This window comes from Streptomyces buecherae (assembly GCF_014295035.1).
Taxonomy (GTDB): domain Bacteria; phylum Actinomycetota; class Actinomycetes; order Streptomycetales; family Streptomycetaceae; genus Streptomyces; species Streptomyces youssoufiensis.
Genome location: NZ_CP060404.1, coordinates 3,866,642 through 3,924,312 on the forward strand (window position 1 = coordinate 3,866,642; position 57,671 = coordinate 3,924,312).

The 57,671-nt window shown below is 74.2% G+C and carries 45 protein-coding genes and 1 tRNA gene (1 of these 46 cut by a window edge); 14 read left to right on the forward strand and 32 right to left on the reverse strand.

Annotation, left to right across the window (positions count from 1 at the left end):
• Positions 1–1,203, reverse strand: partial view of a M48 family metalloprotease gene (locus tag H7H31_RS14720; protein ID WP_187117926.1) — the 5' portion only. The gene continues 738 nt to the left of window position 1, outside the view; 1,203 of the gene's 1,941 nt are visible here — the first part of the coding sequence; the start codon lies at positions 1,201–1,203; its stop codon lies beyond the left edge, outside the window.
• A gap of 691 nt (positions 1,204–1,894) precedes the next feature.
• Positions 1,895–3,145, reverse strand: a complete 1,251-nt coding sequence (gene purD / locus H7H31_RS14725; RefSeq protein WP_187059839.1) for a phosphoribosylamine--glycine ligase — start codon at positions 3,143–3,145, stop codon at positions 1,895–1,897.
• A gap of 1,235 nt (positions 3,146–4,380) precedes the next feature.
• Here purD and H7H31_RS14730 point away from each other — a divergent pair.
• On the forward strand, positions 4,381–5,205 hold the full coding sequence (locus tag H7H31_RS14730) for an SLATT domain-containing protein (RefSeq protein ID WP_232109854.1): 825 nt from the start codon (positions 4,381–4,383) through the stop codon (positions 5,203–5,205).
• A gap of 123 nt (positions 5,206–5,328) precedes the next feature.
• Here H7H31_RS14730 and H7H31_RS14735 read toward each other — a convergent pair whose 3' ends face one another.
• The 3 genes from H7H31_RS14735 to H7H31_RS14745 all read right to left on the reverse strand — a co-directional run bounded on the left by H7H31_RS14735 (position 5,329) and on the right by H7H31_RS14745 (position 8,698).
• The gene (locus H7H31_RS14735; RefSeq protein ID WP_187117927.1) at positions 5,329–5,979 is read right to left on the reverse strand and encodes a hypothetical protein; all 651 of its coding nucleotides are present in this window, start codon (positions 5,977–5,979) and stop codon (positions 5,329–5,331) included.
• 351 nt (positions 5,980–6,330) lie between these two features.
• Entirely contained in the window at positions 6,331–7,023 is a 693-nt protein-coding gene (locus tag H7H31_RS14740; RefSeq protein ID WP_187059863.1) for a GntR family transcriptional regulator, read from the reverse strand.
• Between the two features lie 304 nt (positions 7,024–7,327).
• Positions 7,328–8,698, reverse strand: coding sequence for an aspartate aminotransferase family protein (locus tag H7H31_RS14745; RefSeq protein WP_187059864.1), 1,371 nt, complete (start codon positions 8,696–8,698; stop codon positions 7,328–7,330).
• A 716-nt stretch (positions 8,699–9,414) separates the two neighbouring features.
• Between H7H31_RS14745 and H7H31_RS14750 the strand changes: the two genes are divergently transcribed.
• On the forward strand, positions 9,415–11,352 hold the full coding sequence (locus H7H31_RS14750) for a protein kinase domain-containing protein (RefSeq protein ID WP_187060248.1): 1,938 nt from the start codon (positions 9,415–9,417) through the stop codon (positions 11,350–11,352).
• A 95-nt stretch (positions 11,353–11,447) separates the two neighbouring features.
• Here the strand turns inward: H7H31_RS14750 and H7H31_RS14755 are convergent, their stop codons facing one another.
• The gene (locus tag H7H31_RS14755; RefSeq protein ID WP_187060249.1) at positions 11,448–12,731 is read right to left on the reverse strand and encodes an adenylosuccinate synthase; all 1,284 of its coding nucleotides are present in this window, start codon (positions 12,729–12,731) and stop codon (positions 11,448–11,450) included.
• A gap of 1,187 nt (positions 12,732–13,918) precedes the next feature.
• Here H7H31_RS14755 and H7H31_RS34780 point away from each other — a divergent pair.
• The gene (locus H7H31_RS34780; RefSeq protein ID WP_332112657.1) at positions 13,919–14,071 is read left to right on the forward strand and encodes a hypothetical protein; all 153 of its coding nucleotides are present in this window, start codon (positions 13,919–13,921) and stop codon (positions 14,069–14,071) included.
• Between the two features lie 156 nt (positions 14,072–14,227).
• On the opposite strand, the gene H7H31_RS14765 is transcribed toward H7H31_RS34780, so the two are convergent.
• The gene (locus H7H31_RS14765) at positions 14,228–14,746 is read right to left on the reverse strand and encodes a GbsR/MarR family transcriptional regulator (protein ID WP_232110303.1); all 519 of its coding nucleotides are present in this window, start codon (positions 14,744–14,746) and stop codon (positions 14,228–14,230) included.
• Positions 14,747–15,043: 297 nt separating this feature from the next.
• Here H7H31_RS14765 and H7H31_RS14770 point away from each other — a divergent pair, with 297 nt between their 5' ends.
• Together H7H31_RS14770 and H7H31_RS14775 are read left to right on the forward strand one after the other, a co-directional pair.
• On the forward strand, positions 15,044–15,970 hold the full coding sequence (locus H7H31_RS14770) for an ABC transporter ATP-binding protein (protein ID WP_187061741.1): 927 nt from the start codon (positions 15,044–15,046) through the stop codon (positions 15,968–15,970).
• Complete coding sequence (locus tag H7H31_RS14775; protein ID WP_187061742.1) at positions 15,967–17,619, forward strand: ABC transporter permease; 1,653 nt, start codon at positions 15,967–15,969, stop codon at positions 17,617–17,619. Before H7H31_RS14770 ends, H7H31_RS14775 begins: the two co-directional genes overlap by 4 nt.
• Before the next feature lie 360 nt (positions 17,620–17,979).
• Here the strand turns inward: H7H31_RS14775 and H7H31_RS14780 are convergent, their stop codons facing one another.
• From H7H31_RS14780 to H7H31_RS33920, 10 genes are all read right to left on the reverse strand, one after another.
• Positions 17,980–19,194: a cytochrome P450 gene (locus tag H7H31_RS14780; RefSeq protein WP_187061743.1), complete on the reverse strand. Its 1,215-nt coding sequence runs from the start codon at positions 19,192–19,194 to the stop codon at positions 17,980–17,982.
• A 158-nt stretch (positions 19,195–19,352) separates the two neighbouring features.
• Positions 19,353–20,480, reverse strand: a complete 1,128-nt coding sequence (locus H7H31_RS14785) for an alpha/beta hydrolase family protein (RefSeq protein ID WP_187061744.1) — start codon at positions 20,478–20,480, stop codon at positions 19,353–19,355.
• Positions 20,477–21,844 (reverse strand): kynureninase, encoded by a 1,368-nt coding sequence (locus H7H31_RS14790; protein ID WP_187061745.1) that lies wholly within the window; start codon positions 21,842–21,844, stop codon positions 20,477–20,479. The genes H7H31_RS14785 and H7H31_RS14790 overlap by 4 nt, the downstream gene beginning before the upstream one ends.
• Complete coding sequence (locus H7H31_RS14795) at positions 21,837–22,802, reverse strand: tryptophan 2,3-dioxygenase family protein (protein WP_187061746.1); 966 nt, start codon at positions 22,800–22,802, stop codon at positions 21,837–21,839. The genes H7H31_RS14790 and H7H31_RS14795 overlap by 8 nt, the downstream gene beginning before the upstream one ends.
• A 282-nt stretch (positions 22,803–23,084) precedes the next feature.
• Positions 23,085–23,498 (reverse strand): DUF3151 domain-containing protein, encoded by a 414-nt coding sequence (locus H7H31_RS14800; RefSeq protein WP_187061747.1) that lies wholly within the window; start codon positions 23,496–23,498, stop codon positions 23,085–23,087.
• Between the two features lie 216 nt (positions 23,499–23,714).
• The gene (locus tag H7H31_RS14805) at positions 23,715–25,199 is read right to left on the reverse strand and encodes an MFS transporter (RefSeq protein WP_187061749.1); all 1,485 of its coding nucleotides are present in this window, start codon (positions 25,197–25,199) and stop codon (positions 23,715–23,717) included.
• A 490-nt stretch (positions 25,200–25,689) separates the two neighbouring features.
• A complete protein-coding gene (gene fbaA, locus H7H31_RS14810; RefSeq protein WP_187059910.1) occupies positions 25,690–26,712 on the reverse strand; it encodes a class II fructose-bisphosphate aldolase in 1,023 nt (340 codons plus the stop codon).
• 218 nt (positions 26,713–26,930) lie between these two features.
• Positions 26,931–27,470, reverse strand: a complete 540-nt coding sequence (gene pyrE, locus H7H31_RS14815; protein ID WP_187059911.1) for an orotate phosphoribosyltransferase — start codon at positions 27,468–27,470, stop codon at positions 26,931–26,933.
• Between the two features lie 53 nt (positions 27,471–27,523).
• Positions 27,524–28,630, reverse strand: coding sequence for a CU044_5270 family protein (locus H7H31_RS14820; protein WP_187059912.1), 1,107 nt, complete (start codon positions 28,628–28,630; stop codon positions 27,524–27,526).
• Positions 28,627–29,421: an RNA polymerase sigma factor gene (locus tag H7H31_RS33920; protein ID WP_232109856.1), complete on the reverse strand. Its 795-nt coding sequence runs from the start codon at positions 29,419–29,421 to the stop codon at positions 28,627–28,629. Before H7H31_RS33920 ends, H7H31_RS14820 begins: the two co-directional genes overlap by 4 nt.
• A gap of 165 nt (positions 29,422–29,586) precedes the next feature.
• Between H7H31_RS33920 and H7H31_RS14830 the strand changes: the two genes are divergently transcribed.
• Positions 29,587–31,167 carry a serine protease gene (locus tag H7H31_RS14830; protein ID WP_187060993.1) on the forward strand — a complete coding sequence of 527 codons (1,581 nt, stop codon included), beginning with the start codon at positions 29,587–29,589 and terminating at the stop codon, positions 31,165–31,167.
• Between the two features lie 99 nt (positions 31,168–31,266).
• Here H7H31_RS14830 and H7H31_RS14835 read toward each other — a convergent pair whose 3' ends face one another.
• From H7H31_RS14835 to H7H31_RS14855, 5 genes are all read right to left on the reverse strand, one after another.
• A complete protein-coding gene (locus H7H31_RS14835; protein ID WP_187060994.1) occupies positions 31,267–32,136 on the reverse strand; it encodes an aldose epimerase family protein in 870 nt (289 codons plus the stop codon).
• Positions 32,137–32,315: 179 nt separating this feature from the next.
• Positions 32,316–33,374 (reverse strand): CoxG family protein, encoded by a 1,059-nt coding sequence (locus H7H31_RS14840; RefSeq protein WP_187060995.1) that lies wholly within the window; start codon positions 33,372–33,374, stop codon positions 32,316–32,318.
• Between the two features lie 223 nt (positions 33,375–33,597).
• Positions 33,598–35,265 (reverse strand): polyamine aminopropyltransferase, encoded by a 1,668-nt coding sequence (locus H7H31_RS14845; RefSeq protein WP_187060996.1) that lies wholly within the window; start codon positions 35,263–35,265, stop codon positions 33,598–33,600.
• Positions 35,266–35,390: 125 nt separating this feature from the next.
• The gene (locus H7H31_RS14850) at positions 35,391–35,909 is read right to left on the reverse strand and encodes a DUF2617 family protein (protein WP_187060997.1); all 519 of its coding nucleotides are present in this window, start codon (positions 35,907–35,909) and stop codon (positions 35,391–35,393) included.
• Between the two features lie 310 nt (positions 35,910–36,219).
• Positions 36,220–36,495 carry a hypothetical protein gene (locus H7H31_RS14855; RefSeq protein ID WP_187060998.1) on the reverse strand — a complete coding sequence of 92 codons (276 nt, stop codon included), beginning with the start codon at positions 36,493–36,495 and terminating at the stop codon, positions 36,220–36,222.
• 509 nt (positions 36,496–37,004) lie between these two features.
• Here H7H31_RS14855 and H7H31_RS14860 point away from each other — a divergent pair.
• On the forward strand, positions 37,005–38,198 hold the full coding sequence (locus H7H31_RS14860; protein WP_187060687.1) for a pyridoxal phosphate-dependent aminotransferase: 1,194 nt from the start codon (positions 37,005–37,007) through the stop codon (positions 38,196–38,198).
• A gap of 88 nt (positions 38,199–38,286) precedes the next feature.
• Here the strand turns inward: H7H31_RS14860 and H7H31_RS14865 are convergent, their stop codons facing one another.
• The 3 genes from H7H31_RS14865 to clpB all read right to left on the reverse strand — a co-directional run bounded on the left by H7H31_RS14865 (position 38,287) and on the right by clpB (position 43,242).
• On the reverse strand, positions 38,287–38,772 hold the full coding sequence (locus H7H31_RS14865; protein WP_187060688.1) for a prevent-host-death family protein: 486 nt from the start codon (positions 38,770–38,772) through the stop codon (positions 38,287–38,289).
• 1,074 nt (positions 38,773–39,846) lie between these two features.
• A complete protein-coding gene (locus H7H31_RS14870; protein WP_176163136.1) occupies positions 39,847–40,383 on the reverse strand; it encodes a type III secretion system chaperone family protein in 537 nt (178 codons plus the stop codon).
• Positions 40,384–40,554: 171 nt separating this feature from the next.
• A complete protein-coding gene (gene clpB, locus H7H31_RS14875) occupies positions 40,555–43,242 on the reverse strand; it encodes an ATP-dependent chaperone ClpB (RefSeq protein WP_187060689.1) in 2,688 nt (895 codons plus the stop codon).
• 414 nt (positions 43,243–43,656) lie between these two features.
• Here clpB and H7H31_RS14880 point away from each other — a divergent pair, with 414 nt between their 5' ends.
• From H7H31_RS14880 to H7H31_RS14890, 3 genes are all read left to right on the forward strand, one after another.
• Positions 43,657–44,160: a hypothetical protein gene (locus H7H31_RS14880; RefSeq protein ID WP_187062812.1), complete on the forward strand. Its 504-nt coding sequence runs from the start codon at positions 43,657–43,659 to the stop codon at positions 44,158–44,160.
• Between the two features lie 60 nt (positions 44,161–44,220).
• Complete coding sequence (locus H7H31_RS14885) at positions 44,221–44,625, forward strand: TIGR03618 family F420-dependent PPOX class oxidoreductase (protein WP_187062813.1); 405 nt, start codon at positions 44,221–44,223, stop codon at positions 44,623–44,625.
• A gap of 393 nt (positions 44,626–45,018) precedes the next feature.
• Positions 45,019–45,091: transfer RNA gene (locus tag H7H31_RS14890), tRNA-Trp, on the forward strand.
• 195 nt (positions 45,092–45,286) lie between these two features.
• On the opposite strand, the gene H7H31_RS14895 is transcribed toward H7H31_RS14890, so the two are convergent.
• Together H7H31_RS14895 and H7H31_RS14900 are read right to left on the reverse strand one after the other, a co-directional pair.
• Complete coding sequence (locus H7H31_RS14895; protein WP_187062814.1) at positions 45,287–45,727, reverse strand: GNAT family N-acetyltransferase; 441 nt, start codon at positions 45,725–45,727, stop codon at positions 45,287–45,289.
• A gap of 76 nt (positions 45,728–45,803) precedes the next feature.
• Entirely contained in the window at positions 45,804–46,280 is a 477-nt protein-coding gene (locus H7H31_RS14900; RefSeq protein WP_232109857.1) for a winged helix-turn-helix transcriptional regulator, read from the reverse strand.
• Positions 46,281–46,401: 121 nt separating this feature from the next.
• On the opposite strand from H7H31_RS14900, the gene H7H31_RS14905 reads away from it, so the two are divergent.
• The gene (locus H7H31_RS14905) at positions 46,402–47,040 is read left to right on the forward strand and encodes an NAD(P)-dependent oxidoreductase (protein ID WP_187062816.1); all 639 of its coding nucleotides are present in this window, start codon (positions 46,402–46,404) and stop codon (positions 47,038–47,040) included.
• A gap of 108 nt (positions 47,041–47,148) precedes the next feature.
• Here the strand turns inward: H7H31_RS14905 and H7H31_RS14910 are convergent, their stop codons facing one another.
• From H7H31_RS14910 to dnaK, 4 genes are read right to left on the reverse strand one after another with little or no spacing between them, the layout of a single operon-like run.
• Positions 47,149–47,619, reverse strand: coding sequence for a heat shock protein transcriptional repressor HspR (locus H7H31_RS14910; RefSeq protein ID WP_187062817.1), 471 nt, complete (start codon positions 47,617–47,619; stop codon positions 47,149–47,151).
• A gap of 1 nt (position 47,620) precedes the next feature.
• On the reverse strand, positions 47,621–48,808 hold the full coding sequence (gene dnaJ, locus H7H31_RS14915; RefSeq protein ID WP_187062818.1) for a molecular chaperone DnaJ: 1,188 nt from the start codon (positions 48,806–48,808) through the stop codon (positions 47,621–47,623).
• A 30-nt stretch (positions 48,809–48,838) separates the two neighbouring features.
• Positions 48,839–49,540 carry a nucleotide exchange factor GrpE gene (gene grpE / locus H7H31_RS14920; RefSeq protein WP_176163130.1) on the reverse strand — a complete coding sequence of 234 codons (702 nt, stop codon included), beginning with the start codon at positions 49,538–49,540 and terminating at the stop codon, positions 48,839–48,841.
• A complete protein-coding gene (gene dnaK / locus H7H31_RS14925; RefSeq protein WP_187062819.1) occupies positions 49,537–51,402 on the reverse strand; it encodes a molecular chaperone DnaK in 1,866 nt (621 codons plus the stop codon). The genes grpE and dnaK overlap by 4 nt, the downstream gene beginning before the upstream one ends.
• Before the next feature lie 622 nt (positions 51,403–52,024).
• Here dnaK and H7H31_RS14930 point away from each other — a divergent pair.
• On the forward strand, positions 52,025–54,298 hold the full coding sequence (locus H7H31_RS14930; RefSeq protein WP_187062820.1) for a (Fe-S)-binding protein: 2,274 nt from the start codon (positions 52,025–52,027) through the stop codon (positions 54,296–54,298).
• Between the two features lie 264 nt (positions 54,299–54,562).
• Positions 54,563–55,195 carry a hypothetical protein gene (locus H7H31_RS14935; protein WP_187062821.1) on the forward strand — a complete coding sequence of 211 codons (633 nt, stop codon included), beginning with the start codon at positions 54,563–54,565 and terminating at the stop codon, positions 55,193–55,195.
• A gap of 93 nt (positions 55,196–55,288) precedes the next feature.
• Here H7H31_RS14935 and H7H31_RS14940 read toward each other — a convergent pair whose 3' ends face one another.
• Positions 55,289–55,798, reverse strand: coding sequence for an SRPBCC family protein (locus H7H31_RS14940; RefSeq protein WP_232109858.1), 510 nt, complete (start codon positions 55,796–55,798; stop codon positions 55,289–55,291).
• A 605-nt stretch (positions 55,799–56,403) separates the two neighbouring features.
• On the opposite strand from H7H31_RS14940, the gene H7H31_RS14945 reads away from it, so the two are divergent.
• Positions 56,404–57,627, forward strand: coding sequence for a GNAT family N-acetyltransferase (locus H7H31_RS14945; RefSeq protein ID WP_187062822.1), 1,224 nt, complete (start codon positions 56,404–56,406; stop codon positions 57,625–57,627).
• Positions 57,628–57,671: the final 44 nt, after the last annotated feature.

A 57,671-nucleotide genomic window follows, 5' to 3' on the forward strand; every position in this document is an offset into this window, starting at 1 on the left:
CTCCTCCAGGAGGTCGCAGGCCGGGCGCTCGCCGAGCCGGGAGGCGAAGCCCTCCGCGAGTCGGTCGCGCCGGGACAGCTCGGTGAGCGCCGCCACGACGCCGACGTCCAGTTGCGCGGGCCAGCGGCCCATCCGCCAGGCGGGCAGCGCTACGCGCGTCAGCAGTCGGTCCCAGCCGGCGTACGCGAGGCCCACCTGCTCCTGGGCGGCGATGCGCAGCCCGTAGTCCACGCCCTGCGCGCGCTGGGCCGACGCGGCGGCGACGCCCCGCTCCATCTCGGCGGCGTCGTCCCGGCAGGCGCGCAGCAGCAGCCGCGCCACCCAGCCGACGAAGGCGAGGCCGGGCGAGGGGCCGGCCGGGGCCGGGGCGGCGTGGGGGACGGCGTACGGGGCGGTGTCGGGCGGTTCGGTCTCGTGCGGGGCCGGGTCCGGGCGGGGGTCGGTCGCGGCCAGGGCGACGGCGGCGTCCAGGCCGCGCACGAAGCGGCGGGCGGCGGCGATGTCCGGGTGCGCGGCCGGGCCCGTGCCCGCCACGACCGGGGCGAGCAGCGCGCGCAGCTCGGCGACCCGCATCCACCACAGGAAGGGCGAGCCGATCACGAGCACCGGTCCCGTGGGGCCCGGCGCCTCCCGCGGAACGTCGGCGGGCGCGGGTGGGGCCGTGACCTCGAGGCCGAGCCCCGGGGAGCGGGACGGGGCCAGTCGGAGGCGGCCGAACAGCGCGCTGCGGCGGTCCCGGGCGCCGGCCTCGGCGCGCCGGGCGCGCGCCCGGCGCGCTCGCCGCGCTCGCCGCTCCTCGTGTGTGCGGTCCTCCAGCCAACTGTCGCAGTCCGGCGTCAGGGCTATCGCCGACGGGGGCGGGACGCCCAGCCGGTCCGCGAGGTCGCGCACCATCCGGTACAGGTCGGGGGCCGTCTCCTCGGGGACGGGCACGGTGGGGCTCAGGGCGGGGCGGGCGCGGGCGATGACCACGCCGACGGCCGTGGCCACCGCGAGGGTCAGCGCGGCGACGCCGATCGCCACCCAGCGGGCGGTCCGCCAGCCGCTCTCCGAGCCGCCGATGTGCCCGGTGGCGCCGCCGGCGACGAGGACGACCGCGACGGCGGCCGGCAGCAGCGCCACGGCCTGGGCCGTACCGCGCACGCGCAGCACCGCGAGCGCCCGCGCTCGGGCCCCGGGTGTCTCTGCTTTCGGACCTGCCATGAGTCTGACCACCCCCTACTGCCCTGCGGTGAGTGCGACAGCGGATGCCGCCGGCGTGCGTACCCCACCACTGTCGCACCGGCTACTGACACCGCAATGTCGGTGTGCGAAGGGCCCCCTGTCCGTACGGAAGCCGCTGCGCCAGTTGCCGCAGCGTGGCTCCGCGGCAGACTAGTTGGGGCGGGCAAACACGTCACCCAGATAGCCAGCCGCTCACTCGATGGAATGGCATCGGCCAGGGGTAGGAACCATTCCGGTCAGTGAGCGGAACCCGCGCCCCAGGGGGCGGACGCCGGCGCACTCGGCCCCAGCACGGGCCCCCGGAGCGGCGCCCACCGGGCGCGAGGCTGCGGGCACGCCGGCGCCGGGCGCCTGGCCGGACGGGCGCGCGGGCGCGCGGGCGCGCGGGCGCGTGGGCGCGTGGGCGCGTGGGCCGACAAACGGAGGCGCCGTGTGAGCGGGCGGCGCGGGCGAGCGCGGCGGACCACCCGGCTGGGGACGGTCGGGAGCGAGTGGCGCGGGCGAGCGTGGCGGGCCACCCGGCTGGGACGGTCGCGGACCGTGGGCCCGGAGGGCGGTTCGGGCGGCGGCGGCGGGGCGTGGGCCCTCGGGTGCGGCTACGCCCGGGCCACGCCGGCGCGCGGGCGCGGGCGTGCCCGCCCCCGGCGGACGGGGGCGGGCACGGGCGGAACTACTCGGGGTCGGCCGCGCGGGCGGCGATGTCCGTCCGGTGGTGGGAGCCGTCGAGTTCGATCAGCTTCACCGCGTCGTACGCGCGCCCCCGGGCCTTCGCCAGGTTGGAGCCGGTGGCCGTCACGGACAGCACCCGGCCGCCGGCGCTCACGATGTCGCCCGTCTCGCTCAGTTTGGTGCCGGCGTGCAACACGTACGTCTTGTCGCGCCCGTCGGCCTCGGCCAGGCCCGTGATGGGGTCGCCGGTGCGCGGCGTGCCGGGGTAGTTGTGCGAGGCGATGACGACGGTGACCGCCGCGCCGTCGCTCCAGCGCAGCGGCGGCTCCATCTCCAGCGTGCCGGTCGCGGCCCGCAGCAACACGCCGGCCAGCGGCGTCTTGAGGCGGGCCAGGACGACCTGGGTCTCCGGGTCGCCGAAGCGGGCGTTGAACTCGATGACCCGCACGCCGCGCGAGGTGATCGCGAGCCCGGCGTAGAGCAGCCCGGCGAACGGCGTGCCACGGCGGCGCAGTTCGTCGACGGTCGGCTGGAGGACGGTGGTGAGCACCTCGTCGACCAGCTTGGGGTCGGCCCACGGCAGCGGCGAGTAGGCGCCCATGCCGCCGGTGTTCGGGCCCTCGTCCCCGTCGTAGGCGCGCTTGAAGTCCTGCGCGGGCTGGAGCGGGAGGACGGTCTCGCCGTCGGTGATCGCGAACAGCGACACCTCGGGGCCGTCCAGGAACTCCTCGATGACCACGCGGTCGCAGGCCAGCGCGTGGGCGCGGGCGGCGGCCGGGTCGGAGGTGACCACGACGCCCTTGCCCGCCGCGAGGCCGTCGTCCTTGACGACGTAGGGCGGCCCGAAGGCGTCCAACGCCTCGTCCACCTCGGCGGCGTTGACGCAGACGTAGGCGCGGGCCGTGGGCACGCCGGCGGCGGCCATCACGTCCTTGGCGAACGCCTTGGAGCCTTCGAGGCGGGCCGCCGCCGCGGACGGGCCGAAGCACGGGATGCCACGGTCGCGCACGGTGTCGGCCACCCCGGCGACCAGGGGCGCCTCGGGGCCGACCACGACGAGGTCCACGCCGAGCGTGCCGGCGAGATCGGCGACCGCGGTGCCGTCGAGGGCGTTCACCTGGTGCAGCTCGGCGACCTCGGCGATGCCGGCGTTGCCGGGGGCGCAGTGCAGGGCGGTGACGTCGGGGTCGAGAGACAGTGAGCGGCACAGGGCGTGTTCGCGGGCGCCGCCGCCGATGACGAGGACCTTCACGGGCCCCACCCTAAACGTCACGGCCACGGGCCCTTAACCCGCGGCGCGGCAACGACGCCCCCGGAACGGCGCGGAACCCGCGCGCCGGCGCGGCCCCGCCCGCCCCTCGGCCCCCTCCGCGCTCCGTACGCCCTCCGCTCCGTACGCCCCGCCGCCGTGCCACCGACCCGTGCGCCACCTCGCCCCGAGCGGGCGCACCGGCTCCCGGCGGACCGCCGCGCGGGAGGCCGCGCTCCGACAGGCGGAGACCCACGGTCCGACGCGCGAGGGGCCCGCGGTCCGGCGCGCGAGGGGCCCCCGGTCCGACGCGCGGGGGTCCCGTGGTCCGACGTGCGCGGCGGTCTCGGCCCGTCGTACGACAGGAGGATCGGTCCGTCGTACGAGGGAGGCCGGGGTCCGTAACGCGGGGGTGGGGCCGCGCGTTACGAGGGGGCCGGGGGTCGTGCCGGGTGGGGGCGGGGCGGCTGGGGTGCGGGTTGGCCACTCTTTCGAGTGAGACACACTCGACCCTATTTCCGACATAAAGCCGGTTCTGGCCGCATTTTGGGGTGATCTTCCCCGTTCTGGGGCGCAATGCCAGCCGTTCGGCGGTAGGAAGATGGCTGCGCTCCGCCTAGGGCTCCGGTGGCGTGCCGCCCCGACCGGGCGGCCCACCACCGGGCCCGGTCGCCCCGGGGCCACCGCTCGCGGGGCAGGGAGCCGGCGGCACGGACCGGACGTCGCGTACGGACACCGCGCACGCGCGGCACCGTGCGGGCGGCGCGCGGGACGTCGCGTACGGGAGGTGCGCGGGCAGCCGCGCGGGCAGCGGGTTCGGCCGTCGGCCGGGCGCCGGGGCCGCCGGGCCCGTGGCGCGGGCGGCAGGCGGACACGTCGGCGTGGGGCCGGCGGGGACGAACGGGCAGGGGCGACGGACGCGAGCGACGAGCATGGGCGGCGGGCAGAGGGTCGCGGGCACAGCACGGGCAGAGCAGCAGCCATCGAGGGCGCGGGGCCGGTGCCGCCGCGCGCCGCAGGGCCGGCCGGTCGGCGGGGCGGCCGGCCGGAACGCAGTCAGCCAGGACGCAGGGAGTGCACGGGTGAGTCAGCCGGAGATGCGACCCGAGGGGCTTCCGCGCGGCGAAGGTGGAACGAGTGGGACCGGCGCGGCGGGTGGGGGCGGTGAGTCCGGTGGCGGCTGCGGTGGCCCGGGAGCACCGGGTGGCCCGGGAGCACCGGGTGGCCCCGGTGGTCCGATGGGACCCGGTGGGCCGGACGACGGCTCGGGGGCCGGCGATCACTGGCCGTCCGGCGACGGCGGCCAGGGCCCGCACGCGGGGCGCCCGGGCGGCCGGGCGGCGCGGGCCGACGACGAGCCGCACGGCGGATGGCGGGCGGCCCGGCGGCGCCCGGCCGACCTGCTGGGCCGGCCGATCCCGCTCGGCGACTGGGGCGAGCCGACGGAGCGCCTGGACGAGTTGTACCGGTGGGCCGAGGAGGGGGCGCTGCGGGTCGCCGACTGGTACCTCGCCGACCGGGCGTGGAAGCGGCGCGCGGCGCGGGCGTTGCGCGCCGGCGCCGCGCTGGCGGCGACGGTGGGCGCCGTGCTCCCCCTCTTGGAGCTGACCCACACGCTGAGCGCCGGCGCGGCCTGGGGCTGCCTCGCGCTGGTCGCCGCCGTCGCGTGCCTGGCCTGCGACCGGTTCTTCGGGCTCACCTCGGGCTGGATGCGGGACATGGCCACGGCGCAGGCGGTGCACCGGCGGCTGGAGGCGTTCCAGTTCGACTGGTCCGTGGAGAACGTCCGGGAGGTGCTCGGCCCCACCGACGGCACCGCGAGCGAGGCGGCGGAGCGCTGCCTCGGGGTGTTGCGGCGCTTCGTGGAGGACGTCACGGAGTTGGTGCGGGCCGAGACGGCGGACTGGATGATCGAGTTCGGCTCGCGCTCGGCGCCGCTGAGCACCCAGTCGCTGGCGTGGCACGCCCGCCCGGAGTCGGGCACTCCGCTCAGTCGGCTGCTGCTGCCCCCCGGCACCCGGCCCAACATGCCGCGCCAGCGCCCGCCCGAGTCCCCCCGCTAGCGGCGCGAGCGCCACCACCGGAACGCGCGAGCGCGACCGTCGGAACGCGCGACCGCGACCGGCCGTCCGAGGGGACGGCCGGTCAGGCGCCGGTCCGGTAACGAGCGGCCCGGTAACGAGCGGTCAGCTAAAGACGATCATCGAGCCCTGGCCCAGGCTGCGGGTCGCGGCGGCGTGCAGCGACAGCCACACGTGGCGCTCCCGCGCGAACGGGCTGTCCTCGTACGGGATCGGGGCCGCCGGCTCCTCCAGGTCGGTGGGGCGGGCCGGCGGGGCGGGCGGCGCGGGCGGGTTGGCCGGGTCGATGCCCAGGGCCGGGCCCACTGCGAGGAGTTCGCGCAGCAGGCCGTGGCTGGAGCCGAGCGGGCCGCCGCCTTCGAGGAGGCCGTCGTTGGACAGCGGGCTCGCGAAGTCGACCGGGACGTACGCGCCGGCGTGGTCGTAGTGCCACACCAGGTGGGACTCCTGGGCCGTGCTCTCGAACATCTCCAACAACTGCTCGTAGTCGCCGCCGAGTTCGTCGACCGGCGTGACCTCGAGGCCGCAGACCCGGAGCAGGTAGGCGCGGCGCAGGTAGTGCAGGGCGTCGTAGTCGAACCCGGCGATCGGCGCGACCGCGCCGGAGAGTCCGGGGGTGTAGCCGAAGACGGGCACCGGGGGCAGTCCGGCCTCACCGAGCGCCTGGTCGTACGCGGCGATCTCCTCGGCGAACGGGTTGTCGGGGCTATGGCAGAGGACGTCGACGAGCGGGACCAGCCAGAGGTCACATGCCACGTGTACTCACTCTCGTTGGCAGCGGTCGAGCCAGCGTAATGCCCGGCCACCGCTGCGCGAAGGGCGCCGACGGACAACGCCGCACCCCGGCCCCGCACCCGCCCGCGCCCGCGGCCCCGCCCCGCGAACGCTGTACGAACACCGGGCGAACGACACCCCGCGCCCCCGCCGCTCCCCCGCCCGCGCGAGCCCGCCAACGCGCGAGCCCGCCACCGCGTAAGCCGCCACCAGGAAGCCCGCCCGCGCGGGGCACAGCACGCGGGGCGCGGGGCGCGAAGCTCAGGACGCGAAGCTCAAGGACGCGGGACGCGAAGCGCAGGGACGCGGGAAACGAAACTCAGGACGCGGCGCTCAGTGTGTGGGGGCCGGGCGCGGGCCCGGGAGGGAGTCGACCAGGGAGAGGCTGTGCGCGTTGTACGCGGCCACGATCTCCTCGGCGGTCCTCACGTCGCGCCGGGTGATCGCCTCCACCAGCTCGCAGTGGCCGGCCCACAGCTTCCCGCGCAGGTCCGGCGCGCGCCGCAGGTACGGCACGCTGAACACCCAGCTCTGCACGCGCACCCGCTCCAGGATGCCGGAGATGTACGAGTTGCCCACCAGCCCGCTCAGCTCGCGCCAGAACCGCAGGTCGTAGCCGATGAGGATGTCGAGGTCGCCACCGCGGGCCGCCCGCTCGGCCTCCTCCGCGCGGCGCCGTACCGACGCGAGCGCCTGCGGCGTCGTGGAGTCCATGGCGGTGGCGACCGAGCGCCGGAACATGCCCTCCACGATGAGCGTGCGCGCCTCGACCATGTCGCGGTAGTCGCCGATGGTGAACTCGTGGACCCGGTAGCCGCGGTGCTCCTCCACGTCCAGCAGGCCCTGCGCGCACAGGTCGAGCAGCGCCTCGCGGACCGGCGTCGCGGAGACCCCGTACTGCTCGGCCATCTCCTTGACCGTGAACTGCTGCCCGGCCGGTAGCCGCCCCGCCAGCACCTCGTCGCGCAGCGCGTCGGCTATCTGCTGCCGCAGCGTGCTGCGCTTGACCTGGCTGGTGCCGGGCATGGGTCCGTCTCCTTCCACGGCCGCCCGCGTGATGTGGGGTTCCGCCGGCGCACGAGCCGGCGGACAAGCGAGCGGCCCCCGCATCACGATATGCGAGGGCCGTTGCGCGGAGTGTGGAGGTGTTGCACGGAGTGCAGTGCTCTGGCCCGAGGATGGGCGGTCTGGCGAAGAACTCCGTGGGATTGTGTGCGAGCCGGTGTGGGCAACGTTACGTCCCCGCGCCGGCCCCGCGGACGGGCCCGTACGGACCGTCCGCGCTGACCGTTCGTACGGACCGCCCGCGCGGCCCCTCGGACGGTTCCGGCTAGCCGACGACGTGCGTATCCGCCACGGCGAGCGCCTCGTCCAGGATGGCCAGGCCGTCCTTGGCCTCCGCTGCGGAGATCGTGCACGGCGGCACCACGTGCGCGCGGTTCATGACCACCGACGGCCACAGCCCGCCCCGCTTGACCGCCGCCGCGAAGTCGGCCATCGGCTGGTTGGCCGGTCCGCTCGCGTTGTACGGCACCAGCGGCTCCCGGGTCTCCGGGTTCCGGACCAGCTCGACCGCCCAGAACACGCCGAGGCCGCGCACCTCGCCGACCGACGGGTGGCGCTCGGCGATCTCGCGCAGCCCGGGGCCGATGACCTGCTCGCCGATGGTGGCGGCGTTGTCCACGATGCCCTCGTCCTCCATCGCGGTCAGCGTGGCGACGACGGAGGCGCAGGCCAGCGGGTGTCCGGAGTAGGTGAGCCCGCCCGGGTAGGGCCGCTGGTCGAAGGTGGCGGCGATCTCGGCGGAGATGGCGACGCCGCCGATCGGCACGTAGCCCGAGTTGACGCCCTTGGCGAAGGTCAGCAGGTCGGGCGTGACGTCCCAGTGGTCGCGCGCGAACCAGCGGCCGGTGCGTCCGAAGCCGGCCATGACCTCGTCCAGGATGAGGACGATCCCGTACTGGTCGCAGAGCTCCCGGACGCCGGCCAGGTAGCCGGGCGGCGGCGGCATGATGCCGGCCGTGCCCGGGACGGTCTCCAGGATGATCGCGGCGATGGTCTGCGGGCCCTCGAAGGTGATGGTGTCCGCGAGGTGGCGCAGCGCGCGGTCGCGCTCCTGCTCCTCGGTCTCGGCGTGGAACGGCGAGCGGTAGAGGAACGGCGCCCAGAAGTGCACGACGCCCGCCGACGCGCTGTCCGAGGCCCACCGGCGCGGGTCGCCGGTCAGGTTGATCGCGGCGTTGGTGGCCCCGTGGTACGAGCGGTACGCGGAGAGCGCCTTGGGCCGCCCGGTGTGCACCCGCGCCATCCGTACGGCGTTCTCGACCGCCTCGGCGCCGCCGTTGGTGAAGAAGATCTTGTCGAGGTCGCCTGGGGTGCGCTGGGCGATCAGCCGGGCCGCCTCGGAGCGCACGTCCACCGCGAAGCCGGGCGCGAGCGTGCACATCTTCGCCGCCTGCTCCTGGATGGCGGCCACGACCTTCGGGTGCTGGTGCCCGATGTTGGTGTTGACGAGCTGTGAGGAGAAGTCGAGGAAGCGGTTGCCGTCGTAGTCCCAGAAGTAGGAGCCCTCGGCCCCGGCGATGGCCGGCGGGTCGATCTGGCCCTGTGCCGACCAGGAGTGGAAGACGTGCGCGCGGTCGGCGGCCTTGACCGCGGCACCGGTGGTGGGATCGGGGGCGGGGGCGGAGTGCGTGGTCACGTTTCGGTACCTCAATCGCTCGCGGCTCGGTGGACGGCGCCGGCGGTACGGCGGGGTGCGGGGCCGGTCCCTCAGCCTAGGGAGGCCGGCGCGGGCCGGATACCGGCACTTCGTATGGCGCTCGCCACCCGCCCGGGCACGTTCCCGGGCCCCGGCACGGGCGGCGCGGCCCGCGCCTGAGTACGGATACGGGTACGCGCACGAGTACGGATACGGGTACGCGGACGGGGGCGGGCGCGGGCACCATCGACCCAGCGTCGCGCACCGACCCGGTGCGGCGGGAGGCCCGGGAACGCGTTACCGGCCGGTTTCCGGGGCCGCCTGTCCCACAACCCCGCCCGTCCGGGCCGGAACCCGCGCCCCGGGCGGTTCCGGGGCGAGGCGCGGGCCGCTTTTCGCCACCCGCCCCTTATTCTCTGCGGGGCGGGGGAAGACCGGGGGTAGCGGGTGGCACGCACAGCGGGCCCGGCACCGAGGGCCGGGCGGCCACCGCCGCGGCAGGGCGCGGACGGGGGTCACGCGCACGGCCACGACCGGACGGCACGACCGACACCGCGCGGCCCCCGCCGCGCGGGGCACGGCAGTACGGCAGGGGTGGCGGTCCGCTCGCGCACGCGGCGGGTCGAACGCGCAGACACGGCAGCGCGCACGGGACGTCGCGGCGGCAGCAGCGGCCGGCGGCACCGCGCGGAACGAGGGGCAGGAGCCACAACAGCATGGAAGACCTGGGGGCCGACGATCCTCGCTGGATCGGCGAGTACCGCCTGCTCAGCAGGCTCGGTGAGGGCGGGATGGGCCGGGTCTACCTGGCCCGCTCGGCGCGCGGCCGTACCGTCGCGGTCAAGCTGGTACGGGGCGAGTTGGCCAGCCAGAGGGACTTCCGGCGCAGGTTCCAGGCCGAGGTGCGGGCCGCGCAGCGGGTCGGCGGGGACTGGACCGCGCCGGTGCTCGACGCCGACACCGAAGCCGCCACCCCCTGGGTCGCCACCGGCTACATCGGCGGGCCCTCGCTGCACGACGTGGTCACCGAGGGCCACGGCCCGCTCCCCGAGAACTCCGTGCGCGCGCTGGCCCGCGGGCTCGCCCTGGCGCTGCGCGACATCCACGGCGCGGGGCTGATCCACCGCGACCTCAAGCCGTCCAACGTGCTGATCACCATCGACGGGCCGCGCGTCATCGACTTCGGCATCGCCCGGGCCCTCGACTCGGTCGGCGACACCGGCCTGACGATGACCGGCGCGGTCGTCGGCTCGCCCGGCTTCATGTCCCCCGAGCAGGTGCGCGGCGACCCGATCACGGCCGCGAGCGACCTGTTCTGCCTGGGCTCGGTGCTGGCCTTCGCGGCCACCGGGCGCTCACCCTTCGGCACCGTCGACAGCGGCGTGCACGCCCTGATGTACCGGGTGGCGCAGGAGGCGCCGGACCTGACCGGGCTTCCGGAGGGCCTGCGGGAGCTGATCGACGGCTGCCTCACCAAGGACCCGGCCAGCCGCTTCACGCTGGACCAGGTGCTGGCCCACGCGGGCGGCGCGGGCCCGGACGGCGCCGGGGCGCTCGCGGCCGGCCAGGTCGGCGGCGGCGACGCGGGCCCGTGGCTGCCGGGCGAACTGCTGGCCCGGCTCGGCCGGGACGCGCTGCGCCTGCTGGAGGCGGAGATGCCGCAGACCGGGGTGGGCTTCGCGCCGCTGGGCGGCGCCACCCCGCCCGGGGGCCAGCCGCCCGCGCGGCCGCAGACGCCCGGCACCCCGCCCCCGAGCACCCCGCCGGGCACGCAGTTCGGCCCGCCGATACCCCCGGGCCCGCGGATATCCGGCCAGCCGCCGATGACCACCACGCACGCCGCGTACGCCGGCCAGCCGACGATGGGGCCGCACGCCGGACACCCGCACACCGGCGTCGCCGCACCGCTCTACCCGACCACCCACGTCGGCTACCGCCCGCCCGCCGTCTGGCGCTCCCCCCGGGGGCTGGCCAACGCCACCGTGGTGCTGTTCTCCATCGGGCTGCTGATCATGCTGATGGACCTGATCTTCAGCCTGCGGCTCTACGGCACCTACGACGACTTCTTCTCGGACACGGTGGACTCCACCGCGCTGGAGGACGACGAGGGCGTCACCGAGGGGTTCGACGCGCTGTGGTTCTTCTTCTCCATCCCCATGGTCGTGCTGTGGGTGATCTGGTTCCGCCGCGTCTACGTCAACGCGCAGGCGCTCGCGCCGGGCCGGCAGCGGTTCAGCTCGGGGCTGGCCGCGGGGGCCTGGTTCATCCCGGTGGTGCAGTTCTGGTTCCCCAAGCAGATGGCCAACGACGTCTGGACCACCAGCGCCCCACCGACCCCGGCCGGCTACCCGCCGCAGCCCGGCACCGGGCGCGGGCTGCTGAACACCTGGTGGGTGCTCTTCCTGGCGATGCTCGTGATGAACACCATCAGCTTCTTCGTCTTCGCCGACGCCGAGACGTACGGCGAACACCAGACCTCCGTCGCCTGGTCCGTCTTCGCCGACGTGGTGTCGATCCCGTGCGCCGTGTTCGCCATCGCCGTGGTGGTCCGGCTGTCCGCGCTGCAGGAGCGCCGGGTCACCGGCCAGCCGATGCCGGGCCAGGGCGCCGGCCCCGGCGGCTACGGCTCGCCGTACGGGCCCGGTCTCCGCTAGCCCCACACGCGCGTGCGCCGGGCGGCTGGTCGGCTGACCAGCGCGCCCGGCGCACGTGCACTCGGCGGGGCCCGCGAACGGGCCCGGCGTGGGGCCTAGAGGAAGGAGTTGACCTGAATCGTCTCGTCCCGGCCCGGGCCGACACCGATCGCGGAGATCGGCGCGCCGGACATCTGCTCCAGCGCCCTCACGTAGCCCTGCGCGTTCTTCGGCAGGTCGGCGAAGGTCTTCGCCTTGGTGATGTCCTCCGACCAGCCCGGCAGGTTCTCGTAGATCGGCTTGGCGTGGTGGAAGTCGGTCTGGCTGTACGGCAGCTCCTCGACCCGCCTGCCGTCGATCTCGTACGCCACGCAGACCGGGATCTGCTCCCAACCGGTGAGCACGTCGAGCTTGGTCAGGAAGAAGTCGGTGAGGCCGTTGACGCGCGTCGCGTAGCGCGCGATCACCGCGTCGAACCAGCCGCAGCGCCGGTCGCGCCCGGTGGTCACGCCGCGCTCGCCGCCGATGGTGCGCAGCGCCTCGCCGTCCGCGTCGAACAGCTCCGTCGGGAACGGCCCGGCGCCCACCCGCGTGGTGTACGCCTTCAGGATGCCGATCACCCGGCTGATCTTCGTGGGGCCCACGCCGGCGCCGGTGCAGGCGCCGCCCGCGGTCGGGTTGGAGGAGGTCACGAAGGGGTACGTGCCGTGGTCCACGTCGAGCAGCGTGCCCTGGCCACCCTCGAAGAGGACGACCTTGCCCTCGTCGATGGCGTTGTTGAGGATCAGCGTGGTGTCGGCGACGTAGTCCCTGATCTGCTCCGCGTAGCCGAGGTACTCCTCGACCACCTGCTCGGCGCTGATCGCGCGCCGGTTGAAGAGCTTGACCAGGATCTGGTTCTTGTCGTTGAGCGCCGCCTCGACCTTCTGGATGAGGATCGACTCGTCGAACAGGTCCTGCACCCGGATGCCCACGCGGTTGATCTTGTCCGCGTAGGCCGGGCCGATGCCGCGCCCGGTGGTGCCGATCTTCCGCTTGCCGAGGAAGCGCTCCGTGACCTTGTCGACCGTCTGGTGGTACGGCGTGATCAGGTGCGCGTTGCCGCTGATGAGGAGCTTGGACGTGTCCACGCCGCGCTCGTTCAGCCCGCTCAGCTCGGAGAGCAGGACCGCCGGGTCGACCACGACACCGTTGCCGATGACCGGCGTGCAGCTAGGGGAAAGGATGCCGGAAGGGAGCAGGTGCAACGCGTACTTCTGGTCACCCACGACGACCGTGTGACCGGCGTTGTTGCCGCCCTGGTAGCGAACGACGTAATCCACCGAACCACCGAGCAGGTCGGTGGCCTTTCCCTTGCCTTCATCACCCCACTGAGCACCGAGCAGCACAAGTGCGGGCACAGGCGTACACCCCTTCCGGGCGGGGCATGTCCCACGTGCGTGACGGTGCGCGATGTCGCGCTTCCGCCAGCAGAGCCGTCGAACCGGTGCCCCGGAATAGACCAAGCCCCTGGCGCAATAGCGCAAGGGGCTCTTGCACCGAGATGCTACCTGAGGAAGGACCGAGGTGTCGGCTCCAGAGCCCCGCGTGAGCGCAACGCCACCGTTGCTCATGATCATCGACCCGGGCGCCCGGCGCGTCGACGGGGAGTCCGTGCGCATCGCCAAGGACGTGCTGTGCGCCCGCGCGACCACGAAGATCTGCCTGCCGGACGGCCTTGAGGAGGTCACCCGCGCGCTGGCCCGGCGCGGCGGCAGACGGCCGGTCGTGGTGGGCGACGACCGCGCCCTGCTGCGCGTGGTCACCCTGCTGCACCGCGAGCGCACGCTCGCCACGACGCCGCTCGCGATGGTCCCGGTCGGGCCGCCGGCGGCGGTCGCCCTGGCCAGCGCGCTCGGCATCCCCACCGACGCGGTACGCGCCGCACGCACCGTCATCGACGGCTTCGACCGGCGCCTCGACCTGCTGGTGGACGACAGCGACGGCGTGGTGATCGGCGAACTGAGCGTGCCGTACGGCGGCGCCGGCGCCCACCCGGTCGACGCGGCGGGCCCGCCGGGTCCGGCGCGCGCGGGCGAGGCGGCCTGGCCCGCCGATCCTGCCGCCCCCGCCGCGGACGCCGGCCCGAGAACGGGCCCCGGCGCCGCCCAGGCCCCCGAGCTGGCCCCGGGCCGCGCGGCCGGGGACGCGGCACCGGGCGCCGAAGGCGCGGCGGGTGCCGACGGCGAGACGGGGGCCGGCGCCGACGACGGCAGGGTGCCCCGCCAGCGGCAGGGCCGCGAGTCGGTGGCGGACAGGCCGCAGCCGTGGTGGTCGCCGGCGGCCCGCACCGCCAGGACCGCCCTCACGCTGCTGACCACGCCGGTCGCGGGCCGCGCCGGCGCCGGCGGGCCGCCGGCGCGCCGGGCCAGGCCGTCGCTCGTGCGGCTGCGGGTGGAGGCGGACGGCGTGCTCCTCGCCGACCTCGACCACCCGGTGGAGCGGGTCTCGGTGGCCACCCGGCCGCTGTTCGGCGGCGCCCCGGCGCGCCCGCCCGACGGCGCCCCGCGCTCGCGACGGCCTGGCCGAGGTCGTGGTGTACGGCCACGTGTCGGGCAGCCCGGTCAGGCTGGGCGCGCGGGCCATCACCGTCTCGGGGCCCGACTTCCACTACCGCGCCGACACGGTGACGGCGGGCCCGGTCCGCACCCGCACCTGGCGCCTGCTGCCGGACGCCTGGTCGGTCACGCTGCCGCGCTAGCCGGCCGGGCCCCGGCTCGGCGTCCTACGGCATCGGCTGCGGGCGCCGGTATCGACTTCGGACCCCGCCCGCCCCGGCCCGGGGCGGCGGGTCCGGGGGCGGCCAGGCGTGTGCAGGAACCATTCGCCTCGTTCCCACCCGCCCGGCCGGAGGCCGTCAGCCGGCTTCCGCGCGGCCCTCGCGGCGCGCGATCTGCCGCTCCCGCCAGCGGTCCATTATCGCCAGCATCTCGACCTGGAGGTACTCGAAGAAGTCGGCCGTCTCGGCCATCCGCTCCCCCGCCGGCGTGTGCCGCCCGAGGGCGTCGGCGCCGTCCCGCAGGGTCTGCTCCCAGCGGGTGAGCACCTGGTCGCGGCGGGTGATCGTCTCGTACCACAGCTCCGTGTGCACCTGGTAGCGGTCCCGGCGGGAGCCCGGCTCGCGCTCCCGGCCGACCATGTGGACCTGCGAGAGGTAGCGGATCGCGCCGGAGACCGCGGCGGGGCTGATCCGGAGCTGCTCGGCGAGTTCGGCCGAGGTGAGCGAGCCGGTGTCGGAGGCGAGCAGCGCGGCGAACACCCGGGAGGCCATGCGCTGGAGGCCCGCCTCGACCAGCTCCGCCGCGAACCGCTCGATGAACCGGCTGACGGCGTCCTCGTCCCGCCCGGCCAGTTCCTCGGCCGCCGCTCTGGTCAACCCGCCGCCCGGCGCGTCAGCGGGCGCACCCGCCACCCCGTCGGCCGGTGCGCCGGTCTCCGCCGTCCCCCGCTCGGCGGCCCGGCCGGCCGTCCCGTCCTCGGTCGTCCCGCTCGCCGGTCTGTCCCCGGTCGCGGCGGCCCCCGCCGCCGTCGCGCCACCGGTCGCCTTGAGACCCGTCATCTCGCACTCCGTCGTCTCGCCCAACACCCACCATCCCCGCTTCTCCAAGCCTCCTCACTGATTATACGTTTCCTTAACTTCACAAATTTCTGAAAGAAGAGTAGCTTCGGCCTCATGACGACGGCAATCACCGTGTCCGACCTCCACAAGTCCTTCGGCCGGACGCACGCGCTGGACGGCCTCGACCTCGACGTCGCCACGGGCGAGGTGCACGGCTTCCTCGGCCCCAACGGCGCGGGCAAATCCACCACCATCCGCGTACTGCTCGGGCTGCTGCGAGCGACCAGCGGCACGGTCCAACTCCTCGGCAAGGACCCGTGGCACGACGCGGTGGAGCTGCACAAGCGGCTCGCCTACGTCCCCGGCGACGTCACGCTGTGGCGCAACCTCAGCGGCGGCGAGGTCATCGACCTGTACGGGCGGCTGCGCGGCGGCCTGGACAAGACCCGGCGCGCCGAGATGATCGACCGCTTCGACCTCGACCCCACCAAGAAGGGGCGCACCTACTCCAAGGGCAACCGGCAGAAGGTCGCGCTGGTCGCGGCGTTCGCCTCGGATGTCGAACTGCTCATCTTCGACGAGCCGACCTCCGGCCTCGACCCGCTCATGGAGGAGGTCTTCCGCGAGTGCGTCTCCGAGGAGCGGCAGCGCGGGCGCACCGTCCTCCTCTCCAGCCACATCCTCAGCGAGGTCGAGGCGCTGTGTGACCGGGTCAGCATCATCCGCAAGGGCAAGACCGTCGAGTCCGGCTCGCTCGCCTCGCTGCGCCACCTGACCCGTACGTCGGTCACGGCCGAGCTGGACAGCGAGCCGGACGGGCTGACCACGCTGCCCGGCGTGCACGACGTTGACGTGCGGGGCCGGCGGGTCAAGCTCCAGGTGGACACGGACCACCTGGGCCCGGTGCTCAAGCAGCTCGGCGACGCGGGGGTGCGCAGCCTCGTCTCGACGCCGCCCACCCTGGAGGAGCTGTTCCTGCGCCACTACCAGAGCGACGGCGGCGACTCCGCCGACTCCACGCAGGGGGCGATCGCGCGATGACCGCCGTAGCCGACGCGCGGATCGCGGCGCCGCCCAAGGGCTCGTCCCGCGACCTGGCCGGCACGGGCACGCTGCTGCGGCTCGCGCTGCGCCGCGACCGGGTCATGCTGCCGATCTGGGTGCTGTGCCTCGGCCTGTCCGCGAGCAGCACCGTGAGCCGCCTGGACAGCGCGTACGACACCCCGCAGAAGCGCGCCGACCTGGCCGCCGACATGAACGCCAACGGGTCCACGCGGGCCCTGTTCGGCGCGGCCTTCGACGACTCGCTCGGGGCGCTGACGGTCTGGCGCGTGGGGGCCTTCCTCACGGTCTTCGCCGCCATCATGAGCCTGCTCATCGTCATCCGGCACACCCGCGAGGAGGAGGAGACGGGCCGTCAGGAGGCCCTGTCCTCCGGGATGGTCGGCCGGCGAGCCGGGCTGACCTCGGCGCTGATCACCGTCGGCATCGCCAACGCCGCCGTCACGCTGCTCATCGCGGTCAGCCTGGCCGGCCAGGGCGGCAGCGGCGCGCTGGCCCTCGGGCTCGCGGTCGGCCTGAGCGGCATGGTCTTCGGCGCCATCGCCGCGGTCGCCGCGCAGGTCACCGAGAACGCCCGGGTGGCGCGCGGCCTGTCCGCCGCCGCCGTGGGCGTCGCGTTCGTGCTGCGGATGGGCGGCGACGCGGCCAAGGACGGCTCCGACGGCTCAAGCCACGTGCTGGTCTGGCTCTCGCCGCTCGGCTGGGCGGAGAACGCCCGGCCGTACGCCGACGAGCGCTGGTGGACGCTGCTGTTGCTGGCCGTGCTCGCGGTGGTCGCCATGGGCGTCGCGTACACGCTGGCCGGCCGCCGCGACGTGGGCGCCAGCTTCTTCGCCTCCCGCCCGGGACCCGCCGCCGCGGGCCCGGACCTGAGCACGGTCTACGGGCTCGCCTGGCGGCTCCAGCGCGGCACGCTGCTGGCGTGGATGGCCGGCCTGGCCTTCGCGGGGGCGGTGTTCGGCGGCATCGCCGACGGCGCCGACGACTTCCTCGGCGACAGCGAGAGCACCCGCGACACGTTCCTGCGGATGGGCGGCCAGGAGGGGCTCACGGACGCCTTCCTCGCCTCGATGGTCGGCATCCTGGGCCTGGTCGTCACGATCCACACGGCCAGCGCCGTGCTGCGGCTGCGCGGCGAGGAGACCGACCAGCGCGCGGAGCCGCTGCTGTCGAACGCGGTCAGCCGCGTGCAGTGGGCGGCCAGCCACCTGGTCGTCGCCCTGCTCGGCCCGGTCGTCATCCTGGCGGCGGGCGGCCTCGCGCTCGGCATCGCGTACGGGGCGGCCTCCGGCGACCTCGGCGGGCAGGTGCCGCGCGTGCTCGGCGCCACGCTGTTGCAGGCCCCGGCGGTGTGGGTGATCACCTCGATCGCGGCGTTCCTGTTCGGCGTGCTGCCCAAGTTCACGTCCGTCACCTGGGGCGTGGTCGGGTTCGTGGTGGCCATCGGCTGGCTGGGCCCGGCGATGGAGCTGGACCAGTCGGTGATGAACCTCTCGCCCTTCGGCCACCTGCCGAAGGTGCCGGGCGGGGACATCACGGCGACCCCGTTCCTGTGGATGCTCCTGGTGACCGTCGGCCTGCTGGCGGCCGGCCTGGCCGGACTGCGCCGGCGCGACATGAGCAACTGAGCGACCAGCGACACCGAGGCGCAAGACCACCTGGGCCAATCGGCCCCCTGGCGGCGCGGCCACGTGACGACGCGGACGCGCGGCACTCGCCAGGCCCGCAGGACGTGCGGCGTCGGACTCCGTTCACCCCCGTACCGGAGTCCGGCGCCGCACCGCGTGCGCCACCGGGCCGGCCGGAGCGTGTCCGGTGACCTGGCCTGACCTGACCTGGCGGACCTGGCGGACCTGGCGGACCTGGGTGACCGGGTGGCGGGGGGCCGGGGCGGCTCCGGGCGGCAGAGTTATCCACAGGCTGTGGATGAGCCTGGGTATGCCGCAAGCAAGTACCCGCGCGCCGCGCCCGGTTCGCGGGCCGGCGCGCTACGCCTCGACCCGCAGTTCGCGCAGGCCGCGCTGGACGAAGCCCGGCTTGCGGGGCGGCTCGGCCACGGCGCGCAGCCGGGGCGCGCGGCGCAGCAACTCCTCGAAGACGGCCCGCAGTTCGACGCGGGCCAGCGGCGCGCCGAGACAGTAGTGGATGCCCGCGCCGAAGGACAGGTGGGGGTTGTCCGTACGGGACAGGTCGAGCCGCGTCGGCGCGGCGAAGCGGGCCGGGTCGTGGTTGGCCGAGCCGAAGAGCAGGGCCACCTCGCTGCCGCGCGGGATGTGCGTGCCGCCCACCTCGATGTCGTCCAGCACCCAGCGCTCGAACAGGTGCAGCGGCCCGTCGTAGCGCAGCAACTCCTCGATCGCCGTGGGCAACAGCGTCGGTTCGGCGCGCAACGCGGCCAGTTGCTCCGGGTGTTGCAACAGGGTCCACCAACTGTTGCCCGTCGCGTTGACGCTCGCCTCGTGGCCGGCGTTGAGCAGCAGCACGCAGGTGGAGACCATCTCCTGTTCGGTCAGCCGGTCGTCCGCGTCATGGGCCGCGATCATGGCGCTGATCAGGTCGTCGCCGGGCGTCGCGCGCCGCGCGGCGATCAACTCCCGTAGGTAGGCGGAGAACTCGACGCTGGCGCGTACGGCGCGGCGGGCGGTCTCCGGGCTCGGGTTCAGCTCGTACATCGCGCAGATATCGGCCGACCAGGGGCGCAGCGGGCCACGGCCGGCGGGCGGCACGCCGAGGAGTTCGGCGATGACGGCCACCGGCAGCGGCTCGGCGACCTCGGCGATGAGGTCGCCGCCGCCGTCCGCGAGCAGCCCGTCCACCAGGCCGGCGGCCAGGCGCCGTACGACGGGTTCGAGCCGGTCCACGGTGCGGGGCGTGAACGCCTGCGAGACCAGGCGGCGGACGCGCGGGTGCGCCGGCGGCTCCAGGTCGAGCAGCCCGTTGCCGTCGAGCGTCAAGAACGGCTCGTACTCGGGCGGCGGCGCCGGGCGGCCGAACTCCTCGTGGCTGAACCGGTGGATATAGCTACGCCCGAGCCGCCGGTCGGTGAGCAGCGCCCGTACGTCGTCGTGGTGCGGGATCAGCCACTGGTCGGTCGGCGCGAAGTAGTGCGCCCGCCCGCGCTCCCGCAACTCCGCGTAGGCCGGGTACGGGTCGGCGGCGAATCGCGGGTCCCAGGGGTCGAAGGCCGCTGCTGCCTCGGTCATGCCCCCACTGTGCCGGACGGCCCGGGGCGCGACCAGGTGCCGGGCCGGGCCCGGCCGGGGCAGCACGTCGGACGGGCCGGTGGGGCGGGCCGCGCGCGGGTCGGGGCGCCGGGGCGGGGTCGGGATGGCGGAGGCCAGGGCGCCAGGGGCCGGGGTGGTCAGGACAGGCGGGTGATCTCCGCCAGGACGGTGCGGGCCGTCGTCGTGGCCGGGTCGATGGGCGGGAAGTGGCCGACGCCCTCGACGCGGACCAGCCGAACCCGCTGCCCGGCGCGGGCCGCCGCCGCCACGAACGCCTCCGCGACGGCGGGCGGTACGTCGATGTCCGCGCCGCCGTGCACCAGCGTGGTGGGCACGCCGCTCGGCACCAGGGCGGACGGGTCGGTGCAGGCCAGCCGGTGCGCGAGCAGCGCGGCGTGCTCGGCGGGGCCGGGGCCGGGCGTCGCGGGCGGATGGTGCGGGGCGAGCAGTTGGTCCACGGCGTGCGAGCAGACGCCGAGGGCGCGGGCCGTGCCGAAGTCGGCGATGGCGGCGAGGCCGACCACGCCGCGCAGTGCGGGCGGCGCCGGCAGCCGCCACCGGGAGCCGACCGGCAACCGGTGCCGCGCCGCCGCCCACAGCACGGCGTGCCCGCCGGCCGAGTGCCCGACGAGCACCGGCCGGTCGGCGTCCACGTCGGCCCAGCGGACCCGGCCGGCGGCCGGGCCGGACGGGCCGGCCGCGAGGCCGCGTACCAGGGCGGGCAGCGCGTCCAGCGCCGCCGCGATGTCGTCGAAGGTCTCCGGCCAGCGGCCGGCGCGCGGCTGCCCGGGCCCGGCGGCGCTCGCCGCCGGGCCGTCGGCGCGCGGGCCGCGCCGGTACTCGACCGACGCGACCGCGAGGCCGTAGCCGGCCAGGTAGGCGGCCAGCGGGGACAGGTGCCGCCGGTCGTACGGGGCGCGCCAGGCGCCGCCGTGGAACAGCACGACCAGCGGCACCGGCGGCGCCGCCCCGGGGGCGGGCGGCGCCGCGTCGGCGATGACGCGCGCGGCGGCCCCGGCCGGCGGGGCACCGCCACCGGCCCGGGACCCGGGCGCCGCCCAGGACCCGGGCACGGCCCGGGGATCGGACCCGGCCCGGGGCTCGGACCCGGCCTGGAGGTCGGGCACGGCCCGGGACTCGGGCAGGAAGAGGTCCACCACCTGGTCGGGGTGCGGCCCGTAGCCGACCGTGGCGGTCGGCGGTGTCTCGGCGTGGCCGAAGGCCGACGCCTCCTCCCGCTCCGCGCGCGTCATCGCGGGGTTCATGCGGCGCTCAGCACCTCCCCCAGCGCCCACGCGGCCCGCTCCACGTCGGCGTAGCCCGTGTACAGCGGCGTGAAGCCGAACCGCAGCACGTCGGGGCGGCGGTAGTCGATGACCACGCCACGGGCGAGCAGTCGCTCCGTCACCTCACCGGCGTCCGCGCAGCGCAGCGCGACCTGGCTGCCGCGCTCCGCGTGCGCCACCGGCGTCAGCGTCTCGACCGCGCCGGCCGGCACGTACGCCGCGACGCAGGTCAGGAAGAAGTCCGCGAGGTCGAGGCTCTTGGCCCGTACGGACTCGACGCTGACGCCCTGCCACGCGTCGAGGGCGCTCTCAAGCGCCAGCATCGACAGGATGTCCGGCGTGCCGACCCGGCCTCGGACGGCCCCGTCGGCCGGGGCGTACGCGCCGGCCATGGCGAAGGGGTCGGCGTGCGAGTTCCAGCCGGGCAGCGGGGAGTCGAAGCGCGGCTGGTGCCGGGCGGCGACGTACAGGTAGGCCGGCGCTCCGGGCCCGCCGTTGAGGTACTTGTACGTGCAGCCGACGGCCAGGTCGACGCCGTGCGCGTCCAGGTCGACCGGCAGCGCGCCCGCGCTGTGGCACAGGTCCCAGACGGCCACCGCCCCCACCGCGTGCAGGGCGGCGGTGGTGCCCGGCAGGTCGTGGAGCCGGCCGGTGCGGTAGTCGACGTGGTTGACCAGGGCCAGCGCGGTGCGCGGGGTGGCCTCGGTCGCGACGGCCTCGGCGGGCACGGCCCGCAGCGCGCAGCCGGTGAGCCGGGCCGCGGACTCGGCGATGTAGCCGTCTGTGGGGAACGTGCTCACGTCCACCAGGATCTCGTCCCGCCCGCCGGCCTGCGCCGCGTCGGCGCCCGCCGGCTCGGCGCCCTCGGCGCCACGGGCCAGCCGCACGCCCGCCACCACCGCCTTGAGGACGTTGACGCTGGTCGAGTCGCCGACCACGACCTGGCCCGGGGCGGCCCCGACGAGCGCGCCGACCCGGTCGCCGATCCGCTCCGGCGCGGTCCACCAGTGGTTGTCCGACCAGGAGTTGATCCGGTCGCGGCCCCACTCGCGCTCGATGACGTCGGCCATCCGGGCCGGCACGCCGCGCGGCAGCGCGCCGAGCGAGTTGCCGTCCAGGTAGACCGTGCCGTTCGGGTCGTCGACCGCGTCCACCACGAAGCGTTCGCGGGTCCCGGCCAGCGGGTCCTCGCGGTCGCGCCGGGCGGCCTCGGCCGCGTGCGCGCGCCCCGTGGCCGGGGCCGTGGCCGTGGCGGTGACGGTGGCGGTGGCCGGTGCGGCGGCTCCGGCCGTGGCGGGCGTCGCGCCCGGTGTCGCGGGCTCGGTCCGTGGGTGCTCAGACATAGCTGCGCGCCGTCCACAGCTCGGGGAAGACCTGCTTGCCGGCGCGCTTCTCCAGCCAGGCGACGCCCGCCGAACCGCCCGTTCCGGTCTTGGCGCCCATCGCGCGCCGGGTGGCTACCAGGTGGTCGTTGCGCCAGCGCCAGACCAGCTCCGCGACCTCCGTCAGCGCCTCGCCGAGCGCGACCAGGCCGCCACCCGCGCCGCCGACGGCGGCGGCCACGGCCACCGCCCGCGCGGCCTCCGGGGACTGCTCGCCCTTCTTCGGCCGCGCCTCATGCGCCGCCGCGTCCTCGTCGGTCGCGCTCGGGGCGCCGGCGCCGGAGTAGATGCGCTGCCAGGCCCGCTCGACGGCCGGGTGCGCCTCGTAGCGCTGGGTCACGTCGCGGTGCAGCACCTCGTCCGGGATGTCGAAGCCCTGTCGGGCGAGGTAGCGCACCACCTCGTCGTACAGGCTCGGCTCGGCCAGCGCCTTCTCCAGCTCGGCGTACTCGCGCGGCGCGCCACGGTGCGGGACCAGCATCGAGGCGGCCTTGTCGCCGAGCAGGAACTCCAGCCGGCGGAACATCGCCGACTGGAAGCCGGAGCCCTCGCCGAGCGCGCTGCGGTAGGCGTTGAACTCGCCCGGCGTCATGTGCGCGAGCGGCTTCCAGGAGGCGTTCAGCGACTCCAGCTCGTACGTGGAGCGCTTGAGGGCGGCCAGCGCGGTGGGCACGTCGTCCCGGCGCAGCGCGTCGGCCGCGGTCTGCCACTCGTGCGTGATGACGGTGAACCACAGCTCCATCACCTGGCTCGTGACCAGGAAGACCATCTCGCCCGGGTCGTCGGAGAGCGGGTGCTGGAGGTGGGTGAGCACGGACGCCTTGACGTAGTCGTCGTACGGCGTGGTGCCCTGGAAATCGAGGTTGGGAGTCTCGGGTTCGGTCTCGTTCGTACCGGAACGTCCAGTGTGCTGGGACATGGCGTCTCCTCAGTCCTGCTTCCGGGTAGCGGTCCGCCCCTTCCTGTTCGGCATCGGAGCCCCGGTCCCCTCTTGAACCCACGATCGCTGATCATCGGGTCCTGCGCGCATCATGCGGGGTGCGCGGCGCACACGGCAAGGGCCTGCCGGGTCGAGGTGCGCGACCGGCAGGCCCTGTATTCGGACACCCGTGATGGGTGAACGCCTGGGAATCTCGTCCCGTACGCCCGAACCGCCAACGGTTCAGGCGGCCCGGGTCAGCCCAGCTCAGCTCGCATCAGCTCAGCTCAGCGTGTCCGCCGCGGTCGGCGAGGAGTCGCGCAGGAAGGTCGAGCAGCGCTCGTACTCCTCCGTCTCGCCGATGGCCTGCGCGGCCCGCGCCAGCGCGTGCAGGGCGCGCAGGAAGCCACGGTTCGGCTCGTGCTCGAACGGCACCGGGCCGTGGCCCTTCCAGCCACTGCGGCGCAGCGCGTCCAGACCCCGGTGGTAGCCGGTGCGGGCGTACGCGTACGACTCGACGACGCGCCCCGCCCCGAACGCCTCGTCGGCGAGCTGGGCCCAGGCGAGCGAGGAGGCGGGGTACTTGGCGGCGACCTCGGCGGGCGCGGCGCCGCTGGCGAGCAGTTCGCGCGGCCCGGGGTCGTCGGGCAGGTGGGTCGGGGGCGGTCCCCCGAGCAGGTTCTCGTGAATGGCCATGGGTTCCAGTCTGCCGGACCGGGCGGCGCGGAGCCGCCACGCGGGTAGCGCCCGTGACTGGCCGATTTCCTACGCCGCCGACCCGCGCGGATATGGCCGGTATGTGCCCCTGCGGCCGGGCTGGTTCGTGCCCGCGTGGCCGGGTTGGTTCGTGCCCGCGTGGCCGGGTTGGTTCGGGCCCGCGTGGCCGGGTTGGTTCGTGGCCGTGCGGCCGGGCTAGTCGGAGCGCGCGGGGGGCTCGCCCGGGTCGAGCGGGGGCGCGGCCACGCCGCAGTGGTGGGCGCACTCGGGGTGGCAGGGCTCGGTCCCCGCCTGGCCCGCCGGGTGCTCCAGGGTGTCCGCGCGGACCGTCGCCCAGGCCAGCGCGGAGCCCAGCAGCAGCACGCCGGCGCACCAGGGCATCGCGCGCCGGAACGCCTCCTCGAACTCGTCCGCCGCGCGGTACGCCTCCGGGCCCATGCCCGCGAGCAGCGGCAGCGCGGCCACCGCGATCAGGCCCGCCGCCCGGGCCGCCGCGTTGTTGATGCCGCTGGCCAGGCCCGCCCGGCCGACGTCCACCGAGGCCAGCACCGTGGCGGTGAGCGGGGCCACCAGCGTCACCATGCCCGCGCCGAGCACCACCAGGGCGGGCAGCGCGTCGCGCCAGTACACCGCGTCCGGGCCGACCCGCATCATCAGCAGCATCCCCGCCGCGCACAGCAGTGGCCCGACCGTCAGCGGCAGCCGGGGACCGGTGCGCTGGGCCAGTTCGCCGGAGCGGGCCGAGAACAGCAGCATCAGCACCGTGGTCGGCAGCAGCGCGGCCCCCGCCTGGAGGGCCGAGTAGTCCACCACCACCTGGAGCTGCACCACCGAGAGGAAGAAGAACCCGCCGAAGGCCGCGTACACGCACAGCGTGACCAGGTTGATCGCGGTGAACTGTCGGATCGCGAACAGGCCCAGCGGAAGCATCGGCTCCGCCCGGTGTGCCTCCAGGTAGCAGAAGGCCGCCGCCAGCAGCAGCCCGCCCACGGCCGCCCCGACGACCAGCGGCGACGCCCCCGCGTCGGGGGCCGCGATCAGCGCGTACGTCACGGCGCCGAGCGCCAGCGCGCCCAGCGCGGCGCCGGCCACGTCGAACCGGCCGCCCGCCCGCGGGTCCCGGGACTCCGGCACGTGCCGCAGCGCGACCGGCACGCACACCGCGGCCAGCGGCACGTTGAGCAGGAACACCCAGCGCCAGCCGGGGCCGTCCACCAGCCAGCCGCCGACGAACGGGCCGACCGCCGCCGCCACGCCGCCGAGCCCCGACCAGGCGCCCACCGCCCGCGCCCGGTCCTCCTGCCGGAACGCGGACTGGATGAGCGCCAGCGAGCCCGGCGTGAGCAGCGCCCCGCCCACCCCTTGCAGCGCCCGCGCGCCGATCAGCACCTCGGCGCTGGGGGCCAGTCCGCACAGCAGCGAGGCCAGCGCGAACCAGACCACGCCGACGACGAAGACCCGCCGCCGCCCGTACCGGTCGCCCAGCGCCCCGCCGAGCAGGATCAGCGCGGCGAGGGTGAGCATGTACGCGTTGACGGTCCACTGGAGCCCGCCGAGGTCCGCGCCCAGGTCCTCGCCGATGCGCGGCAGCGCGACGTTGACGACGGTGCTGTCGAGCATGGCCATGCCGGAGCCGAGCACCGTGGTCAGCAGCACCCAGCGCCCGGTGGCCGTCCCCATCCCCACGGTCCCGGCGGGCTCGACCGGTTCCAGCGCGGGCTCGGGGCCGGGCTGCCCGGCAGCCGGTACGGGCTCGCGGCCGGACTCCGAGCCGGGGCCCGAGCCGGGGCCGGGGTCGGCGTCGGGCGGGGTGTCGGGGTCGGGCTCGGGGCCGGGGCGTCGCGGGTCCGTCATGCCTGCGATCTTCCGCGCCGGGGCACCGCCCGGCCACCCTGACACCCGGCCGCGCCGCGAACTCGCCACCGTGACGGCGCGCGCCCCCGTACGAGCGGCGCCCGCGCCCGAACGCCCGCCGCCCCACTCCCTCGTCACGCCAGCGGCCCGGCCTCCTCGCACGCGAAAAGCCCGGCCCCCGGCACGCCGAGGGGCCCGGCCCCTCCGCCTGGGCGAACCAGGGGAGGGCGCCGGGCCCCGGGAGGCAGCGCGCGGGAGCCGGGCCGGTGGCCGGCGGCCACGGGGGCCGGGGCCGCCGGGGGCCGGCGGTGCGGGGTTACTTCAGCTTCGTGCCGGTGGAGCGCAGGTCGGCGCACGCCTTGGTGACGCGGGCGGCCATGCCGGCCTCGGCGAGCTTGCCCCAGCTCCGCGGGTCGTAGGTCTTCTTGTTGCCGACCTCGCCGTCCACCTTGAGCACGCCGTCGTAGTTGCGGAACATGTGGTCCGCGACCGGGCGGGTGAAGGCGTACTGGGTGTCGGTGTCGAGGTTCATCTTCACGACGCCGTTGCCCAGCGCGGTGCGGATCTCCTCCTCCGTGGAGCCGGAGCCGCCGTGGAAGACGAAGTCGAACGGGTCGGCCTTGCCGGAGCTGGCGGCCAGGCCGTCCTGGAGGTCGCGGAGCAGCTCGGGGCGGAGCACGACGTTGCCCGGCTTGTAGACGCCGTGCACGTTGCCGAAGGAGGCGGCCAGCAGGTAGCGGCCGTTCTCGCCCAGGCCGAGGGCGGCGGCGGTCTTCTCCACGTCGGCGACGGAGGTGTACAGCTCGTCGTTGATCTCGTGCGTGACGCCGTCCTCCTCGCCACCGGTCGGGGTGATCTCGACCTCAAGGATGATCTTCGCCTTGACGGCCTCGGCGAGCAGCTCCTTGGCGATGGCCAGGTTCTCGTCCAGCTTCTCGGCGGAGCCGTCCCACATGTGGGACTGGAAGAGCGGGTTCTGACCGGCGGCGACGCGCTCCTGGGAGAGGGCGATCAGCGGCCGGACGAAGCCGTCCAGCTTGTCCTTCGGGCAGTGGTCGGTGTGCAGCGCGATGTTGACCGGGTACTTCTTGGCCACCACGTGCGCGAACTCGGCCAGCGCCACCGCGCCGGAGACCATGTCCTTGCTGTACTGACCGCCCAGGAACTCGGCGCCACCGGTGGAAACCTGGATGATGCCGTCGCTCTCGGCCTCGGCGAAGCCACGCAGTGCCGCGTGCAGGGTCTGCGTCGAGGTCACGTTGATTGCCGGGTAGGCGAACTTGCCTGCCTTCGCCCGGTCGAGCATCTCGTTGTAGACCTCGGGGGTTGCGATGGGCATGGGTCCGCTCCTTGTGAAGTGCCGGTTGCGTTGTGAATGCCCTGACCTAGGGGGCGACGTCATCGTCGCCCCCATCCTTCCAGACTCGTCCGGCTCGGCTCCACGGCGTGTCGCGCACTGGACGCCGAACGCGCCGAGGGCGGGGGCCGTTTCACGTGAAACGGCCCCCGCCCTCGACAAAAGCGCAGGTCAAGTGATCATTTACGGGCGTGCGACGGTCAGTCCAGACCCAGCTCCGCCAGCCCGTACGCCTGGTAGTACGGCAGGCCGGCGGCCTCGATCGCAGGCGCGGCGCCGCGCTCGACGATGACGGCCACGGCCACCACCTCGGCGCCCGCCTCGCGCGCCGCCTCGACGGCGGTCAGCGGGGAGCCGCCCGTGGTCGAGGTGTCCTCCACGATCAGCACGCGGCGGCCCGCGATGTCCGGGCCCTCGATACGCCGCTGGAGGCCGTGCGCCTTGTTGGCCTTGCGGACCACGAACGCGTCGAGGCGGCGGCCCCGCGCGGCGGCGGCGTGCATCATCGACGTCGCCACCGGGTCGGCGCCCAGCGTGAGCCCGCCCACCGCGTCGTACTCCAGGTCGGCGGTCAGGTCGAGCATGACCTGACCGGCCAGCGGCGCGGCCTCGCCATCCAGGGTGATCCGGCGCAGGTCGATGTAGAAATCGGCCTCGAGACCGGACGAAAGGGTCACCTTGCCGTGCACCACGGCCTTGTTCTTGATCTGCTCCAGGAGGGCATCACGCGCGTCGCTCATACGCACGAGGTTAGCCGTGTCCAGCGGCGACGCCCGCTGGTGGCCGGCTGGGGTCAGCCTCGCGGGGCCTGGCCGGCGCGGTCGACGGCGGCCTTGGCGAGGATCGCGGAGGTGCCGAGCACGGTTCCGGCCGGGCCCGCGTCGCCGGCCTCGGTGCTCACCGTGCGCTCGCCGAGGAACGCGTGGCTGGTCCGGTCGAAGATCCACTGCGTCTGCTGGCCACGCGCGGTGCGGGCCACGGCGACGCCCTCGCGCCCGGCCGCGTCCTTGGCCGTGCGGACCACCGTGACCCCGGGGATCCTCCCGGCCGCCCGGTAGAGCGCGGCGTTGACCTTCGGCGGCGCCCACGTCTCGGCCAACAGCTCGCCGATCGCGGTGAAGGCCCGCTGGTCCGGGTCCTGGCCCTGGCCACGGGTCTGCTGCCGGATCAGCTCCAGCAGGGCGACCGGATCGGTGGGCAGCGTGGCGACGTAGGTATGGGTCGGGTTGGTCACCGACGGGCCGGAACCGGTCGCGCTCGGCCGGGGCGTCGCCCCGGGACGGTCGACGGTGTACACCGGCGCGTCGTCACCCAGCGTGCTGTCGGGCTTGCCCGCCTCGCGCAGCAGGCCCGGGCGGCTGCCGTCGGCGGCCAGCCACACCTGCCGGGTGTGCGCGGGCGGCAGCGTCACCGAACCGCCGCCGGCGCTGCGCCCCGCGTAGGCGACCTTGCTCCTGACGTACACGAACTGGTCGGCGCCGACCTCGGGTCGCTCGCCCTCGGCGGCGGCGAGCGCGACGCGGTCCAGCAGACGGGTCGCCTCGGGCGTCTCCTGGGCCTCGACCCGGGTGCCGTCGCGCGGCTCGTCGTCCGTGGACGACAGGTTCACCGCGACGATGGCGCCGGCCACGGCGCAGGCCAGGGCCGGCGCCACGAAGCGGACCTGGAAGCGGCGCCGTGCGGGGCGGGCCGCACGGGCCGTGCGAGCCGTACGGCCGAGGCCGCCGCGCGCGGCGGCCGGCTCCTCGCGGGCGGCCTCGCGGAGCACGGCCTGCCGCAGCGCGCGCTCGCGCTCCGGGGCCAGGTCGGGGACGGACGGCGGGGGCAGCAGCGCGGTCATCTCCTGCCGCTCGGCCTCCTCGGGCCGGTCCGGCGTACGGCGTCGCGGGGTGACGTTCATCCGTGGTTCTCCTGGGTCAGCGACGGGGCCACGGAGAAGCGGCCCGGCGGGGGCGAGTCGGGGGAGGGTGCGGGGGCCGGCGTCGCCGGGGCGGGGCCGGGGCCGGAGACGACGGTCGGCCACCGGGTGGCGGCCGGTGACGTCCGCGGGCCCTGCGGGGGCGGCCCGCCGGGCGTGGGCGGCGGTGCCTGCGGAGCCGTGGCCTGACGGCCCTCGCGGCCCTGACTGTCCTTACGGTCCTGGCTGTCCTCACGGCCCGCGCGGGTCTCGGCGGTCGCCAGTTCGCGCAGCCGGCCACGGGCGCGGGACAGCCGCGAGCGGACGGTGCCGACCGGCACGCCGAGCACCTCGGCCGCCGTGGCGTAGTCCAGGCCGGCCCAGACGACCAGCGTGAACACCTCGCGGTCGCGGCGGCGCAGCTTGCCGAGGGCGATGCGGGCGACCCGCAGTTGCTCGGTGTCCGCGAGGTGCGCGACGAGGTCGTCCACGAAGTCCGGGACCGCGCCGCGCTCCGGGACCCGGGCGAGCGCCACGTCGCGGCGGCGACGGGCCCGGGCGTCGCGGCGCATGACGTTGGTCGCGATGCCCAGCAGCCACGGGCGCAGGCTCTCCTCGCCCGGGCGCACCTTCTCCCGGCCGCGCCACGCCTCCAGGAACGTGGTCGACACGACGTCCTCGGCCTCCGCCCAGTCGCCGGTCACCCGCAGGGCGTACCGGTACAGCACCTGGGCGTGCTCGTCGTAGAGCTCCCCCAGGGCGTCGCGGTCCCCGCTACGGAAGCGATGTCTCATGAGTGATTCCACACTGAGCACTGCCTCCCGCGCCGCCCCGGTTCCGGTGACCTGCGCCACAGGCCGCGCCCCGCCCGGCGGAGAGTGACGCGGGTCATGGGAACTCCGGCGCGCGGACGCGCAGTGCTGATCATGACTACTTCTCCGTTGCCCCCATCCCCCCGGATGCCCCGCCGAACCGCCCTGCGGGCGCTGGCCGTGGCCGCCACCGTCGTCGCCGGCACCCTGCCCACCTGGAACGCCTCGGCCTCCGAGACCGCGCCCGCCGGCCGGGCCGCCATCACCGCCGAGCAGCCGACGTACACCCTCACCATCCACCACATCGGCCGCGACGGGCGCCCCTCGAAGTTCTACAAGACCACCCTCACCGAGTTCGCCGGGGAGGGCACGAGGCACGGCTTCGAGGCGGAGGGGGACACCGGCGTCACCACCGTACGGCTGCCCAAGGGCCGGTACCTGCTCGCCGCCATGGTGTGGAGCGGCATCTCGTCGGAGGGCACGGACTGGCTGGTGCAGCCGAGGCTCGACCTCGACCACGACACGTCCATCACGGTCGACGCCCGGAACGCCAAGCTGGTCGACGTGCGACCCCCGGACAGCACGGCCGACTTCCGGCTCGGCAACATGGGGCTGTCGGCCGAGTACGACGGCGTCGTCCGGGAGACCAACATGGCCATCGCGACGCCCACCCTGCGCGTCGCCCACCTGGGTCCGGCCGCCGAGGCCGGCTCGGTCAAGACGTGGTACGACTCGTACTGGGCCACCAAGCAGCACAGCTACGCGCTGGGCAACGTCGTCACCGGCGACCGCGCGCCGACCGGGCTCTACCGCCGCCCGGCCGCCAAGGACCTGGGCGAGATCAAGATCCGCGGCGCCGCCCGCCCGGGCACCGAGGGCACGTCCGTGCTGAACGTCTCGCCCAGCACCGACCTGTCCACCGCATTCCCGCTGCCGGTGCCCGCCCCCGGCACCACCAGCCTCCTCGTCGAACCGGCGCGCGGGCCCTACGACATCGGCTACACCACCCCCCGCGACGAGGAGGGCCAGGGCGGAGCCACGTACGAGGCCCAGAACGTCACCACCCGGCCCGGCCACACCACCACGCGCACCTTCAACAACGCCGTCTTCGGCCCCAGCCTCCCGGGCGGCGCCGGCGTCGTACGGGACGGCAACCGCCTCACCGTCGACGTCCCGCTGCTCACCGACGGCGAGGGCCACGCGCCATCCACCCCGGAGTACGACACGGCGCGGACCACGCTGTACCGCGACGGGAAGCGCGTGAAGACCGTGACGGGCGAGCCCGGCCAGGCCACCTTCGACGTGCCGGCCGACCGGGCCACCTACCGCGTCACGGCCACCGCGCGGCGCACCGGAGCGCCCGGCGCCGCCACCACCGTGACCGCGTCGTGGACCTTCGCCTCCCGGCAGACCAACGGCAGGGTCGCGGTGCCGGTGAGCGCGGTGCGGTTCACGCCGACGCTCGACCTGACCGGTGCCGCGCCGGCCGACACGGCGCTGCGCGTCCCGGTCGCCGTACAGGGCGCCGCCACGGGCCACACGCGCGCGCTTGAGGTCGCGTACTCGGTCGACGGCGGCACGTCCTGGCAGCGGACCGCGGTGGTACGCGGCGTCGCGACCATCCCGGCCCAGCGGTCCGGCACCAGCGTCTCGCTCCGCGCCAGGCTGACCGACACCGCGGGCAACACGCTCACCCAGACCGCGATCGGCGCCTACCGCACGCGGTGACCCACCCGGCCCGGCCGGCCGCCGCCCCCGCGCGGCGCCCGGCCGGGCCGGCACCCCGCGCGGCGGGGCCGGCCGGGGTCCGGGGCCGGGTCACGTGGTTCAGAACCGCTTCCAGCGCCAGGTCGTCGAGACCTCCAGCGGGTCGATGGGCGTCACCAGGCGCGGCACCGTGTTGAGGCCGTTCGGCGGGCCCGACTGCGGCTCCACGCACACCGCCTCCTCCTGCTCGTCGTAGACCACCACCCACTGCGCCCCGCTGGTGATGGTCAGCTCCAACTGGGTGGGCCAGGTCAGCGTGACGTCCACGCCGTCCGGCATCCCGAAGCAGTCGTCCCACGGGCCGGGCCCGGGCTCGACGCGCCGCCCGGTGGGCAGGTGGTCCACGCCCCGCTCCTCCTGCCACGCGGGGTCGAACGCGATCTGCACCGGCGCGCCGGTCGGGCCGAGCTGGCGCAGGAACCACGGGTGCCAGCCGGCCTGCGCGGGGAAGGAGTCGCCGCGCGACTCGACGCCCATCGTCAACGTCAGCGCGTCGTCGGTCAGTTCGAAGGTCTGGGTGACGCGCCCGCGGTACGGCCAGGGGTCGGTCAGGTCGCAGTAGAAGGTGGCGGACTGGTCGTCGACCGTCGCGGTGCGCCAGGGCTGGTCGCGGACCGTACCGTGAATGGCGTGCGGCGTCGCGTTGATCGGCATCTGGTGCCGTACGCCACCGCTACGGGCCGCCCCGTCGCCCCCGCCCGGCGCGGTGACGAAGCTGCGGAACTGGCCCAGCTCGATCCGCCCGCACCAGGGCGCCATCGGGAAGGAGCCGTACCGGTCGCCCTGGCGCAACACCTCCAGGTCGTTGATGATCAGCGAGCTGATGCGGCAGCCGTCCTCCGGACGGATCGTCAACTCCGCGAATCCGGGTGCCACCAGCCGTACGTCGCGCGCCCCCGGGGCGCCATCCGTGGTCTCTTGGGTGCTCACCCCGCCGACCCTAACGGCGCTCCCGGGCCCGCGTCCCGCTGCCCACCGCGTGCCGCGCCACCTGGGTCGCCCGGCGTCATTCCGCCCCCCGCCGACGCCCGCCCGCTCCGGCGCACGCCCCCACGGCCCGCCCGGGCGGCGACCCCCGCCCGGGCGCCGTCTCGGACGCCGGTACGGCCCTACCTGCGGCGGCGCAGCACGCGGCCCACGACGACCGCCGAGGCGAGCACGGCCGCCGCGGCGGGCGCGGCCCAGCGCAGGGTGGCCACGGTGGACGCGGTCTCGGGCGCGGGCACCGGCGCGTACCGGCCGCGCGGCGGCGCGTGGTCCACCTCCTCGGCGCTTCGGCCGATCATCGTGCGCCGCGCGTGCGCCGCCTCGGCCGGCGGCACCTCCGCCGCCGCCGCCGAGCCACCGAGCGCGTCCGGCTCCAGCGAGGACGGCGGTACCTCGGTCTCGAAGAGCGAGGACGCGGTCGCGTCGGCGGGCTGCTCGACCACGCCGGCGTCCCCGCTCACGGCGTCCCCGCTCACGTCGTCCTGGGACAGCTCGTCCGCGGTCGCGTCGTCCCCGGGCAGGTCGTCCCCTGGCGCGTCACCGCTGGCCGCGTCATCCCGCGACACGTCGTCCGGCTTACCGCCCGGCGCGGCGGCGGGTGCCCCCTCCGCCGACCCGGGCGATCCGGCCGGTCCGTCCGGCGCGCCGGCCTCGGCCTCCCCGTCCGCGTCCGCGTCCGTGTCAGCCGTAGCGCCGGCCTCGGTCGCGTCGTCGGCCGTCGCCGGTGCGGTCGGGGTCGGTTCGGCCGCCAGGTCCGCGGCCAACTCCTCGGCGAACCGGTCGAGGAGGCGGCGGGCCGCCGAGGCCACCGTCTCCGCGTCGAACTCGGTCAGCCGGCCCTCGCCGTCCGTCAGCTCGACCTCGCCGGCGCAGCGCAGCGTGGTGCCGCCGTCAGTCGCCTGCGGGGCCACGGCCAGGGTCACCGTCACGCCGGCGCCGCCGCGCGACTCGGCGCCGTCGCCCGCGTACTCGACCCGGTCGCCGTGCTCGGCGATGTGCAGCACGCCCCGGTAGGTGATGGAGGAGCCACCGATGCGCAGCCGCAGCCGGCCGGCGATGGCGTCTGAGCCGGCGTCATCGTCCTGCTGGAGCCCGGGCAGGCAGCGGGCGATGCGCGCGGGCTCGGTGAGCGCGCGCCGTACGTCGTCTACGGGAACCGGGACGAACACCTCATGCTCCATGACCCCCGAGCGTACTCACCGCGTCCGGGATCAGACATCGTCGCGTCCACATTCACCGCGCCGCGTCGCCACCCCGACCACCCCGCCATGGACGCACCGTCACGGACACGGCCCCGACCACCACCGTAAGTGACATGGCTACGACAATCACACCCGGGCCGACCCCGTCCACCGCCCGCCCCCAGCCGGCCCCAACATCCTCGCGCCAGCGCGGGTCCCCGCCTCAGCCCGTCCCGTAGCGCGGGTGCGTCAGTGTGGAGGTGGGCGCGCCCGGCCGGTGCCGGCGTTCCGCCTGTCGGTGCGCGGCGCGCAGCGCCCGGGGGGTGAGCGAGCGCAGCGCGGGCCGCGCCGCGGGCAGTCGCAGCTTTGGCCGGTCGCGGGCGGCCAGCACGAAGCCCCAGTCACCGGACGGGCCCGACCCGCGCTCGCCGCCGCCTGACCGCTCCGGGTCGCGCGCGAGGCGCCCGACCACGCCGTACGGGACCGTGCGCAGCCCGACGGAGCGCACCGTCGCGTCGACCGTCCAGTACGCCCGCGGGCGCCCGTCGAGCGGCCCCGCGTGTACGGCGAGCCGCGCGTCGGGCCGCATCACCCGGCGCACGAGGCCGTAGAACTCCTGCGAGTAGAGCTTGGTACTGGCCGTCAGGCCCGGGTCGGGCAGGTCGGAGAGGACCACGTCGTAGCCGCCGCCCGGTTGGCCGCCGGGGCTCGGGCCGCCGGGCCGGCCGCGCTCGCGCAGCCAGCCGAAGGCGTCCGCCCGCACCACCCGCACCCGCGGGTCATCGAGCGCGCGCTGGTTGAGCCGGCTGAGCCCGGGGTCCGTGCGCGCCAGCTCCACCACCTCGCCGTCGACTTCGACCACCGTCACCGTGCGCACTCCGGGGTAGCGCAGCACCTCGCGCAGGGCGAGCCCGTCACCACCGCCGAGGACGAGCACCCGCGCGTGCGGGCCGGCCATCGCCGGGTGGACCAGGGCCTCGTGGTAGCGGAACTCGTCGCGCGCGCTCACCCGCAACTCGCCGTCGAGGTACAGGGCGAGCGGCGCCCCGGCCGAGCCGGCCCCGGCCCCGCCCGTGATGACGACCTCCTGCACGTCCGTGTGGACGGCCACCCGCACGTCGGGCCCGTACACCGCGCGCCGCGCCGCGCCCTCGAACGGTTCGGTCAGCACCGCGCCGCTGGCCAACAGGAGCAGCACCAGGCCGTTCGCGGCGATCAGCGTGCCGCGCTGGCGCGGCGACAGGTCGCGCCGGAAGACCCACAGCACCAGCGCCCCGCCCACGACGACGTTGACCGCGCCGGTCAGCAGGGCGCCGAGTAACTGGCCGAACCGTGGCAACAGCAGGAAGGGGAAGGCCAGTCCGCCGACGAGCGCGCCGACGTAGTCCGCGGCGAACAGGTCGGCGACCGCCCCGCCCGCGTCCTGCCGCCGCACCCGCTGGATCAGCGTCATCAGCAGCGGCACCTCGGCGCCGATCAGCACGCCGATGGCCAACGAGAAGCCGACGATGGCCCACCGGGTGTCCCCGTACCACGCGAAGCACGCGTACAGCGCCATCGCCGACGCCCCGCCGACCAGCGCGAGCAGCGCCTCGACGACCCCGAACGCCAACGCCGCCCGCACCCGCAGCCGCTTGGCCAGCAGCGAGCCCGTGCCCATCGCGAAGACCATGACGGACAGCACGACGGACGCCTGGGTGACCGAGTCACCCGTCAAGTACGAGGCGAGCGCGACGAGTTCGAGTTCGTACACGAGACCGCAGGCCGCGCAGACGAACACGGTGGCCAGGACGGCGAACCGCCCGGCCGGGGCCGGCACCCGGGACGGCCCCGCGGGCCCCGTCGGCGATTCCTCGGCAACGGACACAAGGGGCACCGGCGGGTCGATCATGGGGTGAACGTTACGTGACCCCCGTCTCACCATCGGTCACTCACACGGGGGGAATGCATCGCATTTCAGGGCATTCGCGGTTCAACCGCGCCTCCCGCGGGCACCGTTGAGCGCCCCGCGCGCGACTACAGCGCCGCCACCACGCGCGCGCCCAGCCGCGTGCGCGTGGCCACCAGGCACCCCTCCTGCGGGTACGCGTGCCAGGTGCGCCAGCCGATCTGCCCCTCCTGCCGGTGGGCGAGCATGGCCGTGAACGCGTGCGGGCTGCCCGGGAAGGTGCCGGCGAGGCCGTGCGGGTGGTCGGCGACCAGCGCCAGCAACTCCTGCGCGCGCCCCGCGAAGGAGCCGCGCGAGAGGGTCTCGATGCGCGCCGCGAACTCGTACTCCCGCCCTTCGAGCAGCTTGGACACGCCGAGCGGGAGGGGGGTACTACTTCCGGGCATGCACGCCACCGTCTCCGAACAACGCCCGTCACGGCCCTCCAGGAGGACTTGGTGCGAGGCGCCGAGCAGCCGTAACTGCACGGCGGCGGAGCCGAGTTGCAGGTCGAGGACGGCGAGCGCGGGCTGCGGTTCGCGGCCCAGGCACCAGGCGAGGTCGGAGGCACGGGTATCGGTGTAGGAAGTCTTGAGGATCGTGAGCATGGGTCGGCTCCGGAAGCACGCAGTGGAAGATGGGCCGGCCCTTATCCCCCATAAGGCAACCCCCATCCCGAGGGGACCAGGGGGTCACTATGCGCCGGCTGCTGACCACGTGGGGTCCGTGGGGTCCATAGGGTCCGAGAGACACGGAATCATGAAATGCGTGGCGGCACAGCCTTTTTACCCATCTTCACCAGGTTTCCATCCCCCCGAGCGCCCCCCAGATCAATTGTTCAACGTTTGAGCGCCCGACGGGCCTCAGCCCGCCGGGCGCATATGCAAAACCAGCACGAGCCAGCCGCATTTCCGGCTTTTAGCAGCCACCGCCCCCGCCGCCGCAACCCCCTCCGCCACCACCGCCACCGCAGGACGAGCCCCCGCCACACGAGGACCCGCCACCGCACGAGGACCCGCCACCGCACGAGGCGCCGCCACCGCCCGAGGCGCCACCGCCACCCGACGAACCACCGCCGGCCCACCAACTCCCGCCGCCCCCACGGCGCTTCTTGCCGCCACCGGCCACCTTGCCCAACCAGGCGAGCACGATCGCCACCATCACCACGATGTACAGGAAGAGCGCGAATCCCATGCCCTCACGACCTTTCGTTCCCCGTTGTCCCCCGAAGCGAGGCGCGGCCGACGCGGGCGACCGGGAGGGCGCGGGCCCGAGTGACGCGCGGCGGCGGCCCTTCCCGGCCCCCGCTGGCGCGGCGCGTGCGCGCCGGGTGGGTCCCTCCCGGCGCCCCGCCCCCCCCCGTTGTCCCCCTTGATCCCCCGATATCCCCGTTGCCCCGTAGATCCCGCAGATTCTGTAGTTTCGGTAGATTCCAGCGTTTCTGTTGATTCCGGCGCTTCGCTCTTTATCGATGCCTGTGCAGTTATTGCTGGTGAGATCGTCCGCGAAACTCCGCACGCGATGGGTGCGCCGCACACACGGTGCGGCGCGACGAAGTCCGCAAAGCCCCCTCATGCGCTCCGGGGCGCTTGTCCCGCGTCGCGCCCGCGCGAACTCCCCGCGTGTACCGCTGTGATGCCCGGGGCCATTCCAGGCCAAAGCAGAGTTGAGCAAATCCAGAGGTTCGGCGGAGGATGTGACGTATGAAGCGACCTCCGCTCAACCGCCGCCTCGCCGAATTCGGAACGACGATCTTCGCCGAAATGGCAGCCCTCGCCATCCGAACCGGCTCCATCAACCTCGGTCAAGGCTCCCCCGACGTCGACGGTCCCGAGGAGGTCAGGGAGGCTGCCGTGCGCGCGCTGCGCGACGGGCGCGGCAACCAGTACCCCCCGGGCCCGGGCGTTCCCGAACTGCGCGCGGCCGTCTGCGCGCACCAACAGCGTTGGTACGGCCTGGAGTACGACCCCGACCGCGAGGTCCTCATCACCGCCGGCGCCACCGAGGCGCTCGCCGCCTCGCTCATCGCACTCCTGGAACCGGGCGACGAGGTGGTCGCCCTGGAGCCCTACTACGACTCGTACGCGGCCGGCATCGCCATGGCCGGCGGCACCCGGGTCCCCGTCACGCTGCGCCCGGACCCCGAGGCGGGTCGCTACCGCCTCGACGTGGACGAACTGCGCGACGCCGTCACCGACAACACGCGGCTCATCCTCCTCAACACCCCGCACAACCCCACCGGCACCGTGCTCACGCGCGAGGAGCTGGCGGCGATCGCCACCATCGCCATCGAGCGCGACCTGTACGTGATCACGGACGAGGTCTACGAGCACCTCGTCTTCGACGACCACCAGCACATCCCGCTGGCGTCGCTGCCCGGCATGCGGGAGCGCACGGTGACCATCAGCTCCGCGGGCAAGACGTTCTCCTTCACCGGCTGGAAGGTCGGCTGGGTCACCGCGCCGCCGGACCTGCTGGCGGCGGTCCGCTCGGCCAAGCAGTACCTGACGTTCGTGGCCTCCGGCCCGTTCCAGCACGCCATCGCCGAGGCCCTGACCCTGCCCGACTCGTACTACGCCGGCCTGCGCGACGAGCTCGCCGTCAAGCGGGACCTGCTCGCGGACGGCCTGGCCACGGCGGGGTTCACCGTCTTCCGGCCGGCCGGCACGTACTTCATCACCACCGACATCCGCCCGCTGGGCCCGGAGATCTCCGCGGACGGCGACGGCCTGGCCTTCTGCCGCGGCCTCCCCGAGCGCTGCGGCCTGGTGGCCGTCCCCAACCAGTTCTTCTACGACAACCGCGAGGCGGGCGCGCCGTTCGTGCGCTTCGCGTTCTGCAAGCGGATGAGCGTGCTGGAGGAGGCGGTGGACCGCCTCAAGCAGCTGACCCCCTGACCCGCACGGCGCCCCCGCTCCACCGGATGCCGGGGCCGGGCCCGCGAGCCGGGCCCGGCCCCGTCACGCCCGGCTCACTTCTTCGGACTCACCCACGCACCTCAACCTGACCGAGGACGTCGCCATCGAGCGGCCGCGGCGATTCCCTGAGCTGGTCAGGGTCGGCATTGACGCGAGCCGTGGCGCGCCAGGACACGACGGCGCGATGCACAGCCTCCCCCGCCCCCAGCTCAGCGGCGTCGGACAGTGCTCCAAGAAGCTCGTCGGTGAAGGCTCGGGTTTCTTCCGCGTCCAAGTGCCGCGCCCAGGGGAACACCTCTGGCAGCGCGAGCTGGAGCGACCTGGCCCCGTCGTCCTGCTTCATCAGTGCCAGGAACAGCCGAGAGGCAGTCGTCAGGTTCTCCTCGGCGTGCTCCGCGCGCGCGACCGTCGTCAACATCATGTCGGGCGCGTCCCGATGCGTGACGCGAAGACGTCCCAGGGCCGCGGCCCTCGTCGCGACGCCCTTCGGGTTACGGGACAGATCGGTGAAGGAGACGGACTCTATCTCTGCCGCACGGTGCGCGATGGCCATGCTCAGAGTGTACTCAGACTGCACTCTGATTATTCGGAGTGCCGAGAAGTGGCCCAGCCAGCCCAGCCAGCCCCGCCCCCACCGCTCCTCCCGCGCGGCCCAAGCGCGCGGCGCGTGGCACGCGGCGTTCGCCCCGCCCTCCGCGCGCCCCGCACGCCCCCACATCTCGGCCAGAGTCCGCACAGCACCCCGCCCGAGCGCTGGCCGGGAGTGAGCCCCGGTTCGCCGGGGCGCCCCCGTGGCGCCCCGGCGTATGCCGGTGCGCGCCCCGTGCCCGCACCCGGGGGGCGCACGTTCGCCCGGCCGAGTGCGCCGGCTCGCTCCCACCCGTCGGTGCGAAGCGGGCCCCGCTGGGCCAGAACACGGGACACGCGGGTACCCGCCGAACGGGTGTGGAGGGGCGGCTCTGGGGCACTCGTGCCGCGCCCCGCACGTGCGGTGCGGGGCGGGGCGGCCGTCTTCGCGCCGGGGCCGCCGGTCCAGCGGCATACGCCAGCGGCGAAAGGAAGTAGACGTGCCGCGGGCGTGCGTCGTACGCCTGGGGCGCACTTGTCCGCACTGGCTTAGACGGGGGCGTACGCCGGGCGCGCTCCATGGGCGTACGGCGTCACATGATCGATCCGTAGGTCTCACAGCCGCCCCAGCCGACTCCTGTCGCCGCGTCGTGCGCAGCCGACACGCGCGCACAGCGGCCCCTCGGCAGCGCGCCCCGGGCCGGAGGGCCGCCGGGGCTGTCGGGGCTGTCGTAAGGGGGCAGGCCGGGGCAGCCGCGACGGGGGACGAACCCGTTCGGCCGTCTCCGGTCGCGGGCGCGGGCGCGGTGGCGCATCGTGAAGGAGGCCGGGCTCCCGCCTGCATTCCCGGGAGCCCGGCCTCCTTTATGCCCCGCTTCGGCCGTAAGGCCACCCGCTCGCGCCGTACGTCCCCGTGGCACGCGAAAGGCCCGGTGGGCGTCGGCCGCCTGGTGGGGCGGGCCGTGCTCACCGGGCCTCGTGTCGTCGCTCAGCCGTGCGCGCCCGGGCCGATGGGCTGTGCCAGCGGCGCCGGGTGGGCCGGCCTCGTGCGGGGGCGGGGCTACTCCGCGCCGGGGGCGGCGCCGTCGCCCGGCGTGCCCTCGATGTCGGCCTCCAGGCCGAGCTGCTCCACGAGCCACTTGTCGAACTCGATGGACGCCCGCACCCAGCTCACCGTCGAGGAGACGAAGTGCTCCAGGCTGACGCCGGTGCCGATCAGCATCTGCGCCTCGCCGATCAGCCGGACGCTGCCGTCGTCGTTCGTGTGGCTGTAGACCTTGGGCCACAGGGTGCGGCGGTTCCAGTCGTCGGTCAGCTCCAGGAGCTGGGCCTTGTTCTCCAGCTCGTGCGGCCGGTCGTAGAACGTGCGCACCGAGAAGACCTGCTGCTCTTCCTCGCCGCGGAACATGAAGTACGTGCGGAACTGCTCCCACGGAGCGGCGAGGTCACCCTCGTCGTCCACCACGTACTTCAGCTCCATCTGCTCAAGGAGCTGCTTGACCAGGTCCTGGTCGGGGAGGACCGGGCCGCTCGGCCCAGCCTCCTGAGGTTCGGGCTGGCCCCCGAAATTCGGAATCGAGGTCGGGTCGATGCTCACCGTGTTTTTCCCTTCGTACGGATTCCGCCATCCTCCCTCATCACCGCCCGGTCACCGCAACCCCGCACGCGCCACCGGCCCGGCTCGCCCCGGCAGCCGCGGGCCGGGCGATTCCGCTCAACCCGCGGCACACCCGGCGCCGGGCCGCCCGGACGGCCCGGCTCAGCCGGCTCAGCCGTCCGCGGCCGACCCGGCCGGCTCCGACGCGGCGGTCTGCCCGCCGGAGCTGGCCGAGACCGTCAGGCCGTCGGCGCCCAGCTCGTGGTCGACGCGCACGGTGTCGCCGTCGCGCACCTGGCCGGCGAGGATGGCCCGGGCGAGCTGGTCGCCGATCGCCGTCTGCACCAGCCGCCGCAGCGGCCTGGCCCCGTACGACAGGTCGGGGCCGCCGCCCGCCTCCGGCGCGTCGATCGTCGGCTCGTGGCCGAGCCTGGCCAGCCACTCCAGGGCCGCGTCCGAGACGTCGAGGACCAGCCTGCGGTCGGCAAGGCGGCGCTGGAGGTGGTCGATCTGCAGCTCGGCGATGCGGCGGAGCTGGCCCGTGCCGAGCGCGTGGAAGATCACGAGGTCGTCGAGCCGGTTCAGGAACTCGGGCCGGAACGAGGCCCGCACCGTCTCCAGCACCTTCTCCCGCTTCTGCTCCTCCTTCAGCAGCGGGTCCATCAGGAACGTCGAGCCGAGGTTGGAGGTGAGGATGAGGATGGTGTTGCGGAAGTCCACCGTGCGGCCCTGGCCGTCCGTCAACCGGCCGTCGTCCAGCACCTGGAGCAGGATGTCGAAGACCTCGTGGTGGGCCTTCTCCACCTCGTCCAGGAGCACCACCGAGTACGGGCGCCGGCGCACCGCCTCGGTGAGCTGGCCACCCTCCTCGTACCCGACGTAACCGGGCGGGGCGCCGACCAGGCGGGCCACCGAGTGCTTCTCGCCGTACTCGCTCATGTCGATGCGGACCATGGCCCGCTCGTCGTCGAAGAGGAAGTCCGCGAGCGCCTTGGCCAGCTCGGTCTTGCCGACGCCGGTCGGGCCGAGGAAGAGGAAGGAACCGGTGGGGCGGTCCGGGTCGGCGATGCCGGCGCGGGTGCGGCGCACGGCGTCGGAGACCGCCCGCACCGCCTCGTGCTGGCCGATCAGCCGCCGGCCCAACTCGTCCTCCATGCGCAGCAACTTCTGCGTCTCGCCCTCAAGCAGGCGGCCGGCCGGGATGCCGGTCCAGGAGGCGACGACGTCGGCGATGTCGTCCGGGCCGACCTCCTCCTTGACCATCTTGTCCCGGTCGCCCTTCCTGGCCTCCTCCTCCGCCTCCGCGGCGGCGGTCAACTCCCGCTCCACGGCCGGGATCTCGCCGTAGAGCAGCTTGGACGCGGCGTCGAAGTCGCCGTCGCGCTGCGCGCGTTCGGCCTGTCCGCGCAGGTCGTCCAGGCGCTCCTTCAGCTCACCGACCCGGTTCAGGCCCTGCTTCTCCTTCTCCCAGCGGGCGCCGAGGCCGCGCAGCTCCTCCTCCTTGTCGGCGAGGTCGCGGCGCAGCTTCTCCAGGCGCTGCTTGCTGGCCTCGTCCGACTCGTTCCTGAGGGCCAGCTCCTCCATCCGCAGCCGGTCCACGGCGCGCTGCAACTCGTCGATCTCGACGGGCGAGGAGTCGATCTCCATGCGCAGCCGGGACGCCGCCTCGTCCACCAGGTCGATGGCCTTGTCGGGCAGGAAGCGCGAGGTGATGTAGCGGTCGGACAGCGTCGCGGCGGCCACCAGCGCGGCGTCGGCGATCTGCACCTTGTGGTGCGCCTCGTACCGCCCCTTGAGCCCGCGCAGGATCGCGATCGAGTCCTCCACGGTCGGCTCGGCCACCAGCACCTGCTGGAAGCGGCGCTCCAGGGCCGGGTCCTTCTCGATCCGCTCCCGGTACTCGTCCAGGGTGGTCGCGCCGACCATCCGCAGCTCGCCACGGGCCAGCATGGGCTTGAGCATGTTGCCCGCGTCCATCGCGGAGTCGCCGCCGGCGCCCGCGCCGACTACGGTGTGCAGCTCGTCGATGAACGTGATGATCCGGCCCTCGCTGGACCTGATCTCCGCGAGCACGGTCTTCAACCGCTCCTCGAACTCGCCACGGTACTTCGCGCCGGCCACCATCGCGCCGAGGTCCAGCGAGACCAACCGCTTGTCCTTGAGCGACTCGGGCACGTCGCCCTTGACGACGCGCTGCGCGAGCCCCTCCACGACGGCGGTCTTGCCGACGCCCGGCTCGCCGATGAGCACCGGATTGTTCTTCGTACGCCGCGAGAGCACCTGCACCACGCGCCGGATCTCCTGGTCCCGGCCGATGACCGGGTCCAGCTTGCCGTCGCGCGCGGCGGCCGTGAGGTCCGTGCCGAACTTCTCCAGCGCCTTGTACGTGCCCTCCGGGTCCCGGCTGGTCACCCGCGTTCCGCCCCTGTTGGTCTCGAAGGCGTCGAGCAGCCGCTTGGCGCTCGCCCCCTGCTGGTTGAGGAGCTCCCCGCTCGGACCACCCTTGGCGGCGATGCCGATGAGCAGGTGCTCGGTGGAAATGTACGCGTCGCCGAGCTCCTTGGCCCGCTGGGACGCGTCGGCCAGCACGGCGAGCAGGTCCCGGCTCGGCTGCGGCGGCGCGACGGTGGAGCCCTGGGCGCTCGGCAACGCGGCGAGCTGCCGCTCGGCGCCGGAGCGCAGCGTGGCCGCGTCGGCCTCGGCGGCGGCGAGCAGGTCCATCAGGTTCTCGTTGTCCTGCCCGCTGAGCAGCGCCAGCAGCAGGTGGGCGGGGGTCAGATCGGCGTGCCCGCCCGCCACGGCACGCTCGTTGGCGGCGCTCAGCGCCTCCTGGCTCTTGTTGGTCAGCTCGGCATCCACGGTCGCGCTCCTCCTCGCTCCTCGACCACGGTCCCACCATCTTGCTTATTACAGCCTACGGTAAGTTGAGTCTATTCCACTCAACTTAGTTTTCTCTCGCTCCCATCAGCGCCGAGGCCCGCTCGCTGGGCCGCCACCGACCCGCCACCCGGCCACCCGGCCACCCGCCGGTCCGGCGCCCCAGCTCCCCGCCGCCCTCACCGCACCCTCGCCGGCGTCCCGCCCTTCCCACCCGAGTGCCCACCGTCCGGGTTCCCCCCACCCCGGTTCGCCCCGCCCGGCTCGCCCGCGCCCCTTCGGCCGGCCCCCGCCGCACCGGTCCGACCAGGCACACTCGGTCCGATGGCGGGGCAGACGTACGACAATCGGCCAGACGGGTGAGGATCAGGCGGACTACGGGGGCGGGCCAGAGCCATGAGTGAGGACGCGAGACGCACGACGCGGAGCCGACTGCGCGCGCTGGGCACGCCGCTGGCGGCGTTCGGGCTGCTGCTGGTGCTGATCGGCGCTGTGGCGCTGTGGGTCGGCACGAACGCGCACCGCCTGATCACCGGCGAGACGGCCACCGTCCGCACCCTCGAACGCTGCACCGAGGGCGTCGGCACGGCCCCCGCCGCCGCCTGCGGCAGCGAGTGGGTCTTCCCCGACGGCCGCACCGGCCACGGCGAGATCAAGAACCCGCCGGTGGCCGTAGGCGACAGGATCTTCGCCGGCGACGACTGGGCCTACTCCTCGACCGCCCCGTTGCACCGCGCGGTCTGGCTCCCCGGCGCCCTGCTCTGCCTGCTGGTCCTCGGCGCCATCGCCCTCGCCGTCGGCTACCGCATCGACACCCGCCGCGCCCGGGCGGCCCCGCCACCGCCCGCGCGTCCCCACCCGTCGCGGCACCAGCCCCCGGGCCCCGGGCCGACCACCTGACGCGTTCGCGACGTATGTCCCGGTGCGACCCCACCGGCGGGGCCCATTACGCTGCCCGGCATGGCCATCGACCTCGACCACCCCGACCCCGCCTACGTCGCGTTCTGGCACGAGCGCCACCTGTGCACCTTCACCACGCCCCGCCCGGACGGCACCCCGCACGTGACGCCGGTCGGCGCGACCTTCGACCCCGAGGCCCGCGTCGCCCGGATCATCTGCCGTAAGACCAGCACCAAGGCGGCCAACGTCCAGGCCGCAGGACCCGACGGCGCCCTGGTCGCCGTCTGCCAGTTCGCCGGCGCCCGGTGGGCCACGCTTGAGGGCCGGGCCCGGGTACGTACGGACGAGGCCAGCGTCACGGAGGCGGAACGCCGGTACGCCGAGCGCTACGGCCGACAGCCGAGGCCCAACCCCGAGCGCGTCGCCATCGAGATCACCCTGACGCGGGCGATGGGAAACGTCTGACCGACTCCGGCCGGCTGTGGCCGTCCCCCTGGCCCTGTCACGGCGAGCCGCCGCGAGCCACCGTGGGCCGGTCGTACGAGGCGGGTCGCACCCCGTCGCGTGCCGGCGAGGAGCGCGCGCCCCGCGCGAGCGCCATCGCCCCGCACCGCGACGCGCGGTCGCAACAAGCTGCCAACGGCCGCGACGGGCCGCCCACCAGCACCGAGAAATCCCGGCCCGAGCACGGAACGTACCGCCGCACGAGCGACGAATCGCCACGAAATCCCACGGCCCGTCAGCCACCGTCCGGCATCCGTCAAGCGCCCCGACACGTACCTCTCGTCCCCCGTGTCCACATGCCGGGACAATGCCCTGGTTAGCGACCGCCGTGCCGTGGCAAGCTACACGTACCGAAGGGGCGTAGCTCAATTGGCAGAGCACCGGTCTCCAAAACCGAAGGCTGTAGGTTCGATTCCTGCCGCCCCTGCTACAGCAGTCGAAAACGGCACGGCACGGGCCAGCTACTGACGCCACCTCAGGCGCGGGAGCTGGCCCTCTCGCTGCCCGGACCACGGCTGGCCCCACCCGAAGATGCCCCGCGACGAGAACGCGTGTCGGCCACCACGGCACTCCACCAGCGCCCCCTCAGCAGCCCGACCCCGCACCCGCGTTACCGGGCTCGTCAGGCGGTCAGCTTCCACATCCAGCCGAGTTGGCGGAGTCCGAGGCGGCGGGTGACCCGCTGGGAGGCGTGGTGGGTGGCCGTCGTGCTGTGAAACAGCCGCCTGCCGTCCCCGGCCGCCGCCATGACGCGAGCCCAGGCCGCCGTGACCGTCGCCGCGTGGCCGCGCCCGCGGCAGCCCGGGCGGGTCCACACCCCCGCCTCCGCCGCCCGCGCCGACCAGCACGGGGTGTGGCAGATGGCGATGACCCGGCCCGCCGCCACGGCCATGGCCCAGGGCCCGAGCGCGCCGTCGAGGAGGTCGTCCCACTCCCCCGCGCCCCAGTTGCCCGGATTCGCCGCTCGCAGCGCCGCCGGGTCGTCCCCGTCCGAGGTGACCACGCGGGCGGTCGGCGCGTACCGCACCTCGGGCGGGATCAGGTAGTTCCACGCTCGACACACCCCTCACCGTACGAAGGCCGCCCCACGGCCCGGCGGCCACGCCCCGCCGCCGATCCCGGGCCCGGACTACCCGCGCTCACCCCCGCCGTCCCATGCCGACACCGCGCCGCCTCCCCCCGACGGCCTCGCCGTACGGCTCGTGCGACCCGTGCGATTCCCGCGACTCGTGCGAGCCGTGCGATTCCCGCGACTCGTACGACTCGTGCGCGTCGAGGAGTTCGTCCCAGTGGTCGGCCGCCCACGCGCACGCCGCCCGCATGGGGCCGAGCATGCTGCGGCCGAGCGGCGTCAGGGCGTACTCCACCGCGCGGCGCGGGGCCTCGTACTCCGTACGCACGATGAGGCCGCCGCGCTCCAGGCCGCGCAACGACTGGGTGAGCACCTTCGGGGTCACGCGGTGGAGCGGGACGCGGAGTTCGGAGAAGCGGCGCGGGCCGTCCTCCAGGCAGCGCAACACCAGGGCGCCCCACTTGTCACCGAACCGGAACGGCAGCAGCGGGGACGGGCACACCTCGTCGAACAGGTCGGCCGGCAGCGGCTCGCGGCGCGTCACGGGGCCCCTCCTGACTCTCCTCGCCGCCGCGGTCGCCCGTCGGCGACCTTGGCGGTATCCGGAAGGTAACCGACCGCCCGGATACCTTCCCGAGCACCAACTCACCCGGAGGTATTCCGACATGAGCAGGATCGTCATCTTCGGCGCGGCCGGCCGGGCCGGACGGCAGGCCGTCGCCGAGGCCCGCGGCCGTGGCCACGAGGTCACCGCCGTCGTACGAGCCGCCGCCCGCTACCAGGGGCCGGCGGACGCGGGCGTACGGATCGCCGTCGGCGACGTCACCGACGCGGCCCGCGTGGCCGCCCTGGCCGCCGGGCACTCGGCCGCGATCAACGTCACGGCGGTGTACGGCGAGGGCACCGACCCCGGCGCGTTCTTCCCCGCCAGCGCCCGCGCCCTGGTGGCGGGGTTGCGCGAGGCCGGCGTCGGGCGGCTCGTCAGCGGGGGCATCGCCGCCCTGCTGCCCGGGCCCGACGGCACACCGCTGCTGGACGCGCCCGGCTTCCCGGCCGAGTTCCGGCCCTTCTGCCTCGCGCACGCGGCCGGCCGCGACGTACTGCGCGCCGCGGGGGCCGAGTTGGACTGGGTGTACGTGAGCCCGTCCGGCGACTTCGACCACGAGGGAGCGCGCGGCGGCCGGTACGCGGTACGCCCCCACGGCGACATGACGGACCGGATCTCCTACCCCGACTTCGCCCTCGCCCTGCTCGACGAGGCCACCGCGCCGCGCCACCACCGCACCCACCTAGCGGTGACCTGAGCCCGGCCGGTTCAGGCCGGTGGCCCGCGCGCGCCCGCGTCCAGACAGCGATGGACCCGCCGTCCCCGAGGGGTCGGCGGGTCCACTACCGGGCACGCGCGGGCGCGGCTAGTCCTGCCCCGGCCTGCGGGGCCGCCACACCACCAGGGCGCTGGTCTGCTGCACCTGGTCGTAGGGGACCAGGTCGCGGCGGTACGAGGCGTGTACGGCGGCCTCGCGCTGCCGCATCGCCGTCGCCGCGCCCTCCACCGCCTGCTGGAGTTCGGCGACCCGCTGCTGGAGCGCGGCCACCTGGTTCTCCAGCTCGATGATGCGCTTGATGCCGGCGAGGTTGATGCCCTCGTCCTGGCTGAGCGCCTGCACCTGGCGCAGCAGGCTGATGTCGCGGGCGGAGTAGCGGCGCCCGCGCCCCGCCGTGCGGTCGGGGGAGACCAGGCCGAGGCGGTCGTACTGGCGCAGGGTCTGCGGGTGCAGGCCGGAGAGCTGAGCGGCGACCGAGATGACGTACACCGGTGAGTCGTCGGTCAGCTCGTAGGGGTTGCGGCTGCCGCCGCCTGGGCGTGCGCCTCGGCCGTCCATCTCATTCTCCCTTCGCGGCCTGGAACAGCTCGGCCCGCGGGTCCTCGTCCGCCGTGGCCTCGCGGTAGGTCTCCAGCGCCTCCCGCGCCTTGTCGTTCAGCTCCGTCGGCACGGCCACCTCTATGGTGACCAGCAGGTCGCCCCGGGTGCCGTCCTTGCGGACCGCGCCCTTGCCACGGGCGCGCATGGTGCGTCCGCTGGGGGTGCCCGCCGGCAGCTTGAGGGTGACCGGAGGGCCGCCCAGGGTCGGAACCCTGACCTCGCCGCCGAGGGCCGCCTCGTCGAAGGTGACGGGGACCGTCACGGTCAGGTTGTCGCCCTTGCGGCCGAAGACCGGGTGGGCGTCCACGTGCACCACGACGTACAGATCGCCGGCCGGGCCGCCGGTCTCGCCGGGGGCGCCCTTGCCGCGCAGCCGGATGCGCTGCCCGTCGCTGACGCCCGCCGGGATGCGGACCTGCATGGTGCGCGAGGAGCGGGCCCGCCCGCTGCCCTTGCACTGGTCGCACGGGTCCTGGGCGATCAGGCCCCGGCCCCGGCAGTCCACGCACGGATCGGTGAGCGAGAAGCCGCCTCCGCCGCCCCGGCTGACCTGCCCGGTGCCGACGCAGGTCGGGCACACCCGGGGGGTGCCGTTCTTGTCGCCGGTGCCCTGGCACGCCTTGCAGGGGGCCTGGCTCGACATCCGCAGCGGCACGGTCGCGCCGTCGACCGCCTCGGTGAAGCTCAGCGTCACCTCGGACTCGATGTCCTGACCGCGCCGCGGCTGGGTACGGGTGCCCGCGCCGGTGCGGTTGAACAGGCCGCCGAACACGTCGCCGAGTCCGCCGCCGAAGCCCCCCGCGCCCGGGCCGCCGGGCTGCGGGCCGCCGCCTCCGAAGAGGTCGCCCAGGTCGAAGTTGAAGCTTCCGGTGCCGCCGGGGCCGCCCGGGCCCGGGCGGAACCCGCCGTTCCCGAACAGCGCCCGGGCCTCGTCGTACTCCTTGCGCCGCTTGGGGTCGGCGAGGACGTCGTTGGCCTCGGAGATCTCCTTGAAGCGCTCCTCGGCCTTGGCGTCACCGGTGTTGGCGTCCGGGTGGTACTCGCGGGCGAGCTTCCGGTACGCCTTCTTGATCTCGGCCTCGGTGGCGTCCTTGGGGACGCCGAGGACCTTGTAGTAGTCCTTCTCGACGAAGTCCTTGGTGCTCATCCTCGACGTCCCTCCTCTCCGTACGTCACGTCAGCCCTCGTCCGGGCCACCGTTCTCCTCGTCAGACGCGTCATCGCCCTTGCCCGCCTGGCCGCTGCCGGGCGTGGCGCCGGGCTGCGGTTCGGCGACGGCGACCCGCGCGGGGCGGATCGTGCGCTCGCCGATGCGGTACCCCGGCTGCAGGATCGACACGCACGTGGTCTCGGTGACGTCCGGCGCGTAGCTGTGCATCAGCGCCTCGTGGATCAGCGGGTCGAAGGGCTCGCCCTCCTTGCCGAACTGCTGGAGGCCCATCTTGGCCACCACCGTCTCCAGCGACTCCGCGACCGACTTGAAGCCGCCGACCAGCTCGCCGTGCTCGCGGGCCCGGCCGACGTCGTCGAGGACCGGAAGCAGCTCGGAGAGCAGGTTGGCCGCGGCGATCTCCTTGACGGTGACCCGGTCGCGCTCCACCCGGCGGCGGTAGTTCTGGTACTCCGCCTGGAGGCGCTGGAGGTCAGCGGTGCGCTCGTTGAGCGCGGTGCGGACCTGGTCGAGCTGAGCCGTCAGCGCCACGTCGTGCTGTGCTTTCTCGTCGAGGCCGGCATCTGGTGCGTCCCCGGCCGAGGCCGCCGGGCCCGCCGCGTCGGCGGACCCGGCCCCCTTCGCCGCGTCGGGCTTCGACGCGGCGTCGGAGGTGGCGTCGGAAGGGACGTCGGGCTGCTCGTCGAAGCCCGGAGTCTCCTCCGTCACGCCGCACCGCCCTGGCGGTTGTCCTTCTCGTCATCGACGATCTCGGCGTCCACGACGTCGTCGTCCTTGGCCTGGCCCGCACCGGCGGCGTCGGCCGCGCCCTCGGCACCCGGCGCCCCGGCAGCCGCCTGGCCGTCGGCGTACATCGCCTGGCCGAGCTTCTGGCTGACGGTGGCGACCTTCTCGGTCGCCTCGCGGATGGCCGCGTTGTCCTCGCCCTTGAGCTTCTCCTTGAGGTCGGTGACCGCGGCCTCGACCTCGGACTTCACGTCACCGGGGACCTTGTCCTCGTTGTCCTTGAGGAACTTCTCGGTCTGGTAGACGAGCTGCTCGGCCTGGTTGCGGGTCTCGGCGGCCTCGCGGCGCTTGTGGTCCTCGTCCGCGTACTGCTCGGCCTCGCGCATCATGCGCTCGATGTCGTCCTTCGGCAGCGCGGAGCCGCCGGTGACGGTCATCCGCTGCTCCTTGCCGGTGCCCAGGTCCTTGGCGGAGACGTGCATGATGCCGTTGGCGTCGATGTCGAAGGTGACCTCGATCTGCGGCACGTTGCGCGGCGCCGGCGGCAGCCCGGTCAGCTCGAACATGCCGAGCTTCTTGTTGTACGCCGCGATCTCGCGCTCGCCCTGGTAGACCTGGATCTGCACGGACGGCTGGTTGTCCTCGGCCGTCGTGAAGATCTCCGAGCGCTTGGTCGGGATCGTGGTGTTGCGCTCGATCAGCTTGGTCATGATGCCGCCCTTGGTCTCGATACCAAGCGACAGCGGCGTGACGTCGAGCAGCAGGACGTCCTTGACCTCACCCTTGAGCACACCGGCCTGCAGGGCGGCGCCGATGGCGACGACCTCGTCCGGGTTGACGCCCTTGTTGGCGTCCTGGCCGCCGGTCAGCTCCTTGACCAGCTCGGCGACGGCGGGCATGCGGGTGGAGCCACCGACGAGGACGACGTGGTCGATCTCGGAGAGCTGGATGCCCGCGTCCTTGATGACGTTGTGGAACGGCGTCTTGCAGCGCTCCAGCAGGTCGGCCGTGAGCTGCTGGAACTGGGCGCGGGTGAGCTTCTCGTCCAGGTGCAGCGGGCCCTCGGCGGACGCCGTGATGTAGGGCAGGTTGATCGTGGTCTCGGTGGACGAGGACAGCTCGATCTTCGCCTTCTCCGCGGCCTCGCGGAGACGCTGGAGCGCCATCTTGTCCTTGGACAGGTCCACGCCGTGCCCGTTGTTGAACTGCTTGACCAGGTAGTCCACGACCCGCTGGTCCCAGTCGTCGCCACCGAGGTGGTTGTCACCGTTGGTGGCCTTGACCTCGACGACGCCGTCGCCAATCTCAAGGAGCGACACGTCGAAGGTGCCGCCACCGAGGTCGAAGACGAGGATGGTCTGGTCGTCCTTCTCCAGCCCGTAGGCGAGAGCGGCGGCCGTCGGCTCGTTGACGATGCGCAGGACGTTCAGACCCGCGATCTCGCCGGCCTCCTTGGTGGCCTGACGCTCCGAGTCGTTGAAGTACGCGGGGACGGTGATGACCGCGTCCGCGACCTTCTCGCCCAGGTACGCCTCGGCGTCGCGCTTCAACTTCTGCAGGATGAAGGCGCTCATCTGCTGCGGGTTGAAGTCCTTGCCGTCCAGGTTGATCTTCCAGTCGGTGCCCATGTGGCGCTTGACCGACCGAACGGTGCGGTCCACGTTGGTGACCGCCTGGCGCTTGGCGACCTCGCCGACCAGCACCTCGCCGTTCTTCGCGAAGGCGACGACGGACGGCGTGGTCCTGGCGCCCTCGGCGTTGGTGATGACGGTGGGCTCACCGCCCTCGAGAACACTGACGACGGAGTTCGTCGTACCCAGGTCGATGCCGACCGCACGTGCCATGTCAATCCTCCAGCCAACTTGAGTGGAACAGGCTCAAGCGTGCCTGATCCAGATTTCCCTGTCAACAGAGGTGAGTCAGGCAGGCTCAACTTTTATACGGCACTTATCCGCACACGGCCGAAATCCAGCGCCCGCGCCCCGCGCGAAGCCGCCGCCGCGACCCCGAGACCGTTCTTGCGACACCCCGCCCGCGCGACCAACCGCCCGGCGCCCCCTCCCTATGAGACATCCCGCGTCAGCCCCCCGCACCCGCGCGCGCCCACCCTCGACCCTCACCGCCCGGGCCCGACGCCGGGCCGGACTCCACGCCGGCCAGCCCCCACCCCTACGGGACCCACGCCGGCCGGCCCCCAGCCCACGGGGCCAGGTCGCGGGACCCACGGGGGCCAGGTCACGGGGCCGCGCCACGGAACCGCGGAACGCAGGGCGAAGCCCGTTCCGGCCGGGGAAAGGGGGAGACTGGTAGAAGCCCGGGAGGGCAACGGAAGGCGATAAGGCAAGCCTGAGCGACGCAGATCACCGGCTCGTCTTGTGCACCGCTCTCGTGATCCTCGGTAATCTCGGCGAAGACCAGATAAGTTACTGCTTAGTAAGCCCGCTCTCGAAGGTTCGAGGAGCCGCCATGCAACTCGCCGCGATCATCGTGTCGCTGGTCCTCATCGCGGTCGGCGTCGCGCTGTTCGGCCGTGCCCTGCTACAGATCTTCCACTACCTGCGGCTCGGCCAGCCCGTACCCGCGGGGACCAGGACCGACGAACCCGCGCAACGCACGATCACCGTGGTCAAGGAGTTCCTCGGCCACACCCGCATGAACCGCTGGGGCGTCGTCGGCGTCGCGCACTGGTTCGTGGCGGTGGGCTTCTTCTCGCTGCTGCTGACCATCGTCAACGCCGTCGGGCAGCTCTTCCAGGCGGACTGGCTGATCCCGGTCATCGGCGACTGGCTGCCGTACGAGGTCTTCACCGAGTTCCTCGGGCTGATGACGACCCTCGGCATCCTCACGCTCATCGTGATCCGCCAGCTCAGCAAGCCCGGCAAGGCCGGCCGCAAGTCCCGTTTCACGGGGTCGAACTTCGGCCAGGCGTACTTCGTCGAGGCCGTCATCCTGATCGTCGGCCTGTCGATCATGACGCTGCGCGGCCTGGAGGGCGCCCAGCACCACGTCACCTCGTACGAGGCCGGGTTCTTCGCCTCGTACCCGCTCGTCGCCGCCTTCCGCGAGCTCGACGTCAGCACGGTGCAGAACCTGACGTACCTGGTCGCGATGATCAAGATCTCGACCTCGTTCATCTGGATGATCACGGTCGCCCTCAAGACCGACATGGGCGTGGCCTGGCACCGCTTCCTGGCCTTCCCCAACATCTGGTTCAAGCGCGAGGCCGACGGCTCCACCGCGCTCGGCGCGCTGCCGCCGATGGTCTCCGAGGGCAAGCCGATCGACTTCGAGGACCCGGGCGAGGACGACCAGTTCGGCGTCTCGCAGGTCGAGCACTTCTCCTGGAAGGGCCTGCTCGACTTCTCCACCTGCACCGAGTGCGGCCGGTGCCAGTCGCAGTGCCCGGCCTGGAACACCGGCAAGCCGCTCTCCCCGAAGCTGCTGATCATGGGCCTGCGGGACCACGCGCACGCCAAGGCGCCGTACCTGCTCGCCGGTGGCGGCAAGGACGCGGAGGGCGCGGAGAAGGGCAGCGCGGAGCAGCTCGCGCAGGTGCCGGCCGCCGCGCTGGCCGAGGCCGAGCGCCCGCTGATCGGGACCCTCGAAGAGAACGGCGTCATCGACCCGGACGTGCTGTGGTCGTGCACCACCTGCGGCGCCTGCGTCGAGCAGTGCCCGGTGGACATCGAGCACATCGACCACATCGTGGACATGCGCCGCTACCAGGTCATGATCGAGTCCAGCTTCCCCAGCGAGGCGGGCACGATGCTCAAGAACCTGGAGAAGAAGGGCAACCCCTGGGGCCTGGCGAAGAAGCAGCGGCTCGCCTGGACCAAGGAGGTCGAGTTCGAGGTCCCGGTCGTCGGCAAGGACATCGAGGACCTGACCGAGGTCGACTACCTGTACTGGGTCGGCTGCGCGGGCGCCCTGGAGGACCGGGCCAAGAAGACCACCAAGGCGTTCGCCGAGCTGCTGCACATCGCGGGCGTGAAGTTCGCGATCATGGGCGGCGACGAGGCGTGCACCGGTGACTCCGCCCGGCGCCTAGGCAACGAGTTCCTCTTCCAGCAGCTCGGCCAGCAGAACGTCGAGATGCTGAACATGGCCTTCGGCGAGGACAGCGACGACGAGTCCACCAGGAAGCCCAAGGCGAAGAAGAAGATCGTCGCGACCTGTCCGCACTGCTTCAACACCATCGCCAACGAGTACCCGCAGCTCGGCGGCGAGTTCGAGGTCATCCACCACACCCAGTTGCTCCAGCACCTCGTCGACGAGGGCAGGCTGGTCCCGGTGACCCCGGTCGAGGGCCTGATCACCTACCACGACCCGTGCTACCTGGGCCGGCACAACAAGGTCTACACGCCGCCTCGGGAGATCATCGCCAAGGTGCCGGGGCTGCGGAACGAGGAGATGCACCGGCACAAGGAGCGCGGCTTCTGCTGCGGCGCCGGCGGTGCCCGGATGTGGATGGAGGAGCGGATCGGCAAGCGGGTCAACGACGAGCGGGTGGACGAGGCGCTGTCCCTCAACCCCGACATCGTCTCCACGGCCTGCCCGTTCTGCCTCGTCATGCTCTCCGACTCGGTCAACGGCAAGAAGAACGACGGCAAGGCGAAGGAGTCGCTCCAGGTCGTGGACGTGGCGCAACTCCTCCTCGACTCGGTCAAGACGCCTGAGCAGCAGGACCCGGGCGGCGACGGCGAGCCGGCGACGGCGCCCGAGCCGGAGCCCGTGAAATAGCCCGTGAGGTAGTCCGCTGCCCGCACCGGGCCAGCGAAAGCGCCAACGGAAGCGCCACCCGCCGGTGGGCGCGGACCACGCGAAACGGTCCGCGCCCACCGGCGTTCTGGTGCCCGGCACGGGGCGGGGCCTGGCGCCGCCGGACGCCGGGGGCGGAGGGTACGTCCGCTTCGGGGCCCGCACCGCCTGCCCCCAAGGCCCCTTTGACCTCGGTTCCTGTGCATTCGACGGACAGATGTCTGGCCCGACTGTCACCATCTGTACATGAGTTTTTTCGAAGGGTTGATCAGTGCCGACCCGACCGAAGAGCCCCAGCCCCCCAACGAGCCGTCGTTACCGGCCTACGAAGCACCCCATGACGAGCCGCTTCCGCCGGAGCGCTGGTTCATCCCCGCCCGCCTACCGCACACCGCCGAACTCGGCGCGGGTCCCGACACCCGGCTCATGCTCAGCGGCTGGCACGTGTGGCCGCGGTCGGTCACCATCCGCGTGGAGATCTTCCGCCGCCGCCTCGCCGAGCCGAACTCCCCCCGCCGGGCCGTCCGCTCCGCCGCCGGCGCCCTCCGCTGCGGGATGCTGCTCGGCGACGGCCGCAAGGTGACCACGCTCGACCCGGCCCCCACCACCGCGACCAACGGCTCCACCGGCCCGAGCCTGCGCCTTGAGGGTGGCGGCGACGGCTTCCACGAGCACCTGGTCCTCCACCTGTCCCAACTACCGCCCGAAGGCCCGCTGGAACTGGTCGTGGAATGGCCGGACGAGGACATCCCCGAGACCCGTACGACCTTCGACGGCACGGCCGTGCGCGCCGCGGGCGCCGAGGCCGTCCCGATCTGGCCCGAGGCTGAGCTGTTCGCCACGCCGTCGCCGAACGGGGCGGCGCGAGCGGCGAGCTAGCCGCACGCCCGAGCAGTGGCCCACCGGGCCGGCGCCACGCGCCGGCGGGTGCGCACCCCGACGTGGGCCACTGGTCGGGCCGGGCGACCGCGGTCAGCGTTCCGCGCGCTCCTTGAGTCGGCTGAGGGTGCGGGCGATGTTGTGGTCGTTGACCGCGGTGCGTTCGCGTACGCCGGTGGCCAGCGCGGTGAGGCCCCTGAACCACCGTGGGCGCCGGTCCCAGGTGCTCTCCACCACGAGGCAGCCGCCGTCCGCCGCGGCCCGGATGTCGTACCGCCACACCGAAACCGGCAACGGTCCGCTGGTCACCTCGAACGCGAAACATCGGCCCGGGTCGGCGGCGGTGACGCGGGCGGTGGTGCGCCAGCGGCGGGCGCCGCGCCGGTTGCTCCCCCGGAACCGCGCCCCGACCACGGCGGTCCCCGGCCGCCCGACCCAGCGGTGCGCGCGGACCTCCTCGCCGAGTTCGGCGAGCACCCGCAGGTCGGTGACCAGCGCGTAGACGCGCTCGGGCGGGGCCGCGACCGCGATCTGCCCGGTCGCGCCGGGCTGCCCGAGCCCGGTCGTCCCCGCGTGCGCGTCGGACGGTGGCATGGCTGTCATCCCTACGTCTCCCCTCGCGTCGGCTCATGTGGTGCCTGGCGCCTGGTGCCTGGTGCCTGGTGCCTGGCCTCGCCGGATCATGCCACCGATCACTGGCGTAACACAGAGGGCCTGGCGCCCCCTCGGCCACACCGGTAGCCACCACCCCTAGCCACCACCGATAACCAACGGTGCATCGATACGCGCGCAAGACCTCTCAGGATTCACTTCCCCCGCCGCACGACGACCCGGCACAGTTGCTGGCACGGCGCGAAAGCACCACGTTCGCCGCAACTCGGGTGCTCCCAGGGCTGCTTGTGCCGTCCGGCACGGCGAGCGAACCGCCGCCCGACGCGCCACCGGCGTCCCGTTCTGCCGACGGGCCGCCGGGGCCGGTCGGCGGCCCGCCTCGTCGGGGGGTGGGCCGCCTCGGGCACCCGGCCCCCGCAGTCGCTGGCCCGCTGCGGGGGCCGGCCTCGGACGCGGCCCGTGGTCACAGCCGAGGCGGTCACCGGGCGGGGGTGGCCGAATCGGCCACCAGCCATCCGCCCACCCACCGCAAAATGGTCCTGACGTGGTCAAAAAAGCGGATGCCTGTGCGACTCTTCGCGGCTACGGTCCGGAATATGGAACAAAGCTCCGACCTACGCTTCGGTGAGGTGCCCGAGACCCGCCTCGACGAGGCGCTGGCCCTCTCCTATCTCGCCTTCCTCGAAACCCCCGAGAACGACGAGCGCAAGCACCACTACGAGACCCTGCGCGAGTGCGCGCGCGTGGGCGCGTACGACGGCGACCGGCTGGTCGGCCTCATGGCCACCTACGACTTCACGCTCTCGCTGCCCGGCGGCGAGCTGCCGGCCCCCGGGCTCACCTTCGTCTCCGTGGCCCCCACCCACCGGCGGCGGGGCGTGCTGTCGGGGATGATGGCCGAGCTGTACCGCCGGTTCGGCGCCGCGGGCACGCCGCTGGCCAGCCTGTGGGCCTCCGAGGACGCGATCTACGGCCGGTACGGCTTCGGGACCGGCACTCGCGGGCTGGCCGTCGAGATCAACTCGTCCCGGCCGCTGGCGCTGCGCATCGCGCCGGACGAGCGCCCCCTGCGCCTGGTCGACCCGGCCGACGTGCCCGCGCTGCTCGGCCCGTACTACGAGCGCACCCGCGCCGTGCGCGCCGGCCGGATGGCCCGTACGGAGCGCTGGTGGCGCGAGGAGTGGATGGTCGAGAAGGACTCGGAGGACGACGACCTGAGCCCGCCGCGGATCGTCGCCCTGGGCGAGCCGCTGGCCGGGTACGTCATCTACCGCACCAAGTCCGACGGCCACGGCCCGGGCAGCGTGCACATCGGCGAGTTGGAGGCCGACACCCCGGCGGTCGCCGCGGCCCTGTGGCGCTACCTCGCCGGCATCGACCTCTCCCACAAGGTGACCGCGTGGGCCCGCCCGCTCGACGACCCGCTGCTGCACTTCTGCGCCGACCGCGACCAGGTGCGCGTCACCGGCGAGCAGACCGGCCTGCGGGTGCGCCTGGTGGACGTGGGCGCCGCGCTGCGCGCCCGCTCCTGGGCCGCCGACGTGGACGTCGTGCTCGACGTGCGCGACGCGCACGTCCCGGCCAACGCGGGCCGACACCGGCTGTCGGTGCGGCAGGGCACCGCCACGTACGAGCCGACCGACGCGCCGGCCGACCTCGCCCTCGACGTGCGCGAACTCGGCTCCGGATACCTCGGCACCATCCCGCTGCGCGAGCTGGCGCACGCGGGCCTGGTCACCGAGCACACGCCGGGCGCGGCGGCCGGCCTCGATGTCGCGCTGCGCACCGACCTCGCGCCGTACACGGTGGACGAGTTCTGACGCCGTCCGCGCCGTGCCCCGCGCCGCCCCCGCGCGCCCGAACC

Excerpts from the sequence above, each read along its gene's own strand:
- H7H31_RS14730 (WP_232109854.1), top strand. The coding sequence starts at position 4,381 with ATGGGACCCGGTGGGCCGGACGACGGCTCGGGGGCCGGCGATCACTGG.
- H7H31_RS14740 (WP_187059863.1), bottom strand. The coding sequence starts at position 7,023 with ATGCCCGGCACCAGCCAGGTCAAGCGCAGCACGCTGCGGCAGCAGATA.
- H7H31_RS14750 (WP_187060248.1), top strand. The coding sequence starts at position 9,415 with ATGGAAGACCTGGGGGCCGACGATCCTCGCTGGATCGGCGAGTACCGC.
- H7H31_RS14770 (WP_187061741.1), top strand. The coding sequence starts at position 15,044 with ATGACGACGGCAATCACCGTGTCCGACCTCCACAAGTCCTTCGGCCGG.
- H7H31_RS14775 (WP_187061742.1), top strand. The coding sequence starts at position 15,967 with ATGACCGCCGTAGCCGACGCGCGGATCGCGGCGCCGCCCAAGGGCTCG.
- H7H31_RS14780 (WP_187061743.1), bottom strand. The coding sequence starts at position 19,194 with ATGACCGAGGCAGCAGCGGCCTTCGACCCCTGGGACCCGCGATTCGCC.
- H7H31_RS14785 (WP_187061744.1), bottom strand. The coding sequence starts at position 20,480 with ATGAACCCCGCGATGACGCGCGCGGAGCGGGAGGAGGCGTCGGCCTTC.
- H7H31_RS14790 (WP_187061745.1), bottom strand. The coding sequence starts at position 21,844 with ATGTCTGAGCACCCACGGACCGAGCCCGCGACACCGGGCGCGACGCCC.
- H7H31_RS14795 (WP_187061746.1), bottom strand. The coding sequence starts at position 22,802 with ATGTCCCAGCACACTGGACGTTCCGGTACGAACGAGACCGAACCCGAG.
- H7H31_RS14800 (WP_187061747.1), bottom strand. The coding sequence starts at position 23,498 with ATGGCCATTCACGAGAACCTGCTCGGGGGACCGCCCCCGACCCACCTG.
- H7H31_RS14805 (WP_187061749.1), bottom strand. The coding sequence starts at position 25,199 with ATGGGGACGGCCACCGGGCGCTGGGTGCTGCTGACCACGGTGCTCGGC.
- fbaA (WP_187059910.1), bottom strand. The coding sequence starts at position 26,712 with ATGCCCATCGCAACCCCCGAGGTCTACAACGAGATGCTCGACCGGGCG.
- pyrE (WP_187059911.1), bottom strand. The coding sequence starts at position 27,470 with ATGAGCGACGCGCGTGATGCCCTCCTGGAGCAGATCAAGAACAAGGCC.
- H7H31_RS14820 (WP_187059912.1), bottom strand. The coding sequence starts at position 28,630 with ATGAACGTCACCCCGCGACGCCGTACGCCGGACCGGCCCGAGGAGGCC.
- H7H31_RS33920 (WP_232109856.1), bottom strand. The coding sequence starts at position 29,421 with ATGAGACATCGCTTCCGTAGCGGGGACCGCGACGCCCTGGGGGAGCTC.
- H7H31_RS14830 (WP_187060993.1), top strand. The coding sequence starts at position 29,587 with ATGCCCCGCCGAACCGCCCTGCGGGCGCTGGCCGTGGCCGCCACCGTC.
- H7H31_RS14840 (WP_187060995.1), bottom strand. The coding sequence starts at position 33,374 with ATGGAGCATGAGGTGTTCGTCCCGGTTCCCGTAGACGACGTACGGCGC.
- H7H31_RS14845 (WP_187060996.1), bottom strand. The coding sequence starts at position 35,265 with ATGATCGACCCGCCGGTGCCCCTTGTGTCCGTTGCCGAGGAATCGCCG.
- H7H31_RS14850 (WP_187060997.1), bottom strand. The coding sequence starts at position 35,909 with ATGCTCACGATCCTCAAGACTTCCTACACCGATACCCGTGCCTCCGAC.
- H7H31_RS14855 (WP_187060998.1), bottom strand. The coding sequence starts at position 36,495 with ATGGGATTCGCGCTCTTCCTGTACATCGTGGTGATGGTGGCGATCGTG.
- H7H31_RS14860 (WP_187060687.1), top strand. The coding sequence starts at position 37,005 with ATGAAGCGACCTCCGCTCAACCGCCGCCTCGCCGAATTCGGAACGACG.
- H7H31_RS14865 (WP_187060688.1), bottom strand. The coding sequence starts at position 38,772 with ATGGCCATCGCGCACCGTGCGGCAGAGATAGAGTCCGTCTCCTTCACC.
- H7H31_RS14880 (WP_187062812.1), top strand. The coding sequence starts at position 43,657 with ATGAGTGAGGACGCGAGACGCACGACGCGGAGCCGACTGCGCGCGCTG.
- H7H31_RS14885 (WP_187062813.1), top strand. The coding sequence starts at position 44,221 with ATGGCCATCGACCTCGACCACCCCGACCCCGCCTACGTCGCGTTCTGG.
- H7H31_RS14905 (WP_187062816.1), top strand. The coding sequence starts at position 46,402 with ATGAGCAGGATCGTCATCTTCGGCGCGGCCGGCCGGGCCGGACGGCAG.
- H7H31_RS14910 (WP_187062817.1), bottom strand. The coding sequence starts at position 47,619 with ATGGACGGCCGAGGCGCACGCCCAGGCGGCGGCAGCCGCAACCCCTAC.
- dnaJ (WP_187062818.1), bottom strand. The coding sequence starts at position 48,808 with ATGAGCACCAAGGACTTCGTCGAGAAGGACTACTACAAGGTCCTCGGC.
- dnaK (WP_187062819.1), bottom strand. The coding sequence starts at position 51,402 with ATGGCACGTGCGGTCGGCATCGACCTGGGTACGACGAACTCCGTCGTC.
- H7H31_RS14930 (WP_187062820.1), top strand. The coding sequence starts at position 52,025 with ATGCAACTCGCCGCGATCATCGTGTCGCTGGTCCTCATCGCGGTCGGC.
- H7H31_RS14935 (WP_187062821.1), top strand. The coding sequence starts at position 54,563 with ATGAGTTTTTTCGAAGGGTTGATCAGTGCCGACCCGACCGAAGAGCCC.
- H7H31_RS14940 (WP_232109858.1), bottom strand. The coding sequence starts at position 55,798 with ATGACAGCCATGCCACCGTCCGACGCGCACGCGGGGACGACCGGGCTC.
- H7H31_RS14945 (WP_187062822.1), top strand. The coding sequence starts at position 56,404 with ATGGAACAAAGCTCCGACCTACGCTTCGGTGAGGTGCCCGAGACCCGC.